Raw genomic sequence first — 57671 nt, forward strand, 5'->3', positions numbered from 1 at the left:
ACGTCGACGGCGTCTTCACCGCCGACCCGCGGGTCGTGAAGAAGGCCCGGAAGATCGACTGGATCGCGTCCGAGGACATGCTGGAGCTGGCGAGCTCCGGCTCCAAGGTGCTGCTGCACCGCTGCGTCGAGTACGCACGCCGATACAACATCCCGATCCACGTCCGGTCCTCTTTCTCGGGACTGCAGGGAACCTGGGTCAGCAACGAACCGCGGGAGGACCAGCCGATGGAGCAGGCGCTCATTTCCGGTGTCGCGCACGACACGTCCGAGGCGAAGGTCACGGTCGTCGGGGTGCCCGACAAGCCGGGCGAGGCCGCCAAGATCTTCCGGGCGATCTCGGACGCCGAGATCAACATCGACATGGTCGTGCAGAACGTGTCGGCGGCCACCACCGGCCTCACCGACATCACCTTCACGCTGCCGATGACGGACGGCAAGAAGGCCATCTCCGCGCTGGAGCGCACCAAGGACGCCGTCGGCTTCCAGTCGCTGCGCTACGACGACCAGGTCGCCAAGGTCTCGCTGGTCGGCGCCGGCATGAAGACCAACCCGGGCGTCACCGCGACGTTCTTCGAGGCGCTCTCCAAGGCCGGGGTCAACATCGAGCTGATCTCCACCTCCGAGATCCGCATCTCCGTGGTCATCCGCGCCGACGAGGTCAACGAGGCCGTGCGCGCCGTGCACACCGCCTTCGGCCTGGACAGCGACAGCGACGAGGCCGTCGTCTACGGAGGGACCGGCCGATGAGCGCCGCCGGCACAGGCCCCGCCGCCGGCGGCGGGGCCGGCCGCAAGCCGACCCTCGCCGTCGTCGGGGCGACCGGTGCCGTGGGCACCGTCATGCTCGGCATCCTCTCCGAGCGCAAGGACGTCTGGGGCGAGATCCGGCTGATCGCCTCGCCGCGCTCGGCGGGCAAGAAGCTCACCGTGCGCGGTGAGGAGGTCGAGGTCGTCGCGCTCAGCGAGGAGGCCTTCGAGGGCGTGGACGTCGCGATGTTCGACGTGCCCGACGAGGTGTCCGCGCAGTGGGCGCCCGTCGCCGCCGCCAAGGGCGCGGTCGCCGTGGACAACTCCGGCGCCTTCCGCATGGACCCGGACGTGCCGCTGGTCGTCCCCGAGGTCAACCCGCACGCCGCCCGGATCCGTCCGCGCGGCATCATCTCCAACCCCAACTGCACCACGCTGTCGATGATCGTCGCGATGGGCGCGCTGCACGCCGAGTTCGGCCTCAGCGAGCTGATCGTCTCCTCGTACCAGGCCGTCTCCGGCTCGGGCAAGGAGGGCGTCGACACGCTGCGCGAGCAGATCGGCAAGGTGGCGGGGACGGAGCTGGGCACGCAGCCGGGCGACGTCCGCCGCGTGGTCGGCGACCTCGGCCCGTACCCGGCGCCGATCGCCTTCAACGTGGTGCCGTTCGCCGGCTCGCTGAAGGAGGACGGCTGGACGTCCGAGGAGCTCAAGGTCCGCAACGAGTCCCGGAAGATCCTCGGGCTGCCGGACCTGCGGGTCACCGCGACCTGCGTCCGGGTGCCCGTCGTCACCACGCACTCGCTGACCGTCCACGCGCGGTTCGAGAACGAGGTCACGGTCGCCCAGGCGCACGAGATCCTCGCCGCCGCCCCCGGTGTGGTGCTCTACGACAACCCGGCCGCGGGGGAGTTCCCCACCCCGGCCGACGTCGTGGGCACCGACCCGACCTGGGTCGGCCGGGTGCGCCGCTCCCTGGACGACCCCAACGCCCTGGAGCTCTTCGTCTGCGGGGACAACCTCCGCAAGGGCGCGGCGCTCAACACCGCCCAGATCGCCGAAGTCGTCGCCGCGGAGCTGACGGCCGCGGTGTGACGCGGTCGCGGTCCGCAACGCTGGAGGGTGTGAGGGTGACGAGACGAAGTGCCCCGCAGTGCTCCGGCCGACTGACCGAAACCGGTCGACAAGGTTGTCCCAGGCACTAGGATGTGGACACTTTGCGGGTTCTGTGAAGGCTTTGTGGTCGTGCCGATGATCAAGAGCGCTTGAACTGGATCATCGTTCTGTTCGACGATGCGCTCCCCGCCCCGCTGCAACCGCGGCAGGGCGGGGAGCGTCTTTGCAGCAGTCCCTCGAAGTCGCTCAACTCAACGGGGCATTGGGGATGAACTGTGCACATGAGGGCATTCGATGCATCGGCAAACGTGGTGGGGCGCGCGTACAACCCTGACGGGGGGTCGCGTGTCAAACAAGCGTGGCAGAGGCATTCGGTATGGCAGCAACTCCTGGGGGCGGCGTGGCGGTTCTGCGCCCGCCCCGTTCGCGCGCACTCGGCGGGATGCCGGTGATCGCCCCGATGCCCGCAGCGCGGCCCGCCCGCATTCCGTCGCAGCGCGAGGGCGCTGACGACGTGATGGCAGCGGGCACCACAGTCGACCACCTCACCGAGACCTACCGCGCGCACTACCGCTCGCTGCTGGGTCTCGCCGCACTCCTTCTCGACGACACCGCCTCCTGCGAGGACGTCGTCCAGGAAGCGTTCATCCGCGTGCACTCCGCGCGCAACCGTGTCCGCGAGCCGGAGAAGACCCTGGCGTATCTGCGGCAGACGGTCGTCAACCTCTCGCGTTCGGCGCTGCGCCGCCGCATCCTCGGGCTCAAGCTGCTCTCCAAGCCCATGCCCGACATGGCGAGCGCCGAGGAAGGCGCCTACGAACAACTGGAGCGGGACCAGCTCATCCGCGCCATGCGGGGACTGCAGCGCCGGCAGCGCGAGGTCCTCGTCCTGCGCTACTTCGCGGACATGACCGAAGCGCAGGTCGCGGACACGCTCGGGATATCGCTCGGCTCGGTCAAGGCATACGGATCACGGGGGATCGCGGCGCTGCGCGTCGCCATGGAGGCCCCGGCATGACAGATCTGCAGCATGGAACGGACGGCCCCGAGGGGCCGGACCGTTCCACCGCCTCGCCGCGCCCCGAAAAGCCGGAATGCTCCGGCCCATCGCAGAGCGCGGCCCCGGGCGACGGACCAGCGGAAGCACCGGGAGAAACCCGGGGCTCCGGCATGGAGGAGTTGCTGAAAGCCCTGAGAGCCACCGGGGAACCGGCGGACGGGGAGGGACCGGAGTCCTCCGCGGACACCCGCCCCGGGGCGACCGGCTCCGCGGGCGGCCCGGGGGCAACCGGCCCCGGCGACGGCCCCCGGCCGGCGGATTCCACCGGTGAGCCGGGCTCGGCCATGGACGAAGAGGCGCTGCGGCGGCTGCTGCGGACCGTCGTGGAGGACATCGAGCCGTCCCGCGACTCGCTGGAACATCTGCGGCACGCCGTTCCGGCCCGCCGCGCGCGCAAGCGGCAGGCGCTGGTGGGCGCCGCCGCGGCCGTACTCCTCGCCGGCACCGCCGTACCCGGCCTGCTCCAGGTCGCCAACTCCGGCACGGCCGCCGAGGACCACCGGGCCAACACGGCCAGCAGCCAGCAGTCCCAGGGCGGCGCCGACGGCACCGGTGGTGAGTCCGAGGACGGTGAGGCCGCGGAGCGCAAGCCCGGCAAGGTCGCGGAGAAGGACGGCGGCAAGGACACCGAAAAGGGCGGGAAGAGCGAGGGCGAGCGGCAGCGGAACGGCGGCGCCGCGGGCGCGGGGGCCAGCCCTTCGCAGGGCATGGCCGCCAGTTCGCCCAGCTGCGAGCGCACCCAGCTCGGCGGCGGCACGGCCTTCAAGGGCGAACCCGACGCCGAGAGCAAGATCTACGGCAGCTTCCGTCTCGTCAACGTCTCGGACACCACCTGCACCGTCTCCGGTCCCGGGCTGGTGACCGCTGTGCCGCAGGGGGCGGCCGACGATGTTCAAGTCGTCGACCACACCCTCGGTGACGCCGCCACGGGGCTGCCGGACCCGGCCACGAACATGCCGGAACTCATCCTCGAACCAGGCCAGGCCTTCGAGGTGCGCTTCGCCTGGGTGCCGGCCCAGGGCGGTGCCGGAGGATGCCCGACCCCGGGCACCTCCCCGGAACCGGATGCCTCCGGCAGCCCGGGCGGCGGGGAGGGCACCACATCCGACGGCGGCGACCAGACCATGGGCGGGTCTGCGGCGCAGGAACCGGCACCGGGCGGGAGCGTGCTGCTCACGCACACCCCCGAGTCGGGTGCCCCGGCCGCTTCCTCGGTGACGATCGACAACGTCTGCGCGGGGACGGTCTACCGCACGGGGATCATCGCCGGCTGAACCCCGGCGGTGGTGCGGCACGCCGGCAGCGGGGCCGGACCGGCGGACGGCGCGGACCCGGCAGCGGGCGCGAGCCCCGCGGCGGACGCGGACCCCGCGGCGGACACGGAGGCGGCCCCGGAACCGGCCGAGGCCGGGGCTCCCGCTCGACGGCCGGTGCGGGTCCGGCGGCCCTCACGGGTGCGGCGGCCCGGCGTAAGCGGCCGGTGCCCCCGCGCCCCCCGGCATCCGATGCGCGGCCGTCTCCCCGTACCGTAGGTGTGTGTACCGGTTTCTGCTGACTCCCCGGTGGTGGGGAATCAATGTCTTCGCCGCACTCGCCATTCCCTTCTGCGTCTTCATGGGGAGCTGGCAGCTCGGCCGGTTCGAGGCGCGCGCGGACTCGCACCGGGAGCAGCAGCAGAGCGCGGAGTCCCCGGCGCGGCAGACCGCGAAGCCGCTGGACGACCTGCTGCCGGTGACCCAGCGGACCACCGGCCGGATCGCCGAGGCGACCGGAACCTACGGCACCCAACTGCTCGTCCCCGAACGCCGGCTGGACGGCCGCGACGGTTTCTACGTCCTGACCCTGCTGCGCACGGCCGACGGCCCGGCCCTGCCGGTCGTCCGGGGCTGGCTCCCCGGCGACGCGAACACGGCGGACGCACCGGCGCCCCCGAAGGGCGAGGTCACGGTCACCGGCGCGCTCCAAGCCCCGGAGAACCAGCGGTCCGAGGGCGTGCGCGCCGGCGGCCTGCCCGAGGGGCAGCTCGGCATCATCAGCGCCGCCGCGCTCGTCAATGTCGTGCCGGACGACGTGCACAACGCCTGGATCACGCTGACCGAGGGCGGTGACGGGCTGCGCCCGGTGCCCCCGGCCGTCGCCCAGAACACCGGACTCGACCTCAAGGCCTTCCAGAACCTCGGCTACACCGGTGAGTGGTTCGTCTTCGCCGGCTTCGTGATCTTCATGTGGTTCCGCCTCTTCCGCCGCGAGGTCGAGACCCAGCGTGATCTGGCCCTGGGCCTGACCCCGGCCCCGGCGGGCCCGGCCACTGTCGGCCCTGAGACTCCGGCCGGGACCGCGTCCGAGCCCTCAACCGAAGCGGCCGAGACGGCCGAGACGGCCGAGACGGCCGAGACGGCCGAGACGGCCGATGCGGCTGGGGTTGCCGGGGCGGTCAAGGCGGCGGAGCCCACGGAGCCGGAGGCCGCCGCCCCGGACACCTCCGCAGCGGCGGACGAGCCCGTACTCCCGTCCCCGGCGGGGACGGCCACCGGCCGGAGCGGCGGGCGCCCCGGGTCGGAAGCCTGACCCAGGCGGGGAGGCGGAAGCCGACCCGGGCATGGGGCGGAAGCCCAACCCAACCCGGGCCTGGGCGGAAGCACGTCCCGCACGTGCCGCCCCGCGGCCCTCCGTCCCGAGCCGGGCCCCGAGCCGGGCCCCCACGGGGCCGGGGTCACACGCCCAGGTGCCGCCGCACGAAGTCGATCTCCATCCGCAGCTGCTTGATGCGCTCCTCCACCACGAGCGATCCGTGTCCGGCGTCGTACCGGTACACCTCGTGCGGGACGCCGCGCTGCTCCAGGCGCCGGACGTAGTTCTCCACCTGGCGTATCGGGCAGCGCGGGTCGTTCACGCCGGCCGAGATGTAGACCGGGACCCGCACCTTGTCGACGTAGGTCAGCGGCGACGAGGCCTCGAAGCGCTCCGGTACCTCCTCGGGCGTTCCGCCGAGCAGCGTCCGGTCCAGCGCCTTGAGGGCCTCCATCTCGTCGTGGTACGCCGTGACGTAGTCCGCGACCGGCACCGCCGCCAGCCCCAGCGACCAGGACTCGGGCTGCGTACCCAGGCCGAGCAGGGTCAGATAGCCGCCCCAGGAACCGCCGGACAGCACCAGCCGCTCCGGGTCGGCGAGCCCCGACTCCACGGCCCACTCCCGGACGGCCGCGATGTCCTCCAGCTCGATCAACCCGACGCGATGCTTGAGGGCGTCCGTCCACTCCCGGCCGTAGCCCGTGGAACCGCGGTAGTTGACGCGGACGACGGCGAAGCCGTGATCGACCCAGGCGGCCGTGCCGGAGGCGAAGGCGTCGCTGTCGTGCCAGGTGGGCCCGCCGTGGATGTCGAAGACGCAGGGAAAAGGCCCCTCGCCGGCCGGCTTCTGCACCAGCGCGTGCACCCGGCCGCCCGGCCCCTCCACCCAGGCGTCGGTGACCGGCACCGAGCCGGGCGCCTTCGCTCCCGGCGGGTCGAGGACGACCCGGCCGGTGGTCGAGCGGATCTCGGGCGGCTGCGCCGCCGAGGACCACAGGAACTCCACGGTGCCGTCCGGCCGCGCCGTCGCGCCCGAGACCGTACCGGCGGGAGTCTCGATCCGGGACAGCTCGCGCGTGGTGAGGTCGTACCACCACAGCTCGCCGCGGGCCTGATGGCTGTGCTCGACCAGCAGCGCCGAGCCGTCGGGGGACCAGCCCGCCCCGATGTCCCCGGGGAGGTCGATGGCGAGGGCGGTCTCCTCGCCCGAGACCGGGTCCCAGAGCATCGGCTCCCAGCGGCCGCCGCGCTGATGCCCGACGAGCAGCCGGGAGTCACCGGCGACGGGCGCGAAGCCCATCACCATCAGCCCGAGCTCCTCGGCTCCGCCCTTGGTGTCGTCCAGCTCGGCGACCGTCTTCCCGTCGAGCGTGACGACGCGGATCGCCGAGTGCATCGCGTCGCCGTGCTCGGTGTGCTCGATGGCGATCAGGGAGCTGTCGTACGAGAGGTCGCCGACGCCCGCGGACTCCGGGTGCCGGTAGATCTCCACGGGATCGCTGCCGGGCCGCACCACATGGATGGACGAACCGCCCTCCCGGCCGCCGTCGCCCGCCCCCTCGCCGCTCTCGCCCTCGCCGTCCGCGGACTCGTCCACCGACCGGCCCACGACCGCCGTGCCGTCCCGCCCCAGGGCCAGCCCGGCCGGGTACGAGGGGGCGAGGCCCGGCACGGCCGGTTCGTCCTCCCCGCCCTCGAACGGCTGCCGCATCCAGATGCCGAACTCGTCCCCGTCCGTGTCGCGGAACCACCAGATCCACCGGCCGTCCGGGCTGAGCACACCGTCCGTCGTGCCGTTCGGCCGGTCCGTCACCTGGCGCTGCTCGCCCGTCGAGCGGTCCCAGGCGTAGAGCTCGAAGACGCCCGTGACGTTCGAGACGAACAGCGAGTGGTCCGGGGCGTCCTCCGCCCATTCCGGGAGGCCGATCCGCGGCGCCCTGAACCGCAGCTCCCAGTCGGGCACACCACTGGCGCCACCGGGGACGGCGGCCCCGGCCGGCACGGCGGCTCCGGTGGTGGCGGACGCGGGCAGGGCGGAATCGCGGGAAGAGGTCTCGTCGGTCATGCCCCCATTCTGCGGGAGGCGGGGGACAACCCGCTGGTGCGGTCCTCAGCCTGTGGATAACGTGCCCGGCATGCATGCGAGACGCGCCGCCCCCGACGACTGGCCCGAGCCGGAGGATTCTCAGGACCTCGACGCCTTCCGGCACGGACAGGACACGATCCGCGAGATCGAGGCGTCCGGGGTGGGGGGCGTCACCGGCAGAACCCTGCTCCACCTGCGCTGTCGCAGCGGCCTGGACACCCTCTCCTGGGCGCGGCAGGGCGCCCGGCATGTCGTCGGCCTCGACAGCTCCGAGGCCGCCGTGGAGGCCGCCCGGGAGCTCGCCGCCGACCTGGGCCTCGGTCCCGACCGCGCGGCCTTCGTGGCCGCCCCCGTTTACGACGCGGCACAGGCCGTGCCGGACCCCGCCTACGACATCGTCCACACCGGCGCCGGAACCCTCTCCCGCCTCCCCGACCTGCGGCGCTGGGCCGAGACGGCGGCGGCCCTGGTCGCCCCGGGCGGCTTTCTGCACCTCACCGAGTTCCATCCGCTCACCGGCGTCCTCGACGACGAGATCGGCGCCCGCATAGTGCGGGACCACTTCAGCCGCGACCCGTTCGACGAATTCCCGGAAGGCCAGCCGGACTTCGACACGCAGGCCGTCCGCCACCCGATGGGCGAGGTCGTCACCGCCGTCGCCGAGGCGGGCCTGCGCGTCGACTTCCTGTACGAGCACGACATCACCCGCTTCCAGCGCTTCGGCTCCCTCGAACCCCGCAGACCCGGCCCCCGCCGCCCGGCGGACCGCCCCCTCGTCCCCCTGCTCTACTCGCTCCGCGCGACCCGGCTCTGACGGGGAGCCCCCGCCGGGGCATGATCGGACGAGCAGGACAGCAGGACAGCAGGACCGGCAGCAGCCCCGCGATCAACCGAACCGAACCCCAGGGAGTGACCCAGGATGATCGTCGCGTTCTCCGTGACACCGATCGGATCCGGCGAGGACGTCGGCGAAGACGTGGCCGAGGCCGTACGCGTCGTACGGGAGAGCGGCCTGCCGAACCGCACCGACGCGATGTTCACCAGCGTCGAAGGAGAGTGGGATGAAGTGATGGACGTCGTCAAGCGCGCCGTCCAGGCGGTCGAGGCCCGCGCGGGCCGCGTCAGCCTCGTCCTCAAGGCCGACATCCGCCAGGGCGTCACGAACGGCCTCACCACCAAGGTGGAAACGGTGGAACGCCTCCTCGCCGAGGACTGATCCCCCGCGCCTTGGTCTGCGCGGTGGTCAGTTCGTGGCCGGGGATGCCGTGTCGTCGGCCTCGATGTCGAAGTTGATCTGGTCTCCCTCGACCGAGGTCACCTTGACCGATACCCCCAAGGTGCTGCCGTCGTCCGCTGTGAGCGTGCACCGAGTGGTGTTACCGACCTTGCCCGCGAGGTCGTCGGGACAGTCAACGCGCGGCTTCGGCTGGCCGGTTGTGGCGGCGAGCTTCTCGGCGACCGTGTCGGCCAGTTTCTCCGCGGACAGTTCCGGTGCCGACTTGCCCGTCTCGATCGAGGCCGAGGCCGAGCAGCCGGTGAGCAGCACGCCGGCGGCCACGGCGGAGAGAAGCAAAGGTATTGCGGACGACCGGGTGGCGGTCATGATGAACTCCGGCCTGGGCGATCACGGGTGGGGAGACGCGGGAAGCATACGGGGCGAAGGCGCTCGGCGAGGGAGCTTCGGCAAGAGCGCGATGAGCCGGCGGGCTTTCCGGCCGACCGTGGAGGCGGATCAGGGATCCTCGGTGATCTCGACGCGGTCGCTCTCCTTGTCGGAGAGGAACGAGGCCAGTGCTTGGCCCTGTTCGGCGATGCCGGAGCGTTCCGTGCGCGAGAGGCGGCGCAGCGGGGTGACGGTGACGGTGCCGTCCCGGTCGGTGGTCCAGGTCGCGCTCACCCGGCCGTCGGCCAGGACGACGCGTTCGCCGGCGACCGACAGGCCGCGGTGGGCGTCGTCGATGATCCTGCCGCGGTGCTGGTAGCCGAGGACGGCGTTGTCGAAGGCGGGCAGGAACCGGACCGGGGCGGGGGTGCCGGGATCGGGGCGAGGGGCGTCGGGCAGATCGAGGAGTTCCCGGCCGTGCTCGTCGCGGAAGACGACCAGCTCCTCGCGCAGCGCGGCGATCGCCGCGGGCAGTCCGGTGAGGCCGCACCAGGCGCGCACGTCGGCCGAGGTGGTGGGACCGTACGCGGCCAGGTAGCGCCGTACGAGGGCCTGGCCGACGGGGTCGGTTCCGGGCGGGGCGGACGGGGCGATCTCACGGCCGAGCCACGCGGTGAGCAGGACGTTGCGCACGCCGGCCTTGGTGCGCCACAGCCCGCGCGGTGGGATCTGCGCGACGGGCACCAGGGCGGGGATCAGCATTTCGCCCAGTGCGCGCCGCCGCTGCCCCGCCGTCGGCCACCACCCCGCCGTCGGCCACCGTTCCTCGACGGCCCGCAGCAGCTCTCTCATGGTCCGGGGCTCGGCGTCGGCCATCACCGCCAGCCCCACCGCGGCGAGTTCATCGAGATCGACCCCGGCGAGTTCGTTGCGGTAGACACCCAGAACCCGTTGGCGCAGCATGCTGTCGTGGCGGGAGCGCCAGGCCAGGGCGTCGTCGGCGGTGACGAGGTGGATGGTGCAGCGCATGAGGTGCGTCCGCACCACGCGCCGTCCGGTCAGCAGGCCCGACAGGTGCGACGGCTCGAAGGAGCGCAGCCGTGACCAGAGTCCGGTGAACGGTTCCTGGGGTTCCTGGGTCTGCATACCGCCCAGATGGGCGATGGCGAATTCGGCCGTCAAGTCGGCCGGTTCGAGCAGCAGTTGCCGGGCGAGTGTCGCGCGGTCCAGTGCCCTGTCGTCCAGGACGGTCATACGGCTCTGCCTTCTTCCCGGGGGTCTGCCCCAGCGGTTCCCCCGTGTGGTGGCACCCGGGGGAGCCGGGTGCGGCTGTGATGCGGCTGCTGCCCTGGATTCCGGTCCGCCCCGGCGTGCGCCTTCCCCCCGGTTGGTTCGAGGACCACCGTCGCAGCAGTAGCGGACAGGTCGTGTCCTCTTCCCAGCCGCCTCGCGCTGAGCCGCACGCCCTGCCTGGCCGACCGGTGATCCGCGCTGCCCGCTGCCACCCTAGGCGGGCAGGCCGCTGTCCCCGCCCGGGACGGGGTCCCGGTCAAGGTCCTGGAGGCCGACCACGCGCAGCAGTTCGAGCCGCTCGTGGGACCTGCTGCCCGGACGTGCGGTGTAGACGATCAGCCGTTGGTCGTGCTCCGGACTCAGCAGAACCTCGCAGTCCAGCTCCAGCAGGCCGACGACCGGGTGCAGGAAGCGCTTGACGTCGGCACGGCGCACGGCGACGTGGTGGGCGTCCCACAGCGCCGAGAACTCCTCGCTGCGGGCACGGAGCCGGCGTACGAGCCCGGCCAGCCGGGCGTCGTCCGGGCGGCGGGCCAGGGTGGCGCGCAGGTCCGCCACCGCCGCGCGGCCGGCACGGTCGCGGTCCTCGGCCGGGAAGAGCTCCCGCGCGGACGGGTCCGTGAAGTAGCGCCAGACGATGTTGAGTTCCGCTGCCGGGCGGGCGGAGACGTCACCGTGGAGCGCCCTGGCCATCGCGTTCTGCGCGAGGACGTCGCCGCGGTCGCTCACCACCTGGGCGGGTGTGTCCGTCAGCCGGTCGAGGACGAGCAGCAGGCCGGGGCGGACATGCTCCGTGACCGGCCGGTGGCGCGAGGGCTCCTCGCCGGCGAGGTGGAAGAGGTGGTCGCGTTCGTCGCCGGTCAGCCGCAGCGCGCGGGCGACGGCGGCGAGCATCTGGCGGGACGGGCGTGAGCCCCTGGCCTGCTCCAGCCGCGTGTAGTGATCGGTGGACATACCTGCCAGCTGCGCCACCTCCTCGCGGCGCAGCCCCGGCGTGCGGCGCCGCGCGCCCTGCGGCAGGCCCACGTCGGCAGGGGCGAGCCGGGCACGGCAGTGGCGCAGGAAGTCGGCCAGTTCGGTTCTGTCCACGCCCCCACTGTGCCCCGGCCCGCCGGGCGCAGCCAGGGACCGCCCGTCCCCGGACAAGGACGTCTCTCCCGCCGCCGCCCGCACCGCCGCACGCTGGAGCCCGGCGCGGCGGACCGGTGCCGTCCGCACGGCAGTTCATCCGCCTCCGCGAACTCTGCCGGCGCTGCCGTGCACTCCCCCTTCCCAGTGAACTTCCCAGCGAACAAAGGACTGTTCCGTATGCAGTACCGCACACTCGGGCGAACCGGGATCAAGGTCAGCCCTTACGGGCTCGGCGCGTTGATGTTCGCCACGTCCATCGGCAACCCCGACCCCGGCGACTCGGCCCGCATCATCCACAAGGCGCTGGACGCGGGCATCAACCTCATCGACACCGCCGACGCCTACGGCGACTCGGAGGAGGTCGTCGGCAAGGCGCTGCAGGGCCGGCGGGACGGCGTCGTCCTCGCCACCAAGGTGAGCCGGCCGATGGGGGACGACCCCAATCACCAGGGGGCCTCACGGCGCTGGATCACGACCGCGGTCGAGAACTCGCTGCGCCGTCTGCGGACCGACCACATCGACCTCTACCAGATCCAGCGACCGGACCCGGCCACGGACATCGAGGAGACGCTCTCCGCGCTCTCCGACCTGATCCGCAGCGGGAAGGTCCGGGCGATCGGGACGTCCACGATGCCGGCGTCCGACATCCTGGACGCCCAGTGGGTCGCCGAGCGGCGCGGGCTGGCGCGCTTCCACACGGAGCAGCCGCCGTACTCGCTGCTCGACCGCGGTATCGAACGCGAGGTGCTGCCGGTCGCCCAGCGCCACGGCGTGGGGACGCTGGTGTGGGGCCCGCTCGGGCAGGGACTGCTCACGGGGCGCGTCCGCAGGGGCGAACGGAACGAGCTCCGCCGCGCCGGCCTCTTTCGGCACATGACCGACGAGCGTCGTGTCGACGCCGTTGAGCGGTTCGTCTCGCTCGCCGAGGAGGCGGGCCTGCCGCTCACCCACCTCGCCATGGCCTTCGCCATCGCCCATCCCGGTGTGACGAGCGCACTCGTCGGACCGCGCACCGTGAACCATCTCAACGACCTGCTCGCCGGCCTCGACGTGACGCTCACCGACGACCTCCTCGACCGGATCGACGAGATCGTCCCGCCGGGCACCGACGTCGGCCCGCTCGACCAGGCCTACGTACCGCCGGCCCTCCAGCGGCCGGGCCTCCGCCGCCGGCCCGCCGGTGAACGCGGCGCTGCCTGACGCGTCTTGATACCTGCCGCTGCCACTGGCCACCGACGGAAGCGCCACCGACGGAAGCGCCACCGACGGCAGGACCACCGGCTGTCCGGGACGCTGCCGAGCGGCGGCCCGGACCGCCGGGCGTCCTGCACGAGCTCGGGTGGGCTAGAGTTCCCCGGAGGGGTACGGGTGCGTACCCGTACCCCGGTAGTGCCGTCGAGAGGGAGCCGCGCCATGTCCGACGCCAACGTCCGTATCCCCGCCGAGGCGCGCGACCGGCTCGCTGAGATAGCGGCCGGAGAGGGCATGTCCCTGCGCGCCTACCTGGCCCGGCTGGCGGAGACGCTGCTCACCCCGGCGGAGCGGGCCGAGCGGGCCGAGCATGCGCGGACGGTGCTGAGGGAGTGGAACGGCTACGACCCCAGCGAGCGTGAACAGGCCGAACTGGACAGCGAGTTGGACCGCCGCCTGGCCGAGGCGGGTGCCCCGTGACGCGTGATGTGCATGTGGTCCTCGACGAGAGCGCGATGGTGGCGGCCGGGCGGGGCAACGTCCTGGCGTCCCGGCTGATCCACCGCTCGCACGCCGAGCCGGGCTGGTTCCTGTACGCCACCGTGTGCGCCCTGGTGGAGGCCGACCGGGACCGGCCGGGCACCGCAGAGCACATCGCGGCCCTGCCCGGCATCGTGATCGTCGACCTGGACCTGCCCGCCGCCCTGGCGGTCGCCCGCGAGACCACATGGTCCACCGCGCACACGCTCCACGCCGCCCAGCCGAGCCCGGACCGGCCGGACGGCGCGCTGATCGCCACCACGACACCGCACCTGTGGAAGGAACAACCGGTCCGCAACCTGGACCTCAGCCCTTGAACTCCGGGCTATCTTCCGCGGGTCACTCGGTCTTGGGGGACAGTAGCCATGTCTCGTAGCCGCTCAGATACTCACCCATGGCGCCAAGTGACATGGGTGACCGCTCGTACTGGGCCGATAGGTTGACCTCGTATAGCTTGTAGGCGGGTTCGCTCTCCCGTGCCGCAGCGCAAGCGGCTGCCAGCGCCTCGATCGCGCCCTCTCGATCGCCGGATTGCACAGCCTCCACGAGGCTGGGCCACACTTCGTTCCCGACGTGATCGACCAGCTTCATGATGTGTTGCCCTGCCCGGTGGGCCCGGTCCTTGATCGCTTCCTGCTCGTCATCGGCTCGGTCTTGGGCTCGGTGGGAGTCCCGTTCGTCATCGTTCGACCAGGAATGGTCGCCCCAGATCCGTTCCCATCTCTCTTCCCCTCGGGCCAGCTCGGCCTTGAAGTCGCGGTCCAAGTCGTCCTGGGTGAGACGAGGATGCTCCCAGGCGCCCTCGTCTTCGAACGCCGAGAGCCGCAGAGTGAGATGAGGGACGGGTTCGTCATCGCGCAAGGCCGTGAGTAGGAGGATGGCGTCGATCGAGGGTAGAAGTTCCTCCATGTCCACCAGTCCCCGCAGGGTCGCGGCGGACTGCTCGACAGCCATGTAGTCGTACTCGGCGATCTGGTTGTCGAGCTCACCGTGTAGATCGAGGATGGCGGTACCGATCCCCTCGATTTCTTCCATGCGTGCCGTGATCTCCGTGTCGAGACGCTCCACGATGTGTCCCAGTTCGCGGGCATCCTCGACCTGCTCTTCAAGATCGGCCACCGCTTTGGCCAGATCGCCCATTCCGTGTGCCCCCTTGCGTTGGCGGTCGCCAACTCCTTGCCGGCAGGCTAGCGGCAAGGTCTGCCCTTCCCCGGTGGTCCGCTGTCATCAGCCCACCGGAATGGCTGCTGTTGATGATCTTGCCAGTCATCGTGCGAGGCCACGGCCAGAAATCAGAACCCGAAGCCGATAACCCCGGTTATCAATCATCCCCCGACAACCGGACCAGGATCGCCGTATCGTTCTGTGCGTCGAGTGGAGAGCTGCTGAAGGACGGAACGGCAGCGGGCGATGACGCGCCGACTCGACACCGAAGCGGCAGAGGGGGCGAGAGATGGACGGGGGAAAGGGGCGCACCGTGGTCACTGATGCACCGGTCACGACACTACGCTCCCCGGCGTCTCCGCTGGTCTCGATGTCCGAGATCGCTGCCTTCGCGCGAGTGAAGCGTCCCGTGGTCTCCACCTGGCGCCGACGCCACCCGGACTTCCCCGCCGCCGTGTCCGAGAACGCGGGCAGGCTGCTGTTCGACGGCGTGCAAGTGGCCGAGTGGCTGGTCGCGTCCGGCCTGGGCAACGCGGACGCGACCGAACTCCGCTCCGAGCTGGCCCTGTTCGGCATCGTGGCCTTGCGGGCCCGGTTCACTCCGTGGCAGCTGGTCGAGACGCTCGGCAGCCTCCTGTGTCTGCGCCGTCTCGACGGCCGGCCGCTCGATGACGGCCGACTGCCGACGGCCGGTCCGGGCACGTCGGCGGCCGACGACGGCGACGCAGCGGACGGCGCCCTCTGGTCCGCCCTGCTACGGCGGGCCCAACGGATCGACGCGGAGGACGAATTCGTCCTGCGCGAGCTGCGCTCCGTCGACGCCGCCGCGGCCCCGCTCGCCCGCCTCGCCGAGGATCTGGTCGAGGCCGCCTACGGCGAGCGTGGCGCGTACGAGTGGCTGCTGGCCTCCCGCGCCCGGCTGGGCCTGGACTCCCTCACCGCCGACGCGGTCACCCCCGGACTGCGGAGCCTGCTCACCCAGCTCACCGACCTCCGGACCCGGCTCGAGCGCGGCGAGTCCCTCACCCTCGCCGACCCGCACGCCCGCGCCGGCGACCTGCTCGCCGCCCTCCTCGGCGAGGCCGAGGAACACGACCGCCTCACCGTTCTCGCGGCCGACCCCGACGAGCGCCTGGCCCGCATCACCCGCCGCCGGCTCCTGCTCGCGGGCGTCAGCGAACTCGACCTCGATGTGCAGACCGGCCCCGACCTTGAGGAACGTCTCGCCGACCCGGATCTCGTCGTCACCCAGCTCCCCTACCGCCCCGGCGAGGACCGCTCGATCCTCACCGCCCTGGCGGGCGTCGAGCGCGTCGCCCTCCTCCTCCGCCCCGGCTGCACGGCCCTCGTCCTGGGACCGGCCGACGCGCTCGTGGACGAGCTCAGGGGCACGGAGGAGTCCCAGCTCCGCTCGGCCCTCCTGCGCGACAACGTCGTGGAGTCCGTCATCGCGCTCCCCGGCGGAGTCCTGCCCTTCCGCCCCGGCTACCGGGCCGCGCTGTGGACGCTCACCCGCGATCCCGTCCCGGCCGCCGAGGGCAAGGTCTTACTGGCCGACATCAGCTCCGAACCGCTCACCGAGGCAGTCGGCGCGCGGCTCGCCGAGGACGTCCTCCTCTGGCGCGCCGAGGGCTTCCGGGCGCTCGACGGCCACGACCCCCGCTACGGGCGCGCGGTCCTCGTCGCCGAACTGGACCGTGCCTTCGGCGGCCCGCTGACCCCGCCCGGTCCGCCCGTCACCGTGCTGCTGTCCCGTACGGTCACCGAGCGCCCCGCCCTGATAGCTGAGGCCGAGGCGCGCCTCGAACGCGCGACGGAGGACATCCGCACCTACGAGGACGAGCACGGCCCGTACCGGGGCGGTGTGCTGCGCCGGGTCGGCCGCCTGCCCCGCCGCACCACCCTCGGCAAGCTGATCACCGAACGAAGGGTTACCCGCCTCCCCGGCCACCGCCTCGACGAGGAAGACATCACCCGGGACGGCCACCACGCCGTCCTCGGCCCCGAGGAGATCACCGGCAGCCGGGCTGCCGGCACCCGGCGTATCGACCGGCTGCTGCTGGCCGCCGCGTACGAGCGGGTGGCGCTCACCGAGCCCGGTGACGTCCTCTACACCGTCGCGCCCCGCCTCGGCCTCTACGTCGACCACGACGGCTTCGCCGTGGCCGCCTTCCCGGCCCGTGTCCTCCGCGTCAACCCCGCCGCAGGCCGTCCGCTGACCCCGCGCGTCCTGGCGGCCCTGCTCGGCGCAGCCCGGGGCACCGCCCGCAGCCCGAGCGCCGTACGTCCCGCCCGCCGCATCGAGGACTACCAGCTCCCCGACCTCGACCCGGACGAGGTGCTGCGCTTCGACGCCCTGCTGGCCGAGACCGAACGCCGCGAGCGCCTGCTGCGCGCCCAGGCCGACGCCCTCGCCGAGGCCCGCCGCCTGACGGTCGCCGGCCTGGCGGACGGCACCCTCACCCTTGACGGCCGCCTCGCCTCCGACGGCGCCCGGACGACCACCCACCGCATGTAACCCGTCCACGCCCACGCCCACGCCCCACCGATACACCGGAAGAAGGAACGATGCCTCCCCGCAAGCGAGCAGCGGCCGCCGGACAGGGCGAACTGCCCGGCGTCTCCAGCACCAAGGAGATCCAGGACATCCTGTGGAAGGCCGCGGACAAGCTCCGCGGCTCGATGGACGCCGCCCAGTACAAGGAGTTCGTGCTCGGCCTGGTCTTCCTGAAGTACGTCTCCGACGCCTTCGCCGAGCGCCGCGACGAACTGGCCGCCGACCCGGAGCTGGCACGGATCCCGGAGCACCGGCGGGCGGCGTTCCTGGAGGACAAGGACGAGTACACCGAGAAGAACGTCTTCTGGGTCCCCCCGACCGCCCGCTGGGACCACATCTCCGAGAACGCCTCCAGCGCGGAGGGCGGCGTCGGCAAGCTCCTGGACGCGGCCATGGACGAGGTGATGAAGGCCAACAAGGCCCTCACCGGCGTCCTCCCGAAAATCTTCAACCGCGACAACGTCGACCAGAAGCGCCTGAAGGAGCTGGTCGACCTCATCAGCGACGCCCGCTTCACCGGCCACGGCGACCGCCCGGCGCAGGACGTCCTCGGCGAGACATACGAGTACTTCCTGGAGAAGTTCGCGCGGGCGGAGGGCAAGCGCGCCGGCGAGTTCTACACCCCGGCGAGCGTGGTCCGTCTGATCGTCGAGGTGCTGGAGCCGTACGAGGGCCGGGTGTACGACCCGGCGTGCGGCTCGGGCGGCATGTTCGTGCAGAGCGGCAAGTTCGTCGAGCGGCGTAAGGGCAAGGACCACACGCACGACCTGGCGATCTACGGCCAGGAGGCCAACGAGCGCACGTGGCGCCTGGCGAAGATGAACCTCGCCATCCACGGCATGGACCCCAAGGGCGTCGGGGAGCGGTGGGCGGACACCTTCGCGGACGACAAACTGCCGGACCTCAAGGCCGACTTCGTGATGGCCAACCCGCCGTTCAACATGTCGGACTGGGCGAGGAAGTCGGACGACCGGCGCTGGAAGTACGGCGTCCCGCCGCAGTCGAACGCGAACTACGCCTGGCTCCAGCACATCGTCTCCAAGCTGGGCGACCGGGGCAGCGCGGGCGTGGTCCTCTCCAACGGCTCGATGTCGTCGAAGCAGTCGGGGGAGGGCGAGATCCGCGCGGCGATGGTCGAGGCGGACCTGGTCTCCTGCATGATCGCGCTGCCGGGGAACCTGTTCCGGACCACGGCGATTCCGGCTTGCCTGTGGTTCCTGACGAAGGACAAGGGGCCGCAGGGCGCGAAGGCGTTGGAGGACCGGCGGAGCCGGGTGCTGTTCATCGACGCGCGGTCGATGGGCGCGATGGTCGACCGCACGGAGCGCATCCTCACGGAAGAGGACCTGGAGAAGATCTCCGACACGTACCACGCCTGGCGAGGCACGAAGTCGGCGAAGGACAAGGGGCTTTCGTACGAGGACGTGCCGGGCTACTGCTACAGCGCGACGCTGGAGGAGATCGAGAAGCACGACTATGTGCTGACGCCGGGACGGTATGTGGGGGCCGCGGAGGCCGAGGAAGACCCGGACGCGGAGCCGGTGGAGGAGCGGATCGCTCGGCTGACCAAGGAACTGTTCGAGCAGTTGGACGAGTCGGCTCGGCTGGATGCGGTGGTGCGTGAGCAGTTGGGGAGGATCGATGGCTAAGGTACAGACCGTTACAGGCGGACGGGAAGCCACCACTGGAGTGATTCCGGGCCGTTGGGCACTGAGCGTGGGTAATCCACGGACTCCTACGCCCTCTGGTTTTCGATGGGTTCCCCTTTCTGAGGTTGCCCGGTTGGAGAGTGGGCATACCCCAAGTCGCAGAAAGCCGGAATATTGGGACGGTGGTATCCCTTGGATTGGAATTAAGGATGCCACAGGCAATCATGGTCGCACGCTCAATGCGACACTTCAGAGTATTAGCGAGGAGGGTCTGGATAATTCATCTGCCCGACTGCTTCCGGCCGGAACTGTTTGCCTGTCTCGCACCGCATCAGTGGGATATGTCGTCACGATGGGCGTTCCGATGGCAACTAGCCAAGACTTCGTGAACTGGGTTTGCGGCCCACAAATCTCCTCTCGGTATCTGCATTACATCTTGATGTCCGAGCAGGATTCTGTGCGCCGATTCGCGCACGGGACGACTCATCAAACGGTCTACTATCCTGAAGCTAAGGCATTTCACGTTTGCATTCCGACAAGGGTAGAGCAGGATGCTATCGTGGCGCTGCTCAGCGCGCTAGATGACAAAGTTACGGCTAATGAGCAAATTTCGGAGACGGCCGATAGCCTATGTGTTTCGATATTTGCCCGGTCTTTTGCTGAGGCTCTACAGCACCTAACAGAAGGCGCAAACCTGCCCAGTGGATGGGAAGTTGTCGACATGGCTGCTGCGGCAACAACTATTGAGACTGGCACCCGCCCGAGGGGTGGAGTTGCTAAGTACGTATCGGGTGTGCCGAGTATTGGTGCAGAAAGTGTGGTCCGGCTGGCTCGGTTCGATTTTAATCGAGTCAAGTATGTGCCGGAGGAGTTTTTTGCTGGTATGAGGCGTGGGGTTCTTCAAGATCGCGACATCCTGGTCTATAAAGATGGCGGTAAGCCTGGAGATTTTAAGCCGCATGTCTCCATGTTTGGCAATGGATTCCCTTATTCCAGAATGTGCATCAATGAACACGTCTATCGAGTCCGTATGAATTCCGAGTTGGGTCAGGAATTCGGCTACTACTGGCTTTCCTCGCCTCCAGTTCTTGGGGAGATGCGTCGACGTGGCACCGGGGCTGCCATTCCTGGGATAAATTCTAATGCGTTCAAAGGGATTCCGGTGGTGTGGGCGCCGCGCAATCGTATTCGACAATTCAGAAGTTCGGCTGCACCGCTAGTAAGTCGAATTTTGCAGGCGGCAAAAGAAGCTCGTGACCTAATCGTCCTGCGCGACACCCTCCTCCCCCAACTAATGTCCGGCAAGCTCCGCGTCCGTGACGCCGAGAAGATCGTGGAGGATGCCGTATGACCAGTGGCAGTGATCGTGATCGGACCACTGAACACGCCACCACGCACCACCACATCGCCGCCCACCTCGACGGCAAGATGACCGAGGCGACTTGGGAGCACCTCACCCTGGACGAACTCGCCGAGCTCGACTGGCAGGTCAAGGCCGGCAAGGAGCTCACCCCCGGCACCGGTCACCGCCGGGACTGGGACGACCTGATCCTGCACGACGAGCTTCGGGCGGCCGTCGAGCGGCTGAACCCGGAGCTGTCCGCCACCGCCGTTCACGAAGCACTCCGGATCGCCACCGACCCCGCCTCCCGCGACGCGTACCCGGAGAACCGGCAGGCGCACGAGTACCTCACCACCGGCATCAGGCTGACGTTCACCGACGAGTTCGGCGCCGAGCAGACCCCGACTGTCCGGCTTGTCGACTTCACCGACCCCGACGCGAACAGCTACCTCGCCGTCAACCAGGTCATCGTCCGGGACACCGACGGCAGGCACCGCCGCTTCGACGTCGTCCTCTACGTCAACGGCCTGCCGCTCGCCATCGTCGAGCTGAAGAGCGCCGCCGCGAAGAACGCCACCCTCCTGACCGCGCACGCGCAACTCCAGACCTATATATCGGAGTTCCCGATCGCGTTCCGGTACAACGTCCTCTGTCTGGTCTCGGACGGCATCACCGCCAAGTACGGCACGGTCTTCACCCCGTACGAGCACTTCGCCCCCTGGAACGTCGACCACGAGGGCGTGCGCGTCGACACCAACGCACCTGACTACGACGGCCAGGAGGCGCTGAGCCTCGCCCTGCACGGCCTCTTCACGCAGAACCGGTTCCTCTCCCTCACCCGGAACTTCGTCAACTTCACCCCGCCGAAGCCGGGCGAGCCACTCTCCGGCAAGCGCATCGCCAAGCCCCACCAGTTCTTCGCGGTCAACAAGGCCGTGGAGGCGGTCGTCGAAGCCTCCCGCACCAGCGGGCAGGCCGGTGTCGTCTGGCACACCCAGGGCGCGGGAAAGTCCGAGGAGATGGTGGAGACGGCCGCGCTCGTCTCCCGCCACCCGGCCCTGAACAACCCCACCATCGTCGTCATCACCGACCGCAACGACCTCGACGACCAGCTCTACGACACCTTCCTGGACAGCGAGCCCCTGCTCGGGCAGAAGGCCCACCAGATCGACACCCGTGAAGAGCTGCGCACCGAGCTGAAGCGGCGCAACGTCGGCGGAATCGTCTTCACGACCCTCCAGAAGTTCGGCCTGAGCAAGGAGGAGAAGGAAGCCGGCAAGACGCACCCGCTCCTCTCCGAGCGCCGCAACATCCTGGTCATCGTCGACGAGGCGCACCGCTCGCACTACGACAGCCTCGACGGCTACGCCCGCCACCTCCGCGACGCCCTCCCCTACGCCACCCTGCTCGCCTTCACCGGCACGCCCATCTCCAAGGCCGAGGCCGACACCCGCGCCGTTTTCGGCGAGTACATCGACATCTACGACCTCAAGCGCGCCGTGGACGACGGCGCCACCGTCCGCGTCTTCCACGAGCCGCGCGTCATCGACGTGTCGCTGCCGCCCGATGTCGACCCGAACGCGATCGACGAGCAGGCGAACGCCCTCACCGAGGGCATGGACGACGCCGAGCGCCGCCGCGCCATCCGGTACGCGGCCACCATGAACACCGTCTACGGCGCCCCCGACCGGATAGCCACCCTCGCCGACGACCTGATCAACCACTGGGAGAAGCGCCGCGAGCTGGTCAAGCCCGACATCGGCGGCCCCGGCAAGGCCATGGTCGTCTGCGCCACCCGCGAGATCTGCGTACGGCTCTTCGACGCGCTCGCCGAGCGGCGGCCCGGCTGGGCCAGTGACGAAGTGGACCAGGGCGTCATGAAGATCGTCTTCCACGGTGACCGTGCCGACCTCGAGCGTCTGCGCAAGCACGCCCTGCGCAAGTCCCAGCAGAAGGTCGTCCAGAAGCGCGCCAAGGACCCGGACGACGAGCTGGAACTGCTCATCGTCCACTCGATGCTGCTGACCGGCTACGACGCGCCGCCCATCCACACCCTGTACATGGACCGCCCCATGCAGGGCGCCAACCTGATGCAGGCCCTGGCCCGCGTCAACCGCCGCTTCCGCGGCAAGCAGGACGGTCTCCTCGTCGGCTACGCGCCCCTCACCGACAACCTCGCCAAGGCCCTGCGCGAGTACTCGGACCAGGACCGCAGGGACCAGACGCTCGGCGCGGACATCGACCGGGCGATCACCGAGGTCAAGAACGAGCTGTCCACCATTAAGGGGCTCCTCGCCGGGTGCCACTGGAGGGACTGGCTCGCCGACACCGGCCGGCCCGAGTCGCGCAAGCGCGCGCTCCGTCTGACCTCCAACTTCCTCCGCGACCCGAAGACCCCGGGCAACAAGGTCGAGCCCGGCGCCAAGCCGCTCTCCGTCCGTTTCAAGGACAGCGCGGCCCGGCTCGACCGCTTCTACCGGGTCTGCGCTATGAGCCGCGAGATCTCCGAGCGCTGCGAGGACATGGCGGACTGGCGTCGCGACATCGCGTTCTTCAGCGAGGTGCGGGCCTGGATGGTCAAGCTCGACGCCGCCGAGCGCGAGGCGAGCGGGCAGCCGCTCAGCGCCGAGATTCAGCGCTACCTCGACGCCCTGGCGGCCTCGGTGGTCGACGCCGACAAGATCACCGACCTGTACGCGGAGGCCGGGATCGGCCGGCTGGACATCACCCGCCTCAACGAGGCGCAGTTGCGCAAGCTGGAGAACCACGAGACCCCGCACCTGGTCACGGAGGCGCTGCGGCGCATGATCGAGCAGAAGATGCGCGAGGTGACCAAGCACAACGTCGTCCGGAACGAGAGCTTCTCCGAACGCCTCGACAAGCTGATGCAGCGGTACATGCTCCAGCAGCTCACCAGCGCCCAGGTGATCGCCGAACTGGCCGCGCTGGCCCGCGAGGTGTCCGAGGAGGCCCGCCGCGGCGAGCGGTTCGACCCGCCGCTCAGCCATGCGGAGCTGGCCTTCTACGATGCGGTCGCCCACCGCGACATGGCCGAGCTGATGGAGGGTGGCCAGGACACGCTGGCCGAGATCGCCCGGGCCCTGGTGAAGGACATCCGGCGGAACCTCTCCGTCGACTGGCTCTCCCGCGAGCCCGTCCGCGCGAAGCTCCGCACCCGCATCCGCCGCGTGCTGGCGATGTACGACTACCCGCCGGAGGAGGAGCGCGAGGCGGTCGATCTGGTCCTCAAGCAAATGGAGATCGTGGCCGCCCTGTGGGCGCCGGGGGCGAAGTAGCCCTGACCGGCGGGCGGGCAGCTCAAGGCCCGCCCGCCGGTCAGGGCCACGTGCGCTTGATGCGGCCGTGCCGCACCGCTGCGTGGCACAGGGCGTCGACCTGTCCGGGCGCCATGCCGTAGTCGTACGCGATGTCCTCGGCGGTCTCCCCGGCCTGCCACAGGTCGGTGATGGCCTTGACCGGGACGCGGTTGGCCGCCACAACCGGGAGACCGTGGCCGAACCTCGGATCGATCACGACCGGCACGGAGTCCGGGTACCGCCGCAGCCGCAGACTCCAGGGATAGTCGTCGCACGGCTGCCAGATCAGGGAGCGGAAGCAATCGGAAAGCGCTTGGCCGATGGTGGCGGCTCGGCTGTCCCGTGCTCCGCGGAGATCTCCCCGACCGTGCTCGACGAGGATGTCCAGGCCCTCTGTGAGGATGCGCCTGGAGACGAGGCCATAGGGGGTGTCGAAGGCGTTCCGTAGGAGGGTGGCCGCCCCTCTGATCCTGTTCGTGGCAAGTCCCAGGGAGAGCAGGGAACGCAGGACGTGCGCCTCGGCCACCGCGATGAACGGCACCGAAGGCTGTCCCTTCCGCACTGGCTGTACCTGGTGGACGAGAGGCGCTCCGGCGGCTTTGTCCTTCAGCCATGTATCGAGTGTCGACTGCGGAATCCCCAGACAGGCGGCAGTCTCCGTGCGCGTCAGAAGACCGTCCTTGAATCTGTCGATCACGCCCGCCTCCTCCTGGTACCGCGTTACGTGATGTTCAGCGCTGCCTGCGGAGGTCAGCCCACCCGACCACCGGTTCAACCGGCCACACGGAGATCGTCTTCGGAGCGGCAGTCCCGGCAGCGTCCGGGGCGCGGTGCGCGGAAGGCGCGTTCGCAGCCGTCGCAGGTCTGGAACGGCAGGACGACCGGGCGGTCCCCGGAGTGCGCCGGCGGGGGCGGGGGCGGTGCGGGCAGGGGCGTTTCGCGGAGGCGGAAGGCGAGGATGCCCGCCGGTCGGGCGTGGAAGCGGTCCGGGAGCCCGGTGGTCAGCAACTCGGTGATCCGGGGTGCCTCGACACCCGCCGCGAGCCACTGGGCTACGGCCGGTGCGAGGCGCGCCGCCTCCTGCGCGGAGAGGATCAGACGCGGGTCGACTCGGCGGAGGGAAGCGAGTACCGCGACGGCATGTGGGTCGGCGTCGGCCTGCGGGTCGGTGACCGGCTTCGGGCCGGTGGCGGGCTGCGGGATGGTCTCGGCGAGCGAGGTCGGCGTCTTTGTCTCGGCCTGCGTGGGTGCGGGCGCGGGTGCAGGCGTCGGCACGGGTGCGGTAGCCGTCGCCGAGGTGGCCTGCTTCCGGAGCCTGGGCCAGTGCCGCCGAGGCGGCTTCGGCGGCTTGGGAGGAGACGCGTCCGGGTCATCGTCCGGGCTGCGGTCCGGCACGTGGCCGGGTACGTCGCGGAAGTACGTCCGGGTGCGGATCCGCCCCGACGGCAGCCGTTCGCGGCGGCGTTCCAAGTATCCCGCTCGCTCAAGCTCCTTGAGCGCTCGCGAGATCAGGATCTCGCCCTCGGTGAAGTGCTCGCACAGCGCGGCGATGCTGACGGGGGTGCCGTCGGGCAGGGAGAGGATGTAGGCGGCGACGCCGATCGTGACCGCGCTGCCGCGCCGCTGGGCGAGGGCGTTGGATAGCACGGTGAAGTCGGCCGTGAGGCGGGTGCGGAGGTGGATCACGCCGGAGGTCGGAGCTCCGGCGGCGGCGCGCAGGCGCGCGTTAGACTGCGGGTCAGCCATCGGGAAGGTCTCTGCTTCCTGATCGGTCAGGCCCTCGATCGGGATTGCCGTCCCGGCCGGGGGCCGTATCTGTTTGCGGTTGTCCCGGTGAACGTAACGGCCCAAATCCCGCCCCGGCAAGCCGGTCACCCGGACGGGTGACACGGGCCGGGATGGTGGGTGGGCGGGTAGTTCTGTTCCCGGTTCTTTGGGAGCCCGGCGGCCCACCGGACCCCGGCGGACCAGGGCCCGGCGGACCCGGGCGACGGCTGCCGACCGTGGCCCGGCCGGCTCAGATGCGGTGGCGTCCGGCCTTCACCTCGGCTATGAACGCTGCCCAGGAGCGGGCCTCGAAGGCCAGTGCGGGGCCGTGCGGGACCTTGCTGTCACGGACGGGGACGAGGCCGGGGAAGCCGTCGGCCACCTCCACGCAGTCGCCCCCGGCCTGATTGCTGTAGCTGCTCTTGCGCCAGGCGGCGCCGTTCAGAACGGGACGGGATTTTCGCGCCACGGTAGTTCCCCTCCATCGCGGACCGGATCATGTCGAGAGACATGAGCGGGGGCAGGGCCGCTGCCCGAAGCCGATCGTAAATCAGCTTGTAGCGGCTGACGTTGGTCGGTTCCTCGATGAGTCGGCCATAGTCCGAGCCTTCTGTGTACGCCGCTTCCGAGCCGTCCGGAAGCGTCAGAATCGTCAGTGATCCGCCCATCGCTTCGTGTCCGCCTTGGTCGAACGGCAGTACTTGGAGGGTGGTGTGGCGTTCCGAGGCTGTATCGAGCAACCGCTCCAACTGCTCGCGCATCACGGTGGGACCACCGATCGGGCGCCTCAGTACGGCCTCGTCGAGAATCGCCCACAGTTCCGGTCGGTTCGGCGAACCGAGCCGTTCCTGTCGTCCCATTCGGGCTGTGACGCGCTCCTCCAACTGCTCCTCTCCGTCGAGCAGCGCGTCCAGACTCAGAACCGCTCGCGCGTACTCCTCGGTCTGGAACAAACCCGGCACCACGTGCGCCGCGTACTGCCTGATCGACACCGCTCGCTCGGAGTACGCCACGAACGCCCGCGACCAGTCCGGAAACGCCTCCCGGTACACATACGGCCACAGGTCGACCAGCAGGTTGTCCGCGCCGAGGACGGCGTCGAGCGCCCGCGCGAGCTCCAGCGTCGGTTTCGCCCCGGAGGCCCGTTCGATCTGCGTGATCCGGGTGCTCACCACGTGCGTTCTCCGGCCGAGTTCCGCCTGGGTCAGACCGGCGGCCGTGCGGAGTCTGCGCACCCGTGAGCCGAACAGCGCCGCCATGGACGTGCTGGGGTCAATTCCGTTGGCCAAGGCGTTACTTCCGTTCCTTACGAACCACAAGATAAGGCTGAGCCATCTTCCGAGCGTAGAGCCGGCCGACGACTCTTGAGCACGGAACGTGATGACTCGCGTACGCCGCGAGATGTCGGACGGCTCAACAGGCAAGGACGGAATCACTGTGCTGACAGGAACGACCACCCCGGGCGAAGGCTCACGCAGGGGCACCGAGGCTCCGGTGGCGGAGGCCGTGGCGCCCGACGGCGAGGCCCACGAGCGCCCGGCTCCCGCGGCGCGGTTCTCGGCGCAGTTCGCCTCGTCGCCCCGAGGCGCGCGGCTCGCCCGGCGCCTCGCCGTGCGGCGCATGGAGGAGTGGGGGTACCCGTCGGCGTCGGACGCGTCGTGCGCCGTCGCCCTCGTCGTCGGCGAACTCGCGGCGAACGCCGTGCGGCACGGCCGCGTACCGGGGCGCGACTTCCGCCTCCGGCTCCGGCTGGACGAGGCGGCGGGGCTGGTCCGGATCGAGGTCGCCGACGCGGCCGGCGCGAGGCGGCCCCCCGCCGCCCCGCCCCCGTCGTGCCCCGACGGCGAGTCGGGACGCGGACTGCTCCTGGTGGACGTCCTGGCCGTGCGCTGGGGCTGCGCGCCGCGTCAGCCGGTGGGCAAGACGGTCTGGGCGGAGGTGGCGACGGAGGCATCAACTCTGCATCGTATCGGCTGAGTTGTGATAACCGGGGTTATCGCTGAGATTCTGTCCACGGCATCCTCGCCCTCCCTACCGTCTGTTCCGTCACACCGGACCCGGACGCGGCGGGAGGCTCACCCCTCCCGCCCACCGCACCCGGACCCCTCAGCGGAACGGCCCCGGAAGGGCGGAGAACCCCATGACCGAGAACCCGCAACGGAACGGGCAGAGCGGGCGCAGCGAGCCCGGCAAGCCCTGCGAGAACCCCGAGCGGAGCGGACAGGCGCCCGGGAACGCCGGCTCCTCGACGCTCGCGCGGCTGGCCACCCGCCTCGAAGCCTCCCTTCTCGGCGAGACCACCAGAGAGATGCTCCGCGAGGCGCTGGGCGAGGCGGGGGCGGACACCGACGCCCCCGCCGGGCCGCGGCCGGAGCGCCGGGTGTTCCTCGACTCCGTCAGCGTCACCGGCTTCCGCGGCATCGGCCGGAAGGCCCGGCTGCCGCTGACAGCGGGGCCCGGCGTGACCCTCGTCGTGGGGCGCAACGGCTCGGGGAAGTCCAGCTTCGCCGAGGGCGCCGAGACGGCGTTCACCGGCAGCACCGCCCGCCTGGACAAGCAGCGCAACGAGGTGTGGCGCCGGCACTGGCGCAACCTGCACGACGGGGCCGACCCGAAGGTCGAGGTCCGGCTCAGCATGGCGGGCGACCCCCGGCCGTCCACGCTGACGTGCACCTGGCCGGGCGACGATGTCACCGCCCCGGATGTCGAGTTCAAGCGGCCGGGCCACGGCCGGGGGCCCTTCGCCGCCGCCGGGTGGGAGCGGCCGCTGACCGACTACCGGCCGTTCCTGTCGTACTCCGACCTCGACCGGATCATCAACGGCAAGCCCAGTGAGCTGTACGACTCGATCGCCACCATCCTCGGGCTCGGGGAACTGACGTCCGCGGACGGACGGCTCCAGAGCATCGAGAAGGAGCTCAACTCCGCCATCAGGAACGCCGACGCGGAGGTGCCCGACCTCGTCGGGGCGCTGTCCGCGCTGGACGATCCGCGGGCGCAGTCGGCCCTCGCGGCCCTCACCGGCGCCGCCGCACCCGACTTCGACGCGCTGGACGCGCTCGTGACCGGTCTGCCCGACGTGGACGACGGGCATCTGCGGGAGCTGCGCGCCACCGCCGCGCTGACCGGCCCCGACCTCGGCACGGTCGGCCCGGCCGTCGACCGGCTGCGCGAAGCCGTGGCCGTGCTCGACGACGTCCGCGCCTCCGGAGCCGAGGACGCCCACCAGCGCGCCGAACTGCTGGCGCGGGCCCTGGAGCACAGTCGCCGGCACCCCGGCGAGGACGGCTGCCCGGTGTGCGGGTCGGACCGGCCGCTGGACGAGGACTGGGCCGAGCGGGCCGCCGACCAGATCGAGGCGCTGCGGCGGGAGGCCGACGCCGCGCAGCAGGCACGCCGCGACCTGCGGAACGCCGTCGACGCCGTGCGGTACCTCGTCACTCCGGTGCCCGCGTGGCTGCCGGCCCCGCTGGCCGATCCGTGGCGGGAGTGGGCGGCCTGCCGCGCCGTCGAGGACGCCGAGCGGCTCGCCGCCCGTGCCGAGACCACCGCGCTCGTGCTCGCCGACGCCTGCGCCGTCCTGCGGGAGGAGGCGGCCCGGGAGCTGGAGAAGCTCGACGAGGAGTGGCGCCGCTGCGTCGCCCGGCTCGCGGGCTGGCTCGACCGGGCGCGGGCCGCGCACGCCGGCAAGCCCCGGCTCCGTCAGGTCAAGGCGGCCCGCAAGTGGCTCAAGGAGGCGTGCGCCGAGCTGCGCGAGGAGCGGCTGCGGCCCTTCGAGGACCACTCGCAGCGGATCTGGGAGGAACTGCGCCAGCAGAGCAACGTCGACCTGCGCTCCGTACGCCTGACCGGCAGCGAGAAGGCCGCGGTGCGCAAGCTCGTGATGGACGTGTCCGTGGACGGCACGGAGGCGGCCGCCCTCGGCGTCATGAGCCAGGGCGAACTGCACTCCCTCGCGCTCTCGCTCTTCCTGCCGCGTGCCGCCGCACCGGACAGCCCCTTCGGCTTCGTCGTCATCGACGACCCCGTGCAGTCCATGGACCCGGCGAAGGTCCACGGTCTCGCGAAGGTCCTGCACGACCTCGGGGAGACCCGGCAGGTCGTGGTCTTCACCCACGACACGCGGCTCCAGCGGGCGTTCACCAACCAGGAGCTCGCCGTGACCGTGCTGGAGGTGGAGCGCGAGGACCGGTCGGTGGTGACGGTGCGCCGGGTGACCGACCCCGTCGGCCAGGCGCTGGACGACGCGCGGGCTCTCATCCGTACGCGGGACCTGCCGCCGACCGCCCTGACCCACGTCCTGCCCGGTATCTGCCGCACCGTGCTGGAACGTGCCTTCACCGAGGCCGCCGGGCTGCGGCTGCACCGCGCGGGGCTCGCCGAACACGAGGCGGAGAAGGCCGTCGCGGCGGCCGTCACGCTGATGGACATCGCCGCCCTGGGGCTCTTCGGCGACGCGTCCAGGACCGGTGACGTCTACCGGGAACTGATCAGGCGCTGCGGCCGGGACGCCGTGGACCTCCTCCGGCAGTGCCAGGCCGGAGCGCACCCCAGGGGCACGCCCATGCCGGACCCCCGCCGCTTCGTGAACGACATCGAGGCCATCGCCCAGACCGTGCGCAAGCCCGAGGAGCCGACGCCGTGAACCCGACGATCAGCGAACTGCTCGACACGGCCGACCGGCTCCTCAAGGGCACCGGGGCGGTGTCGGCCGTGGCCGTGGCCAGTGCGGCCGGCGCTGCCGTGGCCGGCTCCGCCGCCTCCTCGGTCGTGCCCGCCCCGCCGGCCTCGTCCTCGTCCGCCGTATCCGGCCCGACAGGCCCGGTTGGCCCGGCCGTCCTTCCGGACGCCACCGCGGCGAGCCGCTGCCGGGGCGCGGCCTTCGCCCTGCGGGCCGCGCTGGAGACCGCCGTCGCCGAGTGCCTCGCCGCACACGCGGCGCCCCGCGCCATCCGCGACGGCTCCCTGCGCTCCGGGTTCCTCTGGCTTCGGGGCTGCGCCGAAGCCGGGACCGTCCGCCGGGCGAGGTCCGTGTGGACCCTGCTCTGCCTGGGCTGCCACTACCACCAGTACGAGATCGGGCCCACGGCGGACCAGATACGCGCATGGCATACCGAAGTCGTCGCGACTGTGCGGCTGTTGACCGATTGAGCACGATCCGACCGGCCGTTTCTGCTACTTCTGAAACCGGGGAAGCGAGCACTGACCCCGCGGCGGCGCGTGGAGCGCTGTAGGGGAGGGGACACACGTGAGCATGAGCACGACACCAAGGGACGAGGTCATCGCCACCGAGCAGAAGGCCGTCGACCGCGCCTACGACTGCTACGAGACGCAGCTCGCGGAGATGGCTTCGCAGTCGGCGGCGGCGGCCTCCGCGAGCGGCAAGGACAGCATCGCCGTCCGTAAGGGAGTGGAGTCCAGGGCGCTGGCGTACGGCGGCCTTGGCGGAGAGTCGCTGGTCATCAGCCGGGTTGATGTCCAGGACGACGGCGACACCGCACCGGAGACGTTCTACGTCGGGCGGCGGCATGTGTTCGACCCCAAGACCCGCGATCAGGTGGTGGTCTCCTGGACCAACGACCTCGCCGTGCGCTGGCACAACGCCCTGCCGGAGGCGCCCGGTGAAGTGCTGCTGCGCCGTCAGTTGCGCTGCACCGAGCGTACGGTCGAGGACTTCCTGGACGAGATCACCCCGCCCGGAGGCCTGCTCACCGGCTCACCGGCACCCGGGCGGGAGGCAGCCGCTCCACCGGCCGCAGGCGACGAGGGGAAGCCGCATCGCGTCCCCGCGCCACGGGCACCGCGGGAGGCCGCCCGCAAGGCGAAGAAGAAGCCCGGGCGGAAACCGCAACAGAAGCCGCAGCAGGTCGACGAGTTCCTTCTGCGGGAGCTGCGCCGCTCCCGCAGCGGCCGGATGAGGGACATCGTCGAGACGATCCGGCGGGACCAGATGGCCCTGGTCACCGGCTCACCCGCGGACATCCTCATCATCCAGGGCGGACCCGGCACGGGAAAGTCAGCGGTCGGCCTGCACCGCGTGACCTGGCTCGTCAGCAACAAGCACTTCCGCGCGCAGGACATCCTGGTCGTGGGACCGCACCAGAACTTCCTGGAGTATGTCGGGCGGGTCCTGCCCACCCTCGGCACCCGCAACGTCACCGCCGTGCAACGGGACCGCCTCTGGGAAGGGGAGATCCGGGGCACGGACACCACCGCCGCGCGACTGGTGAAGTCCGGCGAACGGATGGCCGCCGTGCTGAAACGGCGGGTGGAGAACGAGTGCCGGCCCGAAGCCCTCGGTGCCCTCATCTCGGCCCCCTCCCACGACCGGGACGAAGCAGCCTTCGTAGTCGCCGTGGGCAGCACCTCCCTGCGTCTGCCGCGCTCGGAAGTGCTCGCTCTCCTCCGCGAGGCCCGCGAGGGCGCCGGAGCTTACCGGGCGCGCAGGGACCGGTTCCGCGCCCTGCTGGTGGACCGGCTGTTGCGGGAACTCGTCCGGATCGCTCCGCGCCGTGCCAAGGACGCGACCGTACGCCGCGATCTGGAGCGCAACCGTCAGGTCACGACGCTTGTCGAACGCATCTGGCCCGCGCTCAGCCCCGAGGAAGCGCTGCGTAGTCTGCTCAACTCGCCGACGCGTCTGGGCGAGTGCGCCTCGGGGATCCTCGACGAGGACGAACAGGCGGCCTTGCGGCGGCCGAAGGCCGAGAGCGCCGCCGAGGAGCCCTGGACCCTCGACGACCTGGTGTGCGTCGAAGAACTGCGCTTCCTCATCGCGGGCGACACCCCGCAGCGGTACCGGCACATCGTCGTCGACGAGGCCCAGGACCTCACCCCGATGCAGGCGAGGTCCCTGCGCAGGCGCTGCCCGACCGGCTCGATGACCGTACTCGGCGACTTGGCGCAGGCCACCGGACCGCACTCCTACACCGCCTGGGAGCCGTTGGGCGGACTCCTGTCAGGTCAGGGGGACTGGCATGTGGCGGAGCTGAACACCAGCTACCGCGTGCCGGCTGAGATCATGGACTTCGTGGCGCCGCTGGCCCGGGCCGTCGCGCCCGCCCTGCCCTACCCGAAGGCTGTGCGACGGGCCGGCGATGACGCCGTCCGGCTCGTCCCGACGACACCCTGGGCGCTGCTGGACGAGGCGGCAGTCCGCACGGCAGGGCTCGTCGGCACGGATGACGGACAGTCCCTGCGGTCGATCGCCGTCATCGTGCCCGACGACTCCGACTGGCTGGAGGAGGTTCGCCGTCGCGTCGACCGCGTGGACGGCATGACCGAGGAGAAGGCGCGGACTGTGTCCGTGCTCCCCGCCGCCGAGGCGAAGGGGATGGAGTTCGACCACGTGATCGTGCTGGAACCGGCGACCATCGCCGACCGCGGCCCCGCAGGACTGCGCCAGCTGTACATCGCTCTGACCCGGAGCACCCACACACTGACCGTCCTCCACACCACACCGCTGCCGGACGAGCTCGGTGCGGACGACGACACCGAGGGCAACGACGCCTCCCCCATCCCCCCGCCCCCGGTGCCTGCCGCGTCACCTGCGGCGGCGCGGCCGGACGTCGGCGCATCGACCGCCGATGACCTGCCGGTCGGCACCTCCGTCGCGGTGCGGGTGCTCGGCCCGGGGCCCGGGCCTCACTGGAAGGTCCAAGCTCTCACCCCGGCAACGGAGCGAACCCTGCTCCTCGTCCCCCGCCACGGCGAACCCACCCCGACCCCGGGCTCCCGACTGGAGGGATGGGTGACCCGGAACGAAGGGCAGCTGAGCCTGATCTCCACCGGCGACTTCGGTCGCAGGGCCATCTCCGCCCGGATGGCGCCCCGCTACGAGGCCGCACTCGGCGTCCTGCACGACATCGCCCAGGGCGACGGCACAGCCCCGCTCGAAGCGGCGGCACACCTCGCCGAACTGAAGGGCATGGCGAACCGCTGCCTGCGGCGCGACCGGGGTGACTGGCTGAGCGTGTGGCGCCTGCTGGGCTCCGTCGATCGCGACCGTCTGAGCGATCTCGCGGAACTCGCCCGGCGCACGCGGCAAGCGGTCACGTCCGGAGTCCCCGGCCTGCGAGCCACCCTGGTGAACGACCCGGCGTTCGGCCACTGGGCCGGCGCTCTCGCCCTGGCCCGGCACGAACTGCGACGCCGATCCGGCAGCGAAGCGGAAGCCGAGCGCGGCACGCCGCCGCGTGCGAGCACAGCTCCACAGACGGAACTCCGGAATACACATGAACAGAAGGACCGCATGCCCATGGAAACGGCCGCTCCGCACGACACTGGGACCTCCCCGTCATCCCGCGCACGGGCGGCGTGGAGTGAGGCACTCGCCCGAGAACTGGCCGCAGCGGCGCAAACCGACAGGGACTGCAACACCCACGAGGCCGTGCGCTTCGAGATGCGGGCAGCGCTCCTGCGAGTGGGGCTGCGCCCTTCGGACTCCCCCGTGACTGATGTGATGCTGGACGGCCGGAACGGTCTCTCCCGCTATGAGGTGCTCGGTGCCGGCCGTTCCGGCTACGCGGACCTGCGCGCCGGAGCGATCCGCCTCATGGAACTCGATCACACCGAACCCGGCCCCGCAGACCACCGGTACCTCGTTCTGTCCGAGCCCCCCAAGGAGGACTGGGCACCCGAGGCGGTACGTGAAGTCTTCGGCGTGCACGTCATATGGAGGACCGCGGACGGGTGGGACGGCCGGGACACGCACACGGCCCTGCACATGACCGATTGACACAGGGGCCCCGGTCGGAAAATCCCTCACGGAGAAAGGGGCAGCACTCACGACCTGCACCGACGTTCCGCCTGCCGGGGGCTCTCATGCGCAGTCACCTGGGGAAGGGACTGCCGCCAACGCCGTGCGGCACGGCCGCGTACCGGGGCGCGACTTCCGCCTCCGGCTCCGCCTGGACGAAGCGGCGGGCCTGGTCCGGATCGAGGTCGCCGACGCCTCCGGCGTCGCGAAGCTGCCGTCCGCAGCCCCGCACCGGCCGTGCCCGGAGGGCGAGTCCGGCCGCGGCCTGCTCCTGGTGGACGTCCTGGCCGTGCGCTGGGGCTGCGAGCCCCGTCACCCGGTGGGCAAGACGGTCTGGGCGGAGGTGTCGACGGACGCCGTGACCGGCGTCCACGCGGTGCCCGCGACGTGCCCCCCGCCCACCGCTGCCGCTCGTACGCGCTCTCCGGGACGGACTTCCGTGTAAGCGGTGAGCGCCTTCCACAGCCCGTCCGCGCGGTCCGTCGTGTCACGGCCGCCGCGGTGGACGCGGCGCGGCCGGGCGGCCGGCCGGCGAGGTACTCGGCCCGCAGCCCGGCGCGCGGGGTCGGCCGGACGAGGAGGCACCGCACCATCCAGACCATCCAGCCGCTGCCCGGCCTCCTCCCCCGCCGCGATCACGGTGATCGCGCTCTACGCCGTCCCCGGCCCGATGGGGGTCCGGAGCCTGCGCACTTCTCCGGCCACCGCCCGACCGGCGACGTACGGGCGGGCGGTGGTTCTCACCTGGCCCAGGTGACCGGGCTGTCCCTGTACGCGTCGCCCTCCGCGAACGCGGCGGCGGCGACGGGCGCGGTCTTCGTGGCGCTGAGCGAGCAACTCTCGTACGACGCGCCCTTGGTGGTGAACTCGCGGGGCGCCGTCTCGCTGTCGCACTTGCCCGGGAGGCCGCCGATCAGGATGACGCCCGTGCCGCCCCCGCCTTCCAGCTGGCCCTTCAGCTTCAGCGACGCGTACGACAGGTCGGTACCGCCGACGTTCTCCACCTTCATCTTGATGAAGTACGGCGTCATTCCCTTCGCCTTGTCACCGAAGGCGGCCATGTCGGACTCCGTGCCCTTCTCGATCGCGGTGACGGTCACCGCGATGGTGCCCTTCTTGTCGCTCGTGTACTCGAACGGCAGGACAGCTTTGTCGCCGACCTTGAGCTCCGTGCCCGGCGCGGTGACGTCCCCCTCGGCCGGTGCGGCACCGTCGTCGCCGCTGTCGGCAGCCGGGCTCTCGCTGCTCGGCTCGGTCGCGGCCGAGGGCGAGGCCGGGACCGACTCCGCCGGCGAGTCCTGCGCCGCCGGCTTCTCCGCGCCGCTCTCACAGGCGGTGAGGAGTAGCCCGGCGGTGACCAGAGCTGCCGCGAACCCGATACGTCCCTTGTGTGCCACTGCTTCTCCATGGGAGTAATCGTCCGAGATGATCGCTCGGACGTCTTTTTGCATGTTCCGGCAAGATGACCGGAACCGTTCGGCGAGGTCGCCCGACGGAGATCCGCCGCCGAGGCGCACGGTGGCACACCCCGGAATACGGCCGGTACACGCCGGGAATACGTGCGGAGGCAGGTGCGCGCGGCACGGCTCGGCGGCTCAGCGGATCTTGGCCCGCACCGCGGACGCCTCCATGGCCAGGCCCTTCGCGGTGGTGACGTCCCCCGCCGCGGCCCGCAACCGGGCGAGCCCTTCCAGCGCACCCGCAAGCAGGTACGGGTAGCCGATGGTGCGGGCCACCTCCACCGCGCGTTCCCCCTGACCGATCACGGCAGGCAGCTCGTGACGGTCGTGCAGGCGCATGTCGAGCAGATCGACGAGAACACGGGCCTCGAACAGGGGATCATCGAGCGTACGCGCGATCTCGGCGCCTTCGAGAAGACGGCGGCGCGCATCGGCGTCCTCCCCGCGTGCCAGATGGAGACAGCCCCGGGCATGGGCCAGGTAGAACGCGCCGGACGGCCCGATGTCCGCGGCACACGCGGCCAGCTCGGTGAACGACTCCGCCGCCTCCGCGTGCCGGCCCAGTGCGAGCTGAGCATGGCCGAGCCAGTAGGTGTCCCGCGCGATCAGGGTCCGGATCCCCTCCTTCCGTGCCCCGGCGACGATGTCCGTGAGGACCTCCGCCGCGGCCGCCGGTCTCCCCGCCTGGAGGTGCGCGAGACCGACCTGCGAGTACGCGTGCAGTGCTGCCGCGACCTGTCCGCCGGCGAGGAGCCGTTCGTAGGCCTCTCCGCCCGCTGCGATGGCCTCGCTCAGACGTCCGGCGGGCACGAGGAAGAACGGTGCGTTGCTCAGCGCCTCCAGGTAGCCCCGTGAATCCCCGATCTGCCGGAACAGGCGCATGGCCTCGGTGTTGGCCTCCTCGGCCGGGCCGTACCGGCGCCTGGTGTAGCGGAGTCCGGCCATGGAGATCAGCAGTCTGGCCCGGCCCCGCACGTTGCCCGCGGACTTGGCCACGCTCATCGCCGTCTCGTAGCACTCCTGCCAGTCGTCGAAGTACCGCTCCGTCTCGAACAGCACGTGCGCGCCCAGGGCCAGCTCCCAGCAGAGCTCGTCCTGCCCCAGCTCCGCGGCCTGCCGCACACCCGCCACCAACGGCGCGCGCTCCTGATCCAGCAGGGCCATCGGCGGTCTGTGAGGTGGCAGGCTCGCCTCCACCCGCTCAGGCCGCCACCGAGAGGCATCCCGTTGGAACATGCTCTGTCCCATGTGATCGCGGTCGGCGATGTCAGTGAGGGCCAGCAGGGCGCTGAGAGCGCGGATGACGGCCGCGTTCCGGGCCGTCTCCGACTCCTCCGCCTCCGCGCGTTCCCTCGCATACACGCGGATCAGGTCGTGGAAGCCGTAACGCGCCTGACCGTCCGGTGTGCCGCTGACGTCGAGCAGATGGACATCGACCAACTCGTCGAGGAGTTCCCGGGCCTCGGGCAGTTCGCTGTCGAGGGTGGCGGCCGCTGCCCAGAGCGGGAAATCGGGTGCTTCCAGCAGCCCGAGGAGCCGGAACAGCCGCCTCGCCTCCGGTCGGAGTCCGTCGTAACTCAGCCCGATACTGACCCGTACCTCAAGATCGCGGTAGCGGAGCGCGTCCAGGCGGTGCCGTTCGTCCGACAGTTGCGACACCAGGTCCGCGAGACGCCAATGCGGCCGTGACACCAGGAGCGACCCCGCGATCCGCAGCGCCAGCGGCAGCCGCGCGCACAGCCGGGCCAGGCCGGACAGCTCCGCCCCGGTGGCCGAGGCCAATCGGCCGTCCGTGCTGTTGCGCAGCATGGCCGTGCTGTCGGCCTCGGACATCTCGCGGAGCTCCACCCGGTGCGCGCCACCGAGCCCGCCCAGCCGCACACGGCTGGTGGCGATCACACCGCATGTACCGCCGGCCGGCATCAGCGGAGCCAGCTGCCTCTCGTCGGACGCGTCGTCGAGCACCACCAGGATCCGGCGGTCCGTGAGCATGCTCCGGTAGAGATCCACGCGTGCCTCCGGATCGTCCGGCACCGCGTTGGCCGGCACACCCAGCGCACGCAGGAAACGGCCGAGCACGGTGACCGGGCTGACCGGCTGGGTGCGCGCACCGGCCAGCGCCGCGAACAGCTGCCCGTCGGGGTAGGCGCCCCTGAGGCGATGCGCGGCCTGCACCGCGAGCGCGGTCTTGCCGATCCCGCCGGGGCCCGAGACCGTCACCACGGCGGCCGGCTCGTCGGCCGCGCGATCCTCGCGGAGCACTGCCACGATCCCCGCCATCTCCGCCTGCTGGCCGCTGAAGTCGGCGAGTGCCGGAGGCAGCATCCGGGCGCGGTCGGCGGTCCGGGGCTCCGGCACCGCGATCGCGCTCACGGGATCCGGCGGGCAGTCCGGCGTGGGCTTCTCACTGAGGATGGTCCGGTGCAGGTCGCGCAGCTCTTGTCCCGGTTCCAGACCGGTCTCCTCGATCAGGATGGCACGGACCCGCAGGTAGACCTGCAGGGCCTCCGCCCGCCGGCCGCAGCGGTGGAGCGCGAGCATGAGCTGGGCCCACATGCGCTCACGGAACGGGTGTTCCATCGTCAGCGCGGTCAGTTCGCCGAGGAGCTCACTGTGCAGGCCGAGCCGAAGGCCGATGTCGATCCGGTCTTCGACGGCGCCGAGCCGCAGCTCTTCGAGGCGAGAGGCCTCCGAGGCCAGAGCCGGGACATCGGCGATCCCCGCGAACGCCGGTCCCCGCCAGAGGTCCAGGGCCTCGCCGAAGAGCCGGCGCGACCGAACGGGATCACCGGCCGCCGCCGCCCGGGCCCTGCCCGCCATGTCCTCGAAGCGAGCCGAGTCCAGTTCGCCGGGTTCGACACGCAGGAGATAACCCCGGCCCTGTCTGACGACCCGTCCCGGATCCCCCAGCTGCCGCCGGAGCCGGTGGGCATAGGTCTGCATGTTCTTGGTGGCGCTCCTCGGCGGTTCATCGCCCCAGAGCGCCTCTGTCAGCGAATCCTCGGAAACCGGCCGGCCGGGCCTGTGCAGCAGCACCGCCAGCAGCAAACGCACCTTTGGCGTGCCGAGTTCCAACGGTACGCCGGCCTGCCGCACGGTCAGCGGGCCCAATATTCCGAAGTCCACAGCCGCCCCCGTCTGTCGGCAGCGACTATATCGGTGGCCGCCTGTCATGGGCCCGGCAGATCCCGCCGAGCGGCAGCCCCGGCTGTTCCGCGGAATCGGGCGATACTCGCGCCGGTGTCCGCCGGGTGCGGCGAACGTGCTCGCTCCGGCGTACCGCACAGAGCCGGGGTGCCCGGCCGTTCGAGAGGAGACCGTCCGGGGCCGATGCCTGCCCTACGAGGATTCCCCTCGACCGGTGTTCGCCGCAGTGCCGGGCCTGGCGCTAACGGGCAGGAGCCGGGGGCGTTTCGCGGTGCGGCCGTGGCCGGAGGACTGGCCGCGCAGACGGCGCAGGAGCCAGGGGCCGAGGTGTGCGGCCGCCCAGCGCAGTTCGGCTTCCGCGGCTTGCCGGGCCGTGGGAACCCTCTGCGGCGGGAGGGGGAGCGTCCAGGCGTCGTCGCTTCCGGGCAGGCGGATGGCTTGGGCCAGGGCCGCGGCGATCCGTTCGTGGCCGAGCGGGCTTGCGTGGAGCCGGTCCGCCGTCCACAGCCGTGGGTCGGTGGTGACGGCGTGCAGGCCGGTTTCCGCGACCACGACCCCATGGCGGGCGGCCGCGTCGCGGATGCGGGTGTTGAGGTCGAACACGCGGGACCTGACGGGTCGGGCCAGGGGCGCGATCTTGCCGATGTCGGGGAAGGTCAGGGTCACCACGTGGGTCCCGGCCCCGGTGAGCGCGGCGAACATCTCCTCCAGGTGCCCGGCCACCTCCGCGGCGTCGAACCGGGGCCGGAGCAGGTCGTTGACCCCCGCGACGACGGTGGCGAGGTCGGGGCGCAGGCCCAGGGCAGGCCCCAGTTGTCCGGCGCGGACCTGGTCGGCGGTACGTCCTCGTACGGCCAGATTGGCGTACTGGAGCCCGGGGTTGACGGCCGCGAGGCGCTCCGCGAACCGGTCGGCGAAGCCGCGCAGGCCGGCGGTTTCGTCCCCGTCGCCCATTCCTTCGGTCTGGCTGTCGCCCAGGGCGACGTAGCGCGTGTACTCACCGCTCGGCATGAGCTGTCCGCCTCTCCCGCAGGACGGTCGCGATCCGCAGGCACCAGTCCCGGTGTTCCCGCTCGAAGGCGAGGCCGCGCAGACAGGTCAGATACGGCCCGATCCGCTCGCCCTCGCGGAGGAACTCCTCCTCGTCCGCATCGCCGCGCAGTCGCCGCAGCAGCTTGCCGAGGACCTCGATCTTGCCCTCGGCCGCGGACGCCCGCTCCTCAAGCTGTTCGATCACCGCAGCCGTCCCGATGCGGTCGGCGGCCTGGACCTTGACGAGCAGATCGTCGCGGATGAACGAGGGCTTCGACGCGGCCGCGGCGAACTTCTCCAGCTCGGCGCGACCGGCGTCGGTGACGTGGAACAGGCGTTTGTTGGGCCGGGTTTCCTGGACCACCTGCCGGCCCGCGACCAGCCCTTCCTTCTCCAGCTTGGTCAGCTCGGCGTACAGCTGCTGGGGCAGGGCGTGCCAGAAGTTCGCGACGCCGACGTCGAACGCCTTCGCCAGTTGGTATCCGCTGTACTCGCCGTCCAGCAGCGCCGCCAGCACGGCATGTCGCAAGGCCATCGGAGCGGCCCCCTCTCCTCGCCTCGTTCGCCCCTGCATTCTTACTCAAGAAAATGAGTATTCAAATCCTTGGCTATCAGGAAGGTCGTGGAGACGCGAACGCTGCCGCGCCGCTGTGGGCACCAACCACCGCAACCGTGCGCCGCGCGGGATCAGGGCTCGATCAGGCCCACGCGGATCGCGTAGCGGGTGAGTTCCAGGCGGTCCTTCAGGCCCAGTTTCTGCAGCAGGTTGGCGCGGTGCCGTTCGACGGTCTTGACGCTGATGAACAGGAGGTCGGCGATCTCCTGGGAGGTGTGGCCCTCGGCGACGAGCTTGAGGATCTCCTCCTCGCGTTCGGTGATGGCCCTGGCCGGCGGGGACTGCCCTTCGCGGACGCTTTCGAGGTAGTTGCGGATGAGGGCGTTGACGGCGCCGGGATAGAGGAAGGGTTCGCCGCGCATGGTGGCGCGGCAGGCCTCGACGAGGTCGCGGTCGGCGACGGACTTGAGGACGTAGCCGGAGGCGCCGACCGCGAGGGCCTCGAAGAAGTACTGCTCGTTGTCGTACATCGTCAGGATGAGAATGCGCAGTTCCGGCTGGATGCGGGACAGTTCGCGCGCGGCCTGCAGGCCGGTCATGCGGGGCATGGCGATGTCGAGGACGGCCAGGTCCGGGTGGTGGGTTCGGGCGGCCTCGATGGCCTCGGCGCCGTCGCCCGCCTCGGCCACCACGGTGAGGTCCGGCTCGCTGTCGAGGATGAGGCGGACTCCGCGGCGGACCAGTCGGTGGTCGTCGGCCAGCAGGATGCGGGTGGGTGGCGCCTCGGGCATGGTCACTGACTCCGATGGTGGGTTGCGGCGGCCGGGGAGTGGGTGGCGGCGGCCGGCGGGTCGAGGGGGACGGTCAGGCGTACTTCCGTACCGCGAGCGGGCACGGAGCCGCCGGTGTCGCCGTCGCCGCTGTCGCGCGCGGGGCCGAGGGCGAGGTCCGCGCCGATGAGCAGGGCGCGTTCGCGCATGCCCTGGATCCCCGCTCCCTCCGGGGAGCCGCCGAGGCCGCGGCCGTCGTCGCGCACGCGCAGTTCGACGGCGTCCGGGGTGCGTTCCAGGGTGAGGGTGACGTGGCCGGCGCCGGCGTGGCGGGCGGTGTTGGTCAGGCTCTCCTGCGCGACGCGGTAGAGGACGAGTTCGGCGTTCTCGCTCAGCGGCGGCAGATCCGGGGCGATGCGGTGCCGGACGGAGAGGGAGGGGCCGCTGAACTCGCCCGCGAGGGACTTCAGAGCGCTGGTCAACCCGAGTTCCTCCAGTACGCCGGGGCGCAGGCGGCGGGCGATGCGCCGGATCTCGTCCAGACCGGCGCGGGTGGTCTCCTGCACCTGGTGCAACTGCTCGCGCACCGGCTCGGGCGCCCGGTCGGCGACGTGCTTGAGGTCGAGCAGGACGGCGGTGAGGGTCTGGCCGACCTCGTCGTGGAGCTCCTGGGCGATGCGGTGGCGTTCGGACTCCTGCGCGGTCAGGACGCGGGCGGTGCTGGTGGCGCGTTCGGCCTCCAGCCGGTCGAGCATGGTGTTGAACGTGGTGATCAGCTCGGCGACCTCGCCGTGACCGCCGGCGGCCGGGCGCGTGCCGGGGCGCAGCAGGTCGGCGGTGGTCATGGCGCGGGCCAGGCGCTGCAGCGGGGCCAGACCGATGCGCAGCAGGAGAGCGTTGGCGATCAGCATCGCGGCCAGGCCGACGGCGAGGATCACGGCCTCGGTGACGAGGACGGGGGTCGACACGGTGACCGGGCCCAGCAGCAGCGCGGTGGCGGTGACGAAGACCACGGCGTTGAGCAGGAAGATCCGCCAGAACAAGGGCACCGCGTACCGCCTCCTCGACCTCGGCCTCGTTCCCACTATCGCCTCCCCGGCGGTGGACGGTGGAGCGACCGGCCGCCGACCGGCCGGCCGCTGGGCTGCCGCCGATGTGCGGTGCTCGTCCGCCTCGTACGGTCGTACGCTCGTCGTTCCAGCGTGGGCGCTGAGCTGGGTGGGCGTCCATCGGGGCCGGCACCCATTCCATGGCCGTCCCCCAGGGTGTCTCTACAGGTCGGGCCCGCCCGGATTTGGGTGGTGGACCCGATGGCGCCCACCCCGTGGGGTGGGTGAGGCTGGAGTCAATCCCATCCCGGCCCCGAACGGTCGTGCGTTCTGCGTGGTGCCCAGTGCGGGGTGCCTGGTGCGCGGTACGCCGTCCGGCCGAGCGTCATACGTCCCGTGGCGCCCGGCGGAGGCGACCGTCCGGCGCGTCTGCCGTGCGGCGCGTACCCGTCAAGACGGCCGTTGCGCACGGACGCTGACCTGTCGTCGTCGCCCCCGGGCGGGCCCCGGAGCGGTTCTTCCCCGGCGGGCGGCAGCGGCCGCGGAGCCGGAGGAGTACGAGAGGAGCCGGTATCGATGCACGCAGCGCCACTGCGCCCCGGTCACACCAGGGCGTCCTCCGGTCTGGTTCCGCTGGTGCTGCTGTCCCGGCGTGCGGCAGCCGTCGCGGTGCGCCGCCTCGCGGGCGCCCGCACCTGTACCCGTACCGGCATGGCCCGCACCGGGCTGCCGAAGTGACGGCCTCGCGCGGGCGCGACGCCTTGGGCGCCCCGTGGCCCCGGACCGTGAACGGTGCGGCTGACGGCGATGCTCACCGCCGCTCCGCCGGCCGCGCGGGTGCGGCCGCGTCGCCTCGTTCCGGTGTGATCGTGATGTCCCGACCCCGCAAGGAGAGCAGATGGCCCGTACCACTGACCGTGATGCCCGCCCCCCGTCCCGAGCCGGGAGGAGGCCGGCATGCCTGGTTCCGATGAACGGCTTCTCGGCGAGATCGAGGCGCGCCTCCACCGCGAGGATCCCCGGTTCGCGCACGCCCTCGGTGCCGGCCGCCCCTGCCGTCCGCGCGAGTACCGGAAGCCCTGGCCCTGGCTGCTTCTCGTCGCAGCCCTGGCCATGCTGGGTGCGGGCATTGCCCTGGCCCACGGGCTCCTCCTCGCCACCGGGCTGGTCCTCGCCGGTATGGCCGGGGAACTGCTCGACCCCGAGCGGGACGCCCGGAGGCATCCTCCGCGGCCACGACCTCGGCGGTGACCCCGACGATGTCCGGGTGCCGGCGTCCGCGGACGGCGCGAGGACCGTTCGATGACCCTGGCCGAGCTGTACCTGACCCTGCTGATCGGCGGCACGGTGCTGCTGGCCAGCATCGCCGCCGCGCGCACCGCCCACCGCGTCGGCCTGCCCAGTCTGCTGCTGTTCCTCGCGGTGGGCGTCATCGCCGGCGAGGACGGGCTCGGCCTGCAGTTCGACGATGCCCAACTGGCCCAGGCGCTGGGCACCGCGGCCCTGGCGGTCATCCTCGTCGAGGGAGGTCTGACCACGCAGTGGAGCGACGTCAGACGGCTGCTGGCCCCCGCCGGCGTGCTGGCCACCGCGGGCGTGGCCGTGTCCGTCGTGGTGACGGCCGCCGGCGCGCACTGGCTGCTGGGCATGGACTGGCGTCTGGCCGTGCTGCTCGGTGCGATCGTCTCCTCCACGGACGCCGCCGCCGTCTTCGCCGTCCTGCGCGCCCTGCCGCTGCCGAAGAAGGTGACCGGGCTGGTGGAGGCCGAGTCCGGCTTCAACGACGCCCCGACGATCATCCTGGTCCTAATCTTCTCCGCGACCACCACCGAGATGCCCGGCCCCCTCCCCATCCTGGGCGACCTGTTCTACCAACTGGCCGTCGGCGGCACGTTCGGCCTGGTGACCGGCGTACTGGGCGCCGCCGCGCTGCGGCACATCGCGCTGCCCGCCACGGGCCTCTACCCGCTGGCGACCGTCGCGTTCGGCATCATCGCCTTCGCCGCCGCCGGCACGGTGAACGCCAGCGGCATCATCGCGGCCTACCTGTCCGGCCTCGTCCTCGGCAACGCCGATCTGCCCCACCGGGCCGCCACCCGCTCCTTCGCCGAAGGCACCGGCTGGCTGGCCCAGATCGGGCTGTTCGTCATGCTCGGACTGCTCGTCGACCCCAGTGAGCTGGCCTCCGCGATCCTTCCGGCGCTCATCATCGGATCCGTCCTGCTGCTGGCCGCCCGCCCCGTCTCCGTCCTGGTCTGCCTATTGCCGTTCCGCGTCTCCTGGCGCGAACAGGCGTTCATCTCCTGGGCCGGGCTGCGGGGCGCGGTGCCCATCGTGCTCGCCACCTTCCCCATCGTCGCGGGGGTGGCGGGCGCCCGCGACGTGCTCAACATCGTGTTCGTCCTCGTCGTCCTGTTCACGCTCATCCAGGGCCCCGCCCTGCCCGCCATCGCCCGCCGGCTGGGCCTGGCACGCACCGGCGCGCTGCGCGAGATCGAGGTCGAGACCGCCCCGCTCGACGTCCTGGACGCCGATCTGCTGACCGTGACCATCCCGCCGGAATCCCGCCTGCACGGCGTCGCCGTCTTCGAACTGCGGCTGCCGCCGCCGACGGTCGTCACCCTGATCGTCCGCGACGGCACCACCCTCACGCCGGACCGCGACACCGTGCTGCGGGCCGGGGACGAACTCCTGCTCGTCACCACCCCGAAAACCCGGGAGGCAGCGGAACGCCGCCTCCGCGCCATCGGCCGGCGCGGCCGACTCGCCCGCTGGCACGGGGAGTACGGCTCCCCGGAACCGGCGCCGGCGACGCCGGCGGGGGCGGAGTGACGGCGCCGGGCCGCGCCGCTCGCCGCCCCGGTTCGGCGAGCGGCTCAGGGCTGCGCTAGGCGGCGCGCTCGGCGGTGCCGAGGATGTGGGTGGCCGCCGGGGAGGGAACGCGCATCTCGGGGAAGTCGAACGTCTCCAGCGAGGTGACCGTGAACCCGGCGGCGCACGTGCTCGAAGAACCGGAGCTGCCCGCCGGCCCGCAGAACGCGGTGGAGCTCGGCGAGGGCGGCGTGCGGATCGTCCACCGAACACAGCGTGAGGCAGACGACCGCGGCGTCGAACGAGGCGTCGGGCAGCGGCAATCGCTCGGCGATCCCGTCGACGACCTCCACCCGGACCGGCGCCGCGGCGGCGCTCAGCTCGGCCAGGGGGCGCTTGCCGCGCCCAGCGGGCTGTGGAGTCATGGTGGGTCACCGTCCTGTTCGGCAGCGGCGTTCCGAGGCTACGGCACTTCACGGCCGACATCACGGCGTTCGCCGGCCAGGGGACCACCACGCCCTCATTCCTCCGGGATCCGGACGGCCTGACCGGTGACACGGACCCGGGCGTCGTCGTGCGTCACGTCGACGACGAGGTCGCTGGGGCGGCCCATGTCCTGGCCCTGGCGGATGCGGACCCGGGTCGGTTCCCGGACCAGGCCGAGGGACCGCAGATAACCCCCGAAGGCGGCGGCCGCGGCGCCGGTGGCCGGGTCCTCCACGACACCGCCGACGGGGAACGGGTCGCGGGCGTGGAAGTCGAACCGGTCCGCGGCCTCGCGCCACACCAGATGGACCGTGGTCCATCCGCGGTGCCGCATCAACTCGGCCAGCACGTCGAAGTCGTAGTCGAGAGCCGCGAGCCTCTCGCGTGTGCCGGCGGCGAGGACGAGGTGGTCGTTGCCCGCGAAGGCGATGTGGGGCGGCAGAGCCGGGTCCAGGTCGTCCCGGCTCCAGCGCAGGGCCGTCAGCACCGGCTCGACGTCGGCTTCGCCGGCCGGGCGGGAGTGGGCGGGAACACTGAGGAGGGTGGCACGAGGAGGCCCGTCTCCCACGGCCGTCTCCACGCGCACCTCACCCGCGCGGGTGTCGAAGAGGAAGTCACCGGGGCCGCCGCGCTCGGCCATCGCCACGGCCGTCGCGATCGTGGCGTGCCCGCAGAAGGCGACTTCGGCGCGGGGACTGAAGTAGCGCAGCTCATAACGGCGGGCCACGTCGTCCCGCGCGGTGACGAACGCGGTCTCCGAGTAGCCGATGCGGGCGGCGACGGCGAGCATCGCCGTGTCGTCGAGCGCTGTCGCGTCGAGAACGACACCGGCCGGGTTGCCACCCGAGGGGTCGGTGGTGAAGGCGGAGTACCGCAGAACCTCGGCGGTGTCTGCGGAAGATCGAGGCGCGGCGTCTGGCGTGGGTGCGGTCATGGCTCAACGGTCGCACTCGACGCTCCATCGTGGCCAACGATTCTTTCCGCTGGGAACGATCGAAGAATCCGATACCATCCCTCTCGTGGACACCAGACTGCTGCGCACCTTCGTGGCCCTGGCGAAGACCGGCAGCTTCACGGCTGCCGCGTCCGAACTGCACCTTGCCCAGTCCACGGTCACCGTTCAGATCCGCTCACTGGAACGAACCCTCGGCACGCGGCTGTTCGACAGGTTGCCCACGGGCGCACGGCCGACCAGCACGGCGCGACGGCTGCTCATCGAGGCGGAGGCGATGCTCGACGCCGAGGCGCGGCTGCGGGCCGTGGCGGAGGCCGAGAACGGCACGGGCGACGACGGAATGGTCGCGGGTCAGGTCGCCGTCGGCGCGGGAGAGTCGCTGTGCGCGTCGCGCCTGCCCCGGGTTATCGCCTCGCTCCGGCGCACCCATCCCCGCATCGACGTGCATCTGCGTCCCGTCGACAGCGCGGCGGCCGTGGAGGACCTAGGCGCCGGGCGGCTCGACATCGGGCTCCTCCTGGAGCCCGAGGTGAACCTCGCCGACCTGATCGCGCGGCCCATCGCATACGAACCCCTGGTCTACGTGGCCTCTCCCGAGCACCGGCTCGCCGGGCGCACCGTGGGGTGGGAAGCACTGGCCGGGGAGAGCTTCTTCGTGCACGAGGAGGGCTGCTCGTACAGCGACCGGCTCGTGCGCACTCTGCTCGCGCAGTGCGGTTCGCAGCCCGGTTCGCAGCCCCGGCTCACACGGTTCGGCAGCATCGAGGCCACCCGTTCCCTGGTGGCCGCCGGACTCGGTCTCGCGCTACTGCCGCGGGCGACCGTCCGTCAACACCTGCGTGACGGGCTCCTGGCCGTGGTCCACGGACCGGAGACGCAACCGGTGCCGGTACAGCTCACCCGGCACCGCCGGCGCTGGGTCACCCCGGCCGCCCGCGTCGTCGCCGACGAACTGGCACGCCTCCTGCCCGATCCGCAGCCGACGGCACAACCGGCAGAGCGCTGAACGGACGACCGGCGACCGCCCGTCCTCAGACGGACCCCGCTCCCAGCTGGAGCCAGGCGGGCGCGGTCCCCGGTCAACGCCCCGAACTGACCGGCACCCGGGACGCAGCGAGCGTATCCACCGATCCCCTCGCCCGAATGTGAGTTCGCGGTGGTCAGCCCTGCGCGAGGTTCGCCTCACAGTCGGTGCACCGTCGCACGGCCCGTCGCTCCGGGTTGCCCGCGGTGGCGATCGCCGGAGCAGCGCCGCTCAGCCGCTCCCAGAGCCCGGGTGGAGGAGTCGGGATCCACCCCCACCGCGGGGGTCGCACATCGTCCTCGGTCATGTGGTCGCACCAGCCGGGCCTGTGCGCGTACTGGGTTGGGGAGATGAGGATCGTGTCGTCCGGGTGAGAAAGCCACTCCCTCTTGACGAACGTGCCTGCATGACGCGTGGGTGCCGACGCGGACGAGCCCGGCGCACATTCGCATCCGAGCCCGATGACGAATTTGCTGCCGCACTCGTCGCAGCGCTCTTGTTCCACTGTTCTCGCACCACCCTCACGTGGGCCGGGGTCGACCCGGTAGACGATCTTCCCGTCGGACTCGGTGAACCTGTGGCCGGTGCCGGCCGGCTGAACTCACCGGGGCTCCGCCCCGGATGAGGGGATCAGCGCAGTCCGGCGAAGAGATCGTTCTCGGGTATGGCCGCGCCGGTGGCGTCCTGGACGCGTACGAAGGTCTCCATGCCCATCAACTCGCCGAACCTCTCCTTGCCCATCCTGAGGAAGAAGATGTTCTCGCCCTGACTGGCGTGCGCGGCCAGCGCGTCGAACTTCTGGCCGCTGAACGCGGTGGTGTCCACCCACGTGGTGATCTCGTCGTCGGGGAGGCCGATCTCGGCCATCGCGGCGGCCTCGGCAGGATCCGGCTCCGGCATGTCCGGATGCAACTCGCGCATGATCTCGCCGAACCGCTGCATCATCGAGCGGGGCGCCGTCGTCCAGTACACCTTCGGTGTCAGCGCGGTCATCTTCAGCGCCGCCATCGTGATGCGGTTGGCCTGGATGTGGTCGGGGTGGCCGTAGAAGCCGTTCTCGTCGTAGGTGACGACCACATCGGGCCGGTAGTGCCGCATGAGTTCCGCGAGTCGGGCCGCGCCCTCCTCCACGGGGGTCTGCCAGAAGGATCCGGGGGCGTCATTGCTCGGCCAGCCCGTCATCCCGGAGTCGGCATAGTCCAGCATCTCCAGGTCGCTGACCTTCAGGACGTCACAGCTCGCCCTGAGTTCTTGGCGGCGCATCGATGCGACGGCCGCCGGATCGTGCCCGGGATCGCCCGGCTTGACACCCCCCGGTCCGTCACCGCAACCGCCGTCGGTACACGTCACGAGAACCGTGCGGATGCCTTCCGCCGCGTACCGCGCGAGGACCCCTCCGGTTCCGGTGGCCTCGTCGTCGGGGTGGGCGTGCACCGCCATGAGCGTCAGGGGCCGGTCGGTCATCAAGCAGTCCTCCTGCGGAAATGCGTCGTGGTCCGAGTGCGCGGCGGGCGTACCGCGATCCCGGGGCCCGGATCCTGTCGGGGCGGACGACTGTGTGGTCTCCGAGTTCCTCGCCCGTGCGGCACCGGTCCCTCGGTCGATGCAACAGCACCGGCCGGACCCGCTGTTCCCGGCGCGGCTGCACGTCTCAGCGCCAGTCGGATCCGATAACCATCCGGCACCGCTCCAGCGACCGCTCCCGACCCAACCTGCCGGACCCGGTGTACTGGGTCACCCCGCGTCATCTGGTGGGTGACGACGGTGTGCTCGCCGAGCGGATCGACGACACCGTGTCCGACCTCGGCCGGCGCATGTGGCCCGCCCCCGTCTCTCCGCGCCTGCCCGATGCCGGAGAAAAGGTTGATCTCCACCTGCCCCGGTTCCCTCCCCGACCACCCTGTGGGAAGGCCCATCGTCGAGGCGTACGCGGCCCCAGTACCGGCGGTGCGCAGAAGGAGCCGGCAGCGGCCCGGGGGCTCAGGACCGCCGGAGTCCCCGGCGCGCCGCCGTGTCGCCGCCGGGGACGGTCACGGCACACCGGCCCGGCGGGGACGCTCGGCGGTGCCGAGGATGTGGGTGGCCGCCGGGGAGGGAACGCGCATCTCGGGGAAGTCGAACGTCTCCAGCGAGGTGACCGTGAACCCGGCGGCGACAGCGTGAGGCAGACGACCCGGCGTCGAACGAGGCGTCGGGCAGCGGCAATCGCTCGGCGATCCCGTCGACGACCTCCACCCGGACCGGCGCCGCGGCGGCGCTCAGCTCGGCCAGGGGACGGGCCGGCGCTTGCCGCGCCCGGAGTCCGGTTGAAACATGGTCGGTCACCGTCCTGCTCGACAACTTTGCCTGCGCGACGGGCCGCGAGGAGGCGCTGCGAAGCGAAGCCACTTCACCATAGGCCCGACGCGAACGTCACCGCAGCGCCCGTTGAACCGGCTCCTGGAACCCGCAGAGGCGCTCGGCACCCTGATGGAGCGCGGTGTCGCCGTAGCCGGACCGGCTGCCCGGCCCGGCTACGGGCGGGCTGCCGTAGGCACTCTTCATCGCCGGGAGTCACGGCCACCGGCCGAACGGGTACGTGTGGTGGCGCGAGCTTCAGCCCGTGACGGCGACCCCGAACTCCGGCCACCCGTCGGTGGCGAGACCGGCAGTGCCCGCTCCGAAGCTCACCGCACCCGTGGTGGTCAGGCCCGAAGCATGCCCCCTGAGAGACGACACAGCGCCGTCGAAGGTGTTCTCCCCGGAAGCCCCAATGGCGAGGTCGGCCAACATGTCACCGTTGGTATCCGTCAGTGCCACGGCATCCCCGAACAGGTCACCGGCCTCGGCCGCGCCCGGGATGCCGGTGGATCCCTGGTTGTACGCGGATGCCGAGGTGGTGGCCAGACCGTCGGCGGAACCGGGGATGACTGTGACGGAGCCCGTCAACTCCGCGCTACCAATGGACTCCTGTGGAGCGCCCACGGCGAGGTCGGCCCTGCCGTCCCCGTTAATGTCGTTGAGCGCCACGGCGCTTCCGAAGTTGTCGCTTTCCTCTGAGACGCCGGGGATTCCGTCGGTGTTCTGAGTGATGGTCACGGTGGGACGCGAGGTGTCACGGCCGTTCGCCGAACCGTAGGTCAGGGACACGTTGCCTCCCAGGCTCGTGCCCGCCATCGAGGCCCGCTGATCCCACGGGTGGCCGGTCACGATGTCGGCGTACCCGTCTCCGTCCACGTCTCCGACAGCCGCACTCGCGCCATGCGATACGTCACCCGCATACTCCGGCTGGAGTGAGCCGAGCGGCTTCAGATACAAGGACTGCTTGTAGAGGTCCCTGCTGCTGTCGTGACCGCCGATCACGATGTCGTCACTGCCGTCACCATTGACGTCACCCGCCGCCAGTGAGACGACATCGCTCAGGGGAGTCACCTCAAAACCGGTGCGGCCTCCGAGAGCGCTGCCCTTGGTGGCTCCTCCCAGGTAGAAGAAAACGGAGTTGTCCCAGTGCAGCCCGACCGCGAGATCGTGACGGCCATTCCCGTCGAAGTCACCGCTGGTGAGGACGTGACCATAGCCCGTCGGATAGGACAGCGGAGGGATCTTCAGCGCGGTACCGCCGGTCAGCCCCGCGCCGCTGCCCCACAGCACCGTGACTGCTCCGGTGTCCTCACCCGTGTCCAGGCCCGCCGTGGTGTCCTCGCACGGGGCTCCCACAGCGAGGTCTGCGTAACCGTCGTTGTTGAAATCACCCGACGTGGTGGCTTCGCCGAAGCGGTCTCCCTCTTCGAAAGCGCCGGGCACACCGTTGGAGCTCTGAGTGACGATCTGGGTCCTGCCGCTCTTCGGGCCACTGGACGAGCCGTAGGTGATGACCACCGCTCCAGCTTGGTCGTGGCCGCCGACGACCGTGCCGGGGGCGGATACCGCAAGATCGCGATAGCCGTCGCCGTTGAAGTCATCGGCATTGGCGGTGGCCGCCGTGGAAGATCCGGCTGTGACCACCAGCAGGCTGCTGGTCAGTGCGGCGGCCGCAGCTGCGGCCAGGGCGGTGCGGAGGTTCTTGCGCATCAAAACTCTCCTGCAACAGGCGGGACGCCGTGCGGGCAGCCCTCGTCAGTGGGTGGATCTTCCGTGCACGCCCGGAGTTGTGCACGGGCTCACGGCATGATCGGTCCTTACAAGACCAACAACGCGGCACCGTCACAGTCCGCTGCCGTACGCACGGCAAAGGGCCTGGTGCACTTACACACCAGGCCCTTTGACCTCTGTCGGGGTGGCGGGATTTGAACCCACGACCTCTTCGTCCCGAACGAAGCGCGCTGCCAAGCTGCGCTACACCCCGAAGCAACGAGCTCTACTTTAGCGGACCCGGAGCCACAGGAGAAATCCGATATCCCGGTGCCGTCCGGCGGCCGTCCAGGCCAGGCCCCCGGCGGCCCGGTGACTCCGCCCCGGTGGCGCCCGGCGGACCGGAGGCCTGGGACCCGGGCCGGGGGCCTCGCGGACCGCCGGCCCGGCCGGATGTCCGATCAGTCCCGCCGTTCCACCAGCGTCAGCAGCGTCGCCTCCGGGGGGCAGGCGAAGCGGACCGGGGTGTAGCGGTTGGTGCCGCAGCCGGCCGAGACGTGGAGGTACGCGGTGTTGCCCGCCGCCCGGTGGGTGGAGAGGCCCTTGACCCGCTCGGTGTCCAGGTCGCAGTTGGTGACCAGGGCCCCGTAGAAGGGGATGCAGAGCTGCCCGCCGTGCGTGTGGCCGGCCAGGATCAGCGGATAGCCGTCCTCCGTGAAGGCGTCGAGGGTGCGCAGATACGGGGCGTGGACCAGGGCGAGGGAGAAGTCCGCGTCCTGCTCCGGGCCGCCGGCGACCTCCTCGTAGCGATCCCGCTTGATGTGCGGGTCGTCGAGGCCGGTCAGGGCGATCTCGATGCCGTCGAGCTTCAGCCGCCCGCGCGAGTTCGACAGGCCGACCCAGCCGGCCGCGTCGAAGGCGTCCCGCATGCCCTCCCAGGGGTTGCGGCGGACGCCGATCGCCGGGTCGTTCTTGCCGTTCAGCCCGTGCTCTCCGCGGACCTTCTCCAGCAGATAGCGGGCCGGGTTGCGCAGCTGCGGCGCGTAGTAGTCGTTCGAGCCGAAGACATAGGTGCCCGGGAACTCCATCAGCGGGCCGAGGGCGTCCAGCACCTCCGGCACGCCGTCCGGGTCGGAGAGGTTGTCACCGGTGTTGACAACGAAGTCCGGCCGCAGCCCGGCCAGTTCGCGCAGCCAGCGCTGCTTCTTCCGCTGCCCGGCGACCATGTGGATGTCGGAGACCTGCAGGACGCGCAACGGCCGCATCCCGCGCGGCAGGATGGGCACCGTCACCCGCCGCAGCCGGAACGAGCGGACTTCGAAGCCGGCGGCGTAGGCGACTCCCGCCGCGCCGACTGCCGTGATTCCCAGGGGTACTGCGTATCGCGCGCGCATCTCCCCATGGTCGCAGAGCCGGAGCGGTGCGGTGCCACGAGGCGGCCGGTGTGACGGGGCGGCCCCCGCTCCGTGGGCGCGGTGGTCGCGTGTGGCCGGACGGGGGCGGTGAGACGAGGGTGGTGCGGCGGGAGTGACGGGGGTAATGAGCTGGGCGGATCGGCGCCCCTCCTGGCACACTCACGGCATGACCACGCTCAAGAACCGCCTGCAGGAGGACCTCACCGCGGCCATCAGGTCCCGCGACGAGCTGCGCTCCTCCACGCTCCGGCTGACCCTCACCGCGATCACCAAGGAGGAGGTCTCGGGCACTTCCGCCCGCGAGCTCTCCGACGACGAGGTGCAGAAGGTGATCGCCCGCGAGGCGAAGAAGCGCCGCGAGTCCGCGGAGGCCTTCGAGCAGGGCGGTCGTGCCGAGTCGGCGGCCCGGGAGCGGGCCGAGGGCGAGGTCCTGGCCGAGTATCTGCCGCAGCAGCTGTCCGACGAGGAGCTGGCCGGCATCGTCGACGACGCCGTGAAGGAAGCCGTGGCCGCCGGTGCCGAGGGGCCGCGGGCCATGGGCGCCGTGATGAAGATCGTCAACCCGAAGGTCGCGGGCCGGGCCGAGGGCGGCCGGGTGGCGGCCGAGGTCAAGAAGCGGCTCGCCGCCGGCTGAGAGCCCGAGCGGCTGAGAGCAAGCCCCGCTCGCCCCTCCTTGCGGAGGGAAGAGCGGGGCTGCTTGCTGCTTTCGTCCTGGTTCTTCCTCGCGCGGTCGGCGAAGCCGGGCCACACGAGGCAAAGCCGCTCCGCACGAGACTGAGCCGCTCCGTACGACGATCAGCGGCGTCCGCCGGGGCCGTTGCCCGGACCCTGGATGAAGCCCTCCGGGATGGAGAACGTCGGGTTCGGCTCGGTGCCGCCACCGCCGCCGCCGATGAGGCCGCCGTTGCCGCCGCCCGGGAAGCGGTCGCCCGGCTTCCGGTCGTCCTCGTCCTTCTCCTTGTCCTTCTTCGGCGGGTCGGCGATCGGCACCTCGACGAAGCCCGGCGCCTCCTTGCCCGCCAGCGCTCCGGACATCGCGTCCCGCCAGATCGGGCCGGGGACGCTGCCACCGAAGACCTTGTCGTGGGGCCGGCCGCCGATGGTGATGTTGATCATCTTGCGCTGGTGCCGCGGGTCGCCCACCCAGACGGCGCCGGACAGGTTCGGGGTGTAGCCCACGAACCAGGCCGCGTACCGGTTGTCGGTGGTACCGGTCTTGCCCGCGCTGGCCCGTCCGCTGAGACCGGCCTTGGTGCCCGTGCCGTCCTCGACGACGCCCTTCAGCAGGGTGTTGATCGTGTCGGCGGTCCGCTCGCTCATCGCGCGGGTGCACTTGGTCTTGGGGACGTCCAGGGACTTGCCGTTGGCGTCCTTGATCGACTCGATGGCGACCGGCGTGCAGTACGTGCCCCGGCTCGCGAAGGCGGCGTACCCGGCGGCCATGGTCAGCGGGGACATCTCCTGGACGCCCAGGGTGATGGACGGCACCTGCCGGAGCTCGCCACCGCCGGCCGGTTCGATACCCATCTTCTCCGACATCTCGACCACCGGGCAGATGCCGATGTCGCTGATCAGCTGCACATAGTAGGTGTTCACCGACTTCGCGGTGGCCTCCCGCATCCCGTACGGGCCGACCTCGGACTCGTTTTCGTTCGCGACCTTGACCGGCTTCGCCGACGACCACTGGCCCTCGCACTTCGGCACCGGGCTCGGGTAGGTCATCTCGTACGGCGACGGGTACGACCGCGACGGGTTGACGCCCCGCTCCAGCGCGGCCGCCGCGACGATCGGCTTGTACGTCGAGCCGGGCTGGTAGCCCATGCCGTCGCCCATGCTCTTGTTGACCGAGTAGTTGATCGTGGTCTCGTTCTTGGCGAGACCGTACGGCCGGGACTGGCCCATGCCGAGGATCTTGCCGGTGCCCGGCTCGACCAGTGAGACCGCGGTGGCCACCTCGTCGCTCTGGTAGACGTGCTTCTTGACCGACGCCTGCACGGACTTCTGGGCCTGGGGGTCGAGGGTGGTGCGGATCGTCATCCCGCCCTCGTTCCAGCGCTTGTTCCGCTCCTCGCGGGTCTTGCCGAACTCCTCGCTGCCGAGGAAGACCCTGCGGACGTAGTCGCAGAAGAAGCCGGCGCCGTTCACTGCGGTGATGCAGCCGTTCTGCGGCTTGCTGACGTCGAGGCCCAGGTCCTTCTTCTTGGCCTCGGCGGCCTCGTCCTTGCTGACGTGGCCCTGCTCGGCCATCCGGTTGAGGACGAGATTGCGCCGCTTGAGCGCCTGGTCGCCGTTGGCCACCGGGTCCCAGCGGCTGGGCGACTGCACGATGCCGGCCAGCAGCGCGGCCTCCTGCAGCTCCAGGTCCTTGGCGGACTTGCTGAAGTAACGCTTCGCCGCCGCCTCGACACCGTAGGCCTGCTGGCTGAAGTAGGTGATGTTGAGGTAGTTCTCCAGGATCTTCTTCTTGCCGAGCTCTTCCTCGACCTGGATCGCGTACTTCAGTTCCTTGATCTTGCGCCCGAGGGTCTGCTGGGTGGCGGCCGCGAACTTCTCCTCGTCGTTGCCCGCCTCCTCGACGAAGACGTTCTTGACGTACTGCTGCGTCAGCGTCGAGGCGCCCTCGGAGACCTCGCCCGCCTGGGCGTTGTTGTTGAGGGCGCGGAGGATGCCCTTGAGGTCGATCGCGCCGTGCTCGTAGAAACGCTCGTCCTCGATCGCGACGATCGCCTTCCGCATGTACGGCGAGATGTCCTTGAGCGGCACCACCGTGCGGTCGCGCGAGTAGACGGTGGCGATCAGACCGCCCTCGGAGTCGAGGATGCTGGTCTTCTGGCTCAGCGGCGGGCGCTTCAGATTGGCCGGGATCTCGTCGAATCCCTCGACCGAACCCTTGGCCACCAGACCGAGCGCGCCGGCGGCCGGGAGCGCGATGCCGGCCAGCACGGCTCCGGAGAGCACACTGACACCGAGGAACTTGGCGGCCTGTCGCGTGGTCGAGCGGCCACCGCCGGGGCGCTTGTTAGCCATGGAGGCAGCCTACGTTCTCATTCGCCGGACAGGTACGCATCCCTTGGCCTAAGCTCATCACAAGAGTAACCATGCTGTCGTCGCCGCCCTCGCGTACGCTTCTCTGCCCACCTGGGTGCGATATTTGCCGCGAATGCGGACATCTGGCCCGCGCCTCGCGTCAGTGTGAGCCCGAACTGCCCTGATCCGGCCGGGATTTCCGGGATGTCTCCACCTCACTCCGTTGGGTGATCTGCCGCGTACGCATAGTCCGTTCGGGCCATTCAAGATTGGGCCCGCTGGGGGTGTTGCGCTCTGTCCACCTTCCGTAACGTCCTCAACTGGCAACGGTGAATATGCCGCTGCCGCCGTGGGGGAGCCTCGATTCGGGAGAGGACGGCGCCAGCATGGGCTGGGTAACCGACTGGAGTGCGCAGGCAGCCTGCCGCACTACCGATCCGGATGAACTGTTCGTTCAAGGAGCGGCCCAGAACAGGGCCAAGGCCGTCTGCACCGGCTGCCCGGTGCGCACGGAGTGCCTTGCCGACGCTCTGGACAATCGCGTCGAATTCGGCGTCTGGGGGGGAATGACGGAGCGGGAGCGCAGGGCGTTGCTGCGCCGGCGGCCGACGGTCACGTCGTGGCGCCGGCTGCTGGAGACCGCGCGCGCGGAGTACGAGCAGAGCTCGGGCCTGCTGCCCGTGGAGATCGAGGCCGGGGACTACGCCGCCGCCGGCTGACCCGCCAACTGCTCGCCGATCGCCCGCAGCCCCGCCAGGTCGTGCACGTCGCCGGGCAATGCGGCCACCTCCGTCACCGGCACATCCGGGTGGACGGTGGTGAAGCGCTCCCGTGTGCGCTGCTCGCGGGCCAGCGTCCGCATCCGCTCGGCATGCAGCCGCAGCAGCCTCGCGGCGAGCTGCTCCGCCGTGGGGTCCCGCATCGGGTCCGCCGGTGTCGCGTCAACCGGTGTCGTGTGCGCTGCGGCCTGCTGTGCCGTCGTCGAACCGTCGGGGCCGCCGCCCTCGGCGGTGTCCGCGGCGGCGGGGGAGTGCGTGCGCGGGGCATCGCCGGGAACCGTCCCGGTCCCGTCAGTCTGCCCGCTGTCATCCTCGCCGATGCGGCCGTATTCAAGATTTTCCGCTTCGAGTTCCTCCGCGGCGGCCAGGGCCCGCTCGGCGCTGATCCGGTCGGCCCCGCTGCCGTGCACCCGGTTCAGGACCAGCCCGGCCAGCGGCATCTTCTCGGCGGCGAGCCGCTCCACGAAGTACGCGGCCTCCCGCAGCGCGTCCTGCTCCGGCGCCGCCACCACGAGGAACGCCGTACCGGGCGCCTGCAGCAGCCGGTACGTGGCATCGGCCCGGGTGCGGAAGCCGCCGAACATGGTGTCCATCGCGGCGACGAACGTCTGGACGTCCCGCAGCAGTTGGCCGCCCACCAGCTTGCTGAGCGTGCCCGTCATCACCGACATGCCGGCGTTGAGGAACTTCATGCCCGCCCGGCCGCCGACCTTCGCCGGGGCCATCAGCACCCTGATGAACTTGCCGTCCAGGAAGGAGCCGAGCCGCTTGGGCGCGTCCAGGAAGTCCAGCGCGGAGCGGCTCGGCGGGGTGTCCACGATGATCAGGTCCCACTCGTCGCGCGCCCGGAGCTGGCCCAGCTTCTCCATGGCCATGTACTCCTGCGTGCCCGCGAAGCCGGCGGAGAGCGACTGGTAGAAGGGGTTCGCCAGGATCGCCCGCGCGCGCTCGGGGTCGGCGTGCGCCTCGACGATCTCGTCGAACGTGCGCTTCATGTCGAGCATCATGGCGTGGAGCTCCCCGGGAGCTCCGGCTTCTCCGGTCGCCCCGGCTTCTCCGGCCCCTCCGGCGTGCCCGGCGGAGATGCCCTCCACCCGGCGCGGGATGTTGTCGAGCGAGGCGATGCCCATCGACTGGGCCAGCCGCCGGGCCGGATCGATCGTGAGCACCACGACCCTGCGCCCGCGCTCCGCGGCCCGCACGCCCAGGGCGGCCGC

46 protein-coding genes, 1 tRNA gene and 1 pseudogene (2 of these 48 cut by a window edge) are annotated in these 57671 nt (G+C 71.1%); 25 read left to right on the plus strand and 23 right to left on the minus strand.

What is annotated here, in order from left to right:
- From IF83_RS0110355 to IF83_RS0110375, 5 genes are all read left to right on the plus strand, one after another.
- Window positions 1–749, plus strand: the 3' portion of a protein-coding gene (locus IF83_RS0110355) for an aspartate kinase (RefSeq protein ID WP_030543796.1). Its footprint begins 523 nt before the window's first position; the window shows 749 of its 1272 coding nt (coding positions 524–1272); the start codon falls outside the window, past its left edge; its stop codon occupies window positions 747–749.
- A complete protein-coding gene (locus IF83_RS0110360) occupies window positions 746–1843 on the plus strand; it encodes an aspartate-semialdehyde dehydrogenase (protein ID WP_030543797.1) in 1098 nt (365 codons plus the stop codon). Before IF83_RS0110355 ends, IF83_RS0110360 begins: the two co-directional genes overlap by 4 nt.
- Window positions 1844–2240: 397 nt before the next feature.
- Window positions 2241–2882 carry a SigE family RNA polymerase sigma factor gene (locus IF83_RS0110365; RefSeq protein ID WP_078843332.1) on the plus strand — a complete coding sequence of 214 codons (642 nt, stop codon included), beginning with the start codon at window positions 2241–2243 and terminating at the stop codon, window positions 2880–2882.
- On the plus strand, window positions 2879–4198 hold the full coding sequence (locus IF83_RS0110370) for a hypothetical protein (RefSeq protein WP_078843333.1): 1320 nt from the start codon (window positions 2879–2881) through the stop codon (window positions 4196–4198). Before IF83_RS0110365 ends, IF83_RS0110370 begins: the two co-directional genes overlap by 4 nt.
- Window positions 4199–4460: 262 nt before the next feature.
- The gene (locus IF83_RS0110375; RefSeq protein WP_078843334.1) at window positions 4461–5492 is read left to right on the plus strand and encodes an SURF1 family protein; all 1032 of its coding nucleotides are present in this window, start codon (window positions 4461–4463) and stop codon (window positions 5490–5492) included.
- Between the two features lie 145 nt (window positions 5493–5637).
- Here the strand turns inward: IF83_RS0110375 and IF83_RS0110380 are convergent, their stop codons facing one another.
- Window positions 5638–7560, minus strand: coding sequence for a S9 family peptidase (locus tag IF83_RS0110380; protein ID WP_037679412.1), 1923 nt, complete (start codon window positions 7558–7560; stop codon window positions 5638–5640).
- A gap of 70 nt (window positions 7561–7630) precedes the next feature.
- Between IF83_RS0110380 and IF83_RS0110385 the strand changes: the two genes are divergently transcribed.
- Both IF83_RS0110385 and IF83_RS0110390 read left to right on the plus strand, forming a co-directional pair.
- The gene (locus IF83_RS0110385; RefSeq protein ID WP_051722629.1) at window positions 7631–8395 is read left to right on the plus strand and encodes a class I SAM-dependent methyltransferase; all 765 of its coding nucleotides are present in this window, start codon (window positions 7631–7633) and stop codon (window positions 8393–8395) included.
- Window positions 8396–8500: 105 nt separating this feature from the next.
- Window positions 8501–8797 (plus strand): MTH1187 family thiamine-binding protein, encoded by a 297-nt coding sequence (locus tag IF83_RS0110390; RefSeq protein WP_030543803.1) that lies wholly within the window; start codon window positions 8501–8503, stop codon window positions 8795–8797.
- Between the two features lie 27 nt (window positions 8798–8824).
- Here the strand turns inward: IF83_RS0110390 and IF83_RS0110395 are convergent, their stop codons facing one another.
- From IF83_RS0110395 to IF83_RS0110405, 3 genes are all read right to left on the minus strand, one after another.
- The gene (locus IF83_RS0110395) at window positions 8825–9184 is read right to left on the minus strand and encodes a DUF4333 domain-containing protein (RefSeq protein WP_030543804.1); all 360 of its coding nucleotides are present in this window, start codon (window positions 9182–9184) and stop codon (window positions 8825–8827) included.
- Between the two features lie 129 nt (window positions 9185–9313).
- A complete protein-coding gene (locus IF83_RS0110400) occupies window positions 9314–10438 on the minus strand; it encodes a winged helix DNA-binding domain-containing protein (RefSeq protein ID WP_030543805.1) in 1125 nt (374 codons plus the stop codon).
- Window positions 10439–10690: 252 nt separating this feature from the next.
- Window positions 10691–11566: a helix-turn-helix transcriptional regulator gene (locus IF83_RS0110405; RefSeq protein ID WP_051722630.1), complete on the minus strand. Its 876-nt coding sequence runs from the start codon at window positions 11564–11566 to the stop codon at window positions 10691–10693.
- Window positions 11567–11785: 219 nt separating this feature from the next.
- On the opposite strand from IF83_RS0110405, the gene IF83_RS0110410 reads away from it, so the two are divergent.
- The 3 genes from IF83_RS0110410 (at window position 11786) to IF83_RS0110420 (ending at window position 13656) form a co-directional block, all read left to right on the plus strand.
- Window positions 11786–12808 (plus strand): aldo/keto reductase, encoded by a 1023-nt coding sequence (locus IF83_RS0110410; protein WP_030543807.1) that lies wholly within the window; start codon window positions 11786–11788, stop codon window positions 12806–12808.
- Between the two features lie 213 nt (window positions 12809–13021).
- Window positions 13022–13279, plus strand: a complete 258-nt coding sequence (locus IF83_RS0110415) for a hypothetical protein (RefSeq protein WP_030543808.1) — start codon at window positions 13022–13024, stop codon at window positions 13277–13279.
- Between the two features lie 35 nt (window positions 13280–13314).
- Window positions 13315–13656, plus strand: coding sequence for a PIN domain-containing protein (locus tag IF83_RS0110420; RefSeq protein WP_394297314.1), 342 nt, complete (start codon window positions 13315–13317; stop codon window positions 13654–13656).
- Window positions 13657–13678: 22 nt separating this feature from the next.
- On the opposite strand, the gene IF83_RS0110425 is transcribed toward IF83_RS0110420, so the two are convergent.
- Window positions 13679–14479, minus strand: a complete 801-nt coding sequence (locus IF83_RS0110425) for a hypothetical protein (protein ID WP_030543810.1) — start codon at window positions 14477–14479, stop codon at window positions 13679–13681.
- Between the two features lie 394 nt (window positions 14480–14873).
- On the opposite strand from IF83_RS0110425, the gene IF83_RS0110430 reads away from it, so the two are divergent.
- From IF83_RS0110430 to IF83_RS0110440, 4 genes are read left to right on the plus strand one after another with little or no spacing between them, the layout of a single operon-like run.
- Complete coding sequence (locus tag IF83_RS0110430) at window positions 14874–17021, plus strand: N-6 DNA methylase family protein (RefSeq protein ID WP_051722631.1); 2148 nt, start codon at window positions 14874–14876, stop codon at window positions 17019–17021.
- A gap of 50 nt (window positions 17022–17071) precedes the next feature.
- Window positions 17072–18709, plus strand: a complete 1638-nt coding sequence (locus IF83_RS0110435) for a class I SAM-dependent DNA methyltransferase (protein ID WP_030543812.1) — start codon at window positions 17072–17074, stop codon at window positions 18707–18709.
- Window positions 18702–20060 (plus strand): restriction endonuclease subunit S, encoded by a 1359-nt coding sequence (locus IF83_RS31930; RefSeq protein WP_078843335.1) that lies wholly within the window; start codon window positions 18702–18704, stop codon window positions 20058–20060. The genes IF83_RS0110435 and IF83_RS31930 overlap by 8 nt, the downstream gene beginning before the upstream one ends.
- Entirely contained in the window at window positions 20057–23347 is a 3291-nt protein-coding gene (locus tag IF83_RS0110440; protein WP_078843336.1) for a type I restriction endonuclease subunit R, read from the plus strand. The genes IF83_RS31930 and IF83_RS0110440 overlap by 4 nt, the downstream gene beginning before the upstream one ends.
- Window positions 23348–23387: 40 nt before the next feature.
- On the opposite strand, the gene IF83_RS0110445 is transcribed toward IF83_RS0110440, so the two are convergent.
- From IF83_RS0110445 to IF83_RS0110460, 4 genes are all read right to left on the minus strand, one after another.
- Window positions 23388–24065, minus strand: coding sequence for a DUF433 domain-containing protein (locus tag IF83_RS0110445; protein ID WP_030543814.1), 678 nt, complete (start codon window positions 24063–24065; stop codon window positions 23388–23390).
- A 74-nt stretch (window positions 24066–24139) separates the two neighbouring features.
- A complete protein-coding gene (locus IF83_RS0110450; protein ID WP_078843337.1) occupies window positions 24140–25114 on the minus strand; it encodes a hypothetical protein in 975 nt (324 codons plus the stop codon).
- A 271-nt stretch (window positions 25115–25385) separates the two neighbouring features.
- The gene (locus tag IF83_RS34675; protein WP_347877099.1) at window positions 25386–25523 is read right to left on the minus strand and encodes a DUF397 domain-containing protein; all 138 of its coding nucleotides are present in this window, start codon (window positions 25521–25523) and stop codon (window positions 25386–25388) included.
- A complete protein-coding gene (locus IF83_RS0110460; RefSeq protein ID WP_030543816.1) occupies window positions 25480–26394 on the minus strand; it encodes a helix-turn-helix domain-containing protein in 915 nt (304 codons plus the stop codon). Before IF83_RS0110460 ends, IF83_RS34675 begins: the two co-directional genes overlap by 44 nt.
- A 178-nt stretch (window positions 26395–26572) precedes the next feature.
- Here IF83_RS0110460 and IF83_RS0110465 point away from each other — a divergent pair, with 178 nt between their 5' ends.
- From IF83_RS0110465 to IF83_RS0110485, 5 genes and pseudogenes are all read left to right on the plus strand, one after another.
- Window positions 26573–27112 (plus strand): ATP-binding protein, encoded by a 540-nt coding sequence (locus IF83_RS0110465; RefSeq protein ID WP_030543817.1) that lies wholly within the window; start codon window positions 26573–26575, stop codon window positions 27110–27112.
- A 163-nt stretch (window positions 27113–27275) separates the two neighbouring features.
- A complete protein-coding gene (locus tag IF83_RS0110470; protein WP_078843339.1) occupies window positions 27276–29780 on the plus strand; it encodes an AAA family ATPase in 2505 nt (834 codons plus the stop codon).
- Window positions 29777–30286: a hypothetical protein gene (locus tag IF83_RS34270; protein WP_208605861.1), complete on the plus strand. Its 510-nt coding sequence runs from the start codon at window positions 29777–29779 to the stop codon at window positions 30284–30286. The genes IF83_RS0110470 and IF83_RS34270 overlap by 4 nt, the downstream gene beginning before the upstream one ends.
- 103 nt (window positions 30287–30389) lie before the next feature.
- The gene (locus tag IF83_RS0110480) at window positions 30390–33872 is read left to right on the plus strand and encodes an ATP-binding domain-containing protein (RefSeq protein WP_030543820.1); all 3483 of its coding nucleotides are present in this window, start codon (window positions 30390–30392) and stop codon (window positions 33870–33872) included.
- Between the two features lie 112 nt (window positions 33873–33984).
- Window positions 33985–34338, plus strand: a pseudogene (locus IF83_RS0110485) (ATP-binding protein); the annotation flags it as partial.
- Window positions 34339–34633: 295 nt separating this feature from the next.
- On the opposite strand, the gene IF83_RS0110490 reads toward IF83_RS0110485, so the two are convergent.
- The 6 genes from IF83_RS0110490 to IF83_RS0110515 form a co-directional block, all read right to left on the minus strand.
- On the minus strand, window positions 34634–35290 hold the full coding sequence (locus IF83_RS0110490; protein WP_030543822.1) for a hypothetical protein: 657 nt from the start codon (window positions 35288–35290) through the stop codon (window positions 34634–34636).
- Between the two features lie 198 nt (window positions 35291–35488).
- On the minus strand, window positions 35489–38479 hold the full coding sequence (locus tag IF83_RS0110495) for an AfsR/SARP family transcriptional regulator (protein WP_158711026.1): 2991 nt from the start codon (window positions 38477–38479) through the stop codon (window positions 35489–35491).
- A gap of 213 nt (window positions 38480–38692) precedes the next feature.
- Window positions 38693–39511, minus strand: coding sequence for an SGNH/GDSL hydrolase family protein (locus tag IF83_RS0110500; protein ID WP_030543824.1), 819 nt, complete (start codon window positions 39509–39511; stop codon window positions 38693–38695).
- Window positions 39498–40067, minus strand: coding sequence for a PadR family transcriptional regulator (locus IF83_RS0110505; RefSeq protein WP_030543825.1), 570 nt, complete (start codon window positions 40065–40067; stop codon window positions 39498–39500). The genes IF83_RS0110500 and IF83_RS0110505 overlap by 14 nt, the downstream gene beginning before the upstream one ends.
- Before the next feature lie 152 nt (window positions 40068–40219).
- Window positions 40220–40879, minus strand: a complete 660-nt coding sequence (locus IF83_RS0110510; RefSeq protein ID WP_030543826.1) for a response regulator — start codon at window positions 40877–40879, stop codon at window positions 40220–40222.
- A gap of 2 nt (window positions 40880–40881) precedes the next feature.
- Complete coding sequence (locus IF83_RS0110515; protein WP_051722633.1) at window positions 40882–41907, minus strand: HAMP domain-containing sensor histidine kinase; 1026 nt, start codon at window positions 41905–41907, stop codon at window positions 40882–40884.
- Between the two features lie 576 nt (window positions 41908–42483).
- Here IF83_RS0110515 and IF83_RS33680 point away from each other — a divergent pair.
- The 3 genes from IF83_RS33680 to IF83_RS0110530 all read left to right on the plus strand — a co-directional run bounded on the left by IF83_RS33680 (window position 42484) and on the right by IF83_RS0110530 (window position 44739).
- Window positions 42484–42645 (plus strand): hypothetical protein, encoded by a 162-nt coding sequence (locus IF83_RS33680; protein WP_158711027.1) that lies wholly within the window; start codon window positions 42484–42486, stop codon window positions 42643–42645.
- A gap of 219 nt (window positions 42646–42864) precedes the next feature.
- Window positions 42865–43158: a DUF3040 domain-containing protein gene (locus tag IF83_RS0110525; RefSeq protein ID WP_030543828.1), complete on the plus strand. Its 294-nt coding sequence runs from the start codon at window positions 42865–42867 to the stop codon at window positions 43156–43158.
- Window positions 43159–43209: 51 nt separating this feature from the next.
- The gene (locus IF83_RS0110530) at window positions 43210–44739 is read left to right on the plus strand and encodes a potassium/proton antiporter (protein WP_030543829.1); all 1530 of its coding nucleotides are present in this window, start codon (window positions 43210–43212) and stop codon (window positions 44737–44739) included.
- 44 nt (window positions 44740–44783) lie between these two features.
- Here the strand turns inward: IF83_RS0110530 and IF83_RS30095 are convergent, their stop codons facing one another.
- Both IF83_RS30095 and IF83_RS0110540 read right to left on the minus strand, forming a co-directional pair.
- Entirely contained in the window at window positions 44784–45143 is a 360-nt protein-coding gene (locus IF83_RS30095; RefSeq protein WP_051722634.1) for a methyltransferase domain-containing protein, read from the minus strand.
- A 95-nt stretch (window positions 45144–45238) separates the two neighbouring features.
- A complete protein-coding gene (locus tag IF83_RS0110540) occupies window positions 45239–46138 on the minus strand; it encodes a PhzF family phenazine biosynthesis protein (protein WP_030543830.1) in 900 nt (299 codons plus the stop codon).
- 85 nt (window positions 46139–46223) lie between these two features.
- Between IF83_RS0110540 and IF83_RS0110545 the strand changes: the two genes are divergently transcribed.
- On the plus strand, window positions 46224–47165 hold the full coding sequence (locus tag IF83_RS0110545) for a LysR family transcriptional regulator (RefSeq protein ID WP_030543831.1): 942 nt from the start codon (window positions 46224–46226) through the stop codon (window positions 47163–47165).
- 648 nt (window positions 47166–47813) lie between these two features.
- On the opposite strand, the gene IF83_RS0110550 is transcribed toward IF83_RS0110545, so the two are convergent.
- The 4 genes from IF83_RS0110550 to IF83_RS0110565 form a co-directional block, all read right to left on the minus strand.
- A complete protein-coding gene (locus tag IF83_RS0110550; RefSeq protein WP_030543832.1) occupies window positions 47814–48647 on the minus strand; it encodes a PIG-L family deacetylase in 834 nt (277 codons plus the stop codon).
- A 1131-nt stretch (window positions 48648–49778) separates the two neighbouring features.
- A complete protein-coding gene (locus tag IF83_RS0110555) occupies window positions 49779–51233 on the minus strand; it encodes an FG-GAP-like repeat-containing protein (protein WP_030543833.1) in 1455 nt (484 codons plus the stop codon).
- A gap of 200 nt (window positions 51234–51433) precedes the next feature.
- Window positions 51434–51507 (minus strand) — tRNA-Pro (locus tag IF83_RS0110560).
- Window positions 51508–51694: 187 nt separating this feature from the next.
- Window positions 51695–52627, minus strand: coding sequence for a metallophosphoesterase (locus IF83_RS0110565; RefSeq protein ID WP_030543834.1), 933 nt, complete (start codon window positions 52625–52627; stop codon window positions 51695–51697).
- 187 nt (window positions 52628–52814) lie between these two features.
- Here IF83_RS0110565 and IF83_RS0110570 point away from each other — a divergent pair, with 187 nt between their 5' ends.
- The gene (locus tag IF83_RS0110570) at window positions 52815–53282 is read left to right on the plus strand and encodes a GatB/YqeY domain-containing protein (protein ID WP_030543835.1); all 468 of its coding nucleotides are present in this window, start codon (window positions 52815–52817) and stop codon (window positions 53280–53282) included.
- 161 nt (window positions 53283–53443) lie between these two features.
- On the opposite strand, the gene IF83_RS0110575 is transcribed toward IF83_RS0110570, so the two are convergent.
- Window positions 53444–55675: a transglycosylase domain-containing protein gene (locus IF83_RS0110575; protein ID WP_030543836.1), complete on the minus strand. Its 2232-nt coding sequence runs from the start codon at window positions 55673–55675 to the stop codon at window positions 53444–53446.
- 386 nt (window positions 55676–56061) lie between these two features.
- Between IF83_RS0110575 and IF83_RS0110580 the strand changes: the two genes are divergently transcribed.
- Window positions 56062–56394, plus strand: a complete 333-nt coding sequence (locus IF83_RS0110580) for a WhiB family transcriptional regulator (RefSeq protein ID WP_208605866.1) — start codon at window positions 56062–56064, stop codon at window positions 56392–56394.
- On the opposite strand, the gene IF83_RS0110585 is transcribed toward IF83_RS0110580, so the two are convergent.
- Window positions 56376–57671: the 3' portion of an ArsA family ATPase gene (locus tag IF83_RS0110585; protein WP_078843342.1), read on the minus strand. It continues 153 nt past the right edge of the window; 1296 of the gene's 1449 nt are visible here — the last part of the coding sequence; its start codon lies off the right edge, out of view; its stop codon occupies window positions 56376–56378. The two genes, IF83_RS0110580 and IF83_RS0110585, sit on opposite strands and share 19 nt — an antisense overlap.

Source organism: Streptomyces albus subsp. albus, assembly GCF_000719865.1.
In the GTDB taxonomy this organism is placed as follows: Bacteria; Actinomycetota; Actinomycetes; order Streptomycetales; family Streptomycetaceae; genus Streptomyces; species Streptomyces albus_E.

What these genes read in the sequence shown, in the direction of transcription:
- IF83_RS0110360 (WP_030543797.1), top strand. Translation starts at nt 746, where the DNA reads ATGAGCGCCGCCGGCACAGGCCCCGCCGCCGGCGGCGGGGCCGGCCGC.
- IF83_RS0110365 (WP_078843332.1), top strand. Translation starts at nt 2,241, where the DNA reads ATGGCAGCAACTCCTGGGGGCGGCGTGGCGGTTCTGCGCCCGCCCCGT.
- IF83_RS0110370 (WP_078843333.1), top strand. Translation starts at nt 2,879, where the DNA reads ATGACAGATCTGCAGCATGGAACGGACGGCCCCGAGGGGCCGGACCGT.
- IF83_RS0110380 (WP_037679412.1), bottom strand. Translation starts at nt 7,560, where the DNA reads ATGACCGACGAGACCTCTTCCCGCGATTCCGCCCTGCCCGCGTCCGCC.
- IF83_RS0110385 (WP_051722629.1), top strand. Translation starts at nt 7,631, where the DNA reads ATGCATGCGAGACGCGCCGCCCCCGACGACTGGCCCGAGCCGGAGGAT.
- IF83_RS0110390 (WP_030543803.1), top strand. Translation starts at nt 8,501, where the DNA reads ATGATCGTCGCGTTCTCCGTGACACCGATCGGATCCGGCGAGGACGTC.
- IF83_RS0110395 (WP_030543804.1), bottom strand. Translation starts at nt 9,184, where the DNA reads ATGACCGCCACCCGGTCGTCCGCAATACCTTTGCTTCTCTCCGCCGTG.
- IF83_RS0110400 (WP_030543805.1), bottom strand. Translation starts at nt 10,438, where the DNA reads ATGACCGTCCTGGACGACAGGGCACTGGACCGCGCGACACTCGCCCGG.
- IF83_RS0110410 (WP_030543807.1), top strand. Translation starts at nt 11,786, where the DNA reads ATGCAGTACCGCACACTCGGGCGAACCGGGATCAAGGTCAGCCCTTAC.
- IF83_RS0110415 (WP_030543808.1), top strand. Translation starts at nt 13,022, where the DNA reads ATGTCCGACGCCAACGTCCGTATCCCCGCCGAGGCGCGCGACCGGCTC.
- IF83_RS0110420 (WP_394297314.1), top strand. Translation starts at nt 13,315, where the DNA reads ATGGTGGCGGCCGGGCGGGGCAACGTCCTGGCGTCCCGGCTGATCCAC.
- IF83_RS0110425 (WP_030543810.1), bottom strand. Translation starts at nt 14,479, where the DNA reads ATGGGCGATCTGGCCAAAGCGGTGGCCGATCTTGAAGAGCAGGTCGAG.
- IF83_RS0110430 (WP_051722631.1), top strand. Translation starts at nt 14,874, where the DNA reads ATGTCCGAGATCGCTGCCTTCGCGCGAGTGAAGCGTCCCGTGGTCTCC.
- IF83_RS0110435 (WP_030543812.1), top strand. Translation starts at nt 17,072, where the DNA reads ATGCCTCCCCGCAAGCGAGCAGCGGCCGCCGGACAGGGCGAACTGCCC.
- IF83_RS31930 (WP_078843335.1), top strand. Translation starts at nt 18,702, where the DNA reads ATGGCTAAGGTACAGACCGTTACAGGCGGACGGGAAGCCACCACTGGA.
- IF83_RS0110440 (WP_078843336.1), top strand. Translation starts at nt 20,057, where the DNA reads ATGACCAGTGGCAGTGATCGTGATCGGACCACTGAACACGCCACCACG.
- IF83_RS0110450 (WP_078843337.1), bottom strand. Translation starts at nt 25,114, where the DNA reads ATGGCTGACCCGCAGTCTAACGCGCGCCTGCGCGCCGCCGCCGGAGCT.
- IF83_RS0110460 (WP_030543816.1), bottom strand. Translation starts at nt 26,394, where the DNA reads ATGGCGGCGCTGTTCGGCTCACGGGTGCGCAGACTCCGCACGGCCGCC.
- IF83_RS0110470 (WP_078843339.1), top strand. Translation starts at nt 27,276, where the DNA reads ATGACCGAGAACCCGCAACGGAACGGGCAGAGCGGGCGCAGCGAGCCC.
- IF83_RS0110480 (WP_030543820.1), top strand. Translation starts at nt 30,390, where the DNA reads ATGAGCACGACACCAAGGGACGAGGTCATCGCCACCGAGCAGAAGGCC.
- IF83_RS0110500 (WP_030543824.1), bottom strand. Translation starts at nt 39,511, where the DNA reads ATGCCGAGCGGTGAGTACACGCGCTACGTCGCCCTGGGCGACAGCCAG.
- IF83_RS0110505 (WP_030543825.1), bottom strand. Translation starts at nt 40,067, where the DNA reads ATGGCCTTGCGACATGCCGTGCTGGCGGCGCTGCTGGACGGCGAGTAC.
- IF83_RS0110510 (WP_030543826.1), bottom strand. Translation starts at nt 40,879, where the DNA reads ATGCCCGAGGCGCCACCCACCCGCATCCTGCTGGCCGACGACCACCGA.
- IF83_RS33680 (WP_158711027.1), top strand. Translation starts at nt 42,484, where the DNA reads ATGCACGCAGCGCCACTGCGCCCCGGTCACACCAGGGCGTCCTCCGGT.
- IF83_RS0110525 (WP_030543828.1), top strand. Translation starts at nt 42,865, where the DNA reads ATGCCTGGTTCCGATGAACGGCTTCTCGGCGAGATCGAGGCGCGCCTC.
- IF83_RS0110530 (WP_030543829.1), top strand. Translation starts at nt 43,210, where the DNA reads ATGACCCTGGCCGAGCTGTACCTGACCCTGCTGATCGGCGGCACGGTG.
- IF83_RS30095 (WP_051722634.1), bottom strand. Translation starts at nt 45,143, where the DNA reads ATGACTCCACAGCCCGCTGGGCGCGGCAAGCGCCCCCTGGCCGAGCTG.
- IF83_RS0110540 (WP_030543830.1), bottom strand. Translation starts at nt 46,138, where the DNA reads ATGACCGCACCCACGCCAGACGCCGCGCCTCGATCTTCCGCAGACACC.
- IF83_RS0110550 (WP_030543832.1), bottom strand. Translation starts at nt 48,647, where the DNA reads ATGACCGACCGGCCCCTGACGCTCATGGCGGTGCACGCCCACCCCGAC.
- IF83_RS0110555 (WP_030543833.1), bottom strand. Translation starts at nt 51,233, where the DNA reads ATGCGCAAGAACCTCCGCACCGCCCTGGCCGCAGCTGCGGCCGCCGCA.
- IF83_RS0110565 (WP_030543834.1), bottom strand. Translation starts at nt 52,627, where the DNA reads ATGCGCGCGCGATACGCAGTACCCCTGGGAATCACGGCAGTCGGCGCG.
- IF83_RS0110570 (WP_030543835.1), top strand. Translation starts at nt 52,815, where the DNA reads ATGACCACGCTCAAGAACCGCCTGCAGGAGGACCTCACCGCGGCCATC.
- IF83_RS0110575 (WP_030543836.1), bottom strand. Translation starts at nt 55,675, where the DNA reads ATGGCTAACAAGCGCCCCGGCGGTGGCCGCTCGACCACGCGACAGGCC.
- IF83_RS0110580 (WP_208605866.1), top strand. Translation starts at nt 56,062, where the DNA reads ATGGGCTGGGTAACCGACTGGAGTGCGCAGGCAGCCTGCCGCACTACC.